The organism is Pseudomonas sp. MYb2 (assembly GCF_002979955.1).
Lineage (GTDB): Bacteria > Pseudomonadota > Gammaproteobacteria > Pseudomonadales > Pseudomonadaceae > Aquipseudomonas.
Genome location: NZ_PCQC01000023.1, coordinates 1 through 57,671 on the forward strand (window position 1 = coordinate 1; position 57,671 = coordinate 57,671).

The window sequence follows — 57,671 nt, forward strand, 5'->3', positions numbered from 1 at the left end:
CGTCACGGCAGGTAAGAAGATCTAAAACCGTCCACCATGTCTCCGAACATGTGTCCACCATGTCTCCGGTACATACAGGGAGAGGGTTAGGGTGAGGGTCTTTCAGGATCAGCCCCCGATTCAGACCGCAACGTGATACGGATTGCGCGGATCATGATTCCAGTCCAGAAACGGCTTGCCAGTCTCCATCGGCACCATCTCGATACAGTCCGCCACCGGACAAGTGATCTGGCACAAGTTACAACCCACACACTCCTCATCAATCACTTCATATTTATGCGTGCCGTCCGCCTGCTTCAGACTACCGATCGCCTGGTGTGAAGTGTCCTCGCAAGCAATGTGGCAGCGCCCGCAACCAATGCACGCCTCCTGATCAATCTTGGCGATCACCTGATAGTTGATGTCGAGGTACTTCCAGTCCGTGGTGTTGCCCACCGCACGCCCGGCAAACTCGGCAATATTGGCGTAACCCTGACTGTCCATCCACCGCGACAACCCGTCCTTCATCTCCTCGACAATCCGGAAACCATGCAGCATTGCCGCCGTGCACACCTGCACCGCACCGCTGCCCAGCGCCATGAACTCCGCCGCATCACGCCAACTGCCGATGCCGCCAATCCCACAGATCGGCAAGCCTTGAGTCTGCGGATCGCGGGCAATCTCGGCGACCATGTTCAGCGCAATCGGCTTCACCGCCGAACCGCAATAACCGCCATGCGTGCTTTTGCTGCCGACGGTGGGCAGGGCGACCATGTGTTCCAGGTCGACGCTGGTGATCGAGTTGATCGTATTGATCAGCGACACCGCATCGGCGCCGCCGCGATGCGCCGCCCGGGCCGCGACACGAATATCCGTGATGTTCGGCGTCAGTTTGACGATCACCGGCAGCGAGCAATAGGTCTTGCACCAGCGCGTGACTTGCTCGACGTACTCCGGCACCTGACCAACCGCCGCACCCATGCCACGTTCAGGCATGCCGTGCGGGCAGCCGAAGTTCAGCTCGATACCGTCAGCGCCGGTGGCTTCGACCAGCGGCAGAATGTGTTTCCACGACTCCTCTACGCACGGCACCATCAGCGACACGATCAACGCGCGATCCGGCCAGTCCTTCTTCACCTGAGTGATTTCGCGCAGGTTGATTTCCAGCGAACGGTCGGTGATCAGCTCGATGTTATTGATGCCGAGCACTTCGCGGTTATTGCCGTAATGCGCTGAGTAGCGCGAGGAGACGTTGACCGCCGCCGGATCCTCACCGAGGGTTTTCCAGACCACGCCACCCCAGCCTGCTTCAAAGGCGCGGACGACGTTGTAGGCTTTGTCAGTAGGTGGCGCGGAGGCCAGCCAGAACGGATTCGGCGCCTTGATGCCAGCGAAGACTATCGAGAGATCGGCCATTTACGCAGCCTCCACGTTGAGCATCAGTTGCGCGTTGATCGCCTCGGCGGCGAGTTTGCCGTGCTGTACGGCTTGCACGGTGAGGTCTTGATCGAGGCTGGTGCAATCGCCGCCGGCATACACGCCGGGGACGCTGGTGCGCAGGTTTTCATCGACGTAGATGCGTTCACCCTGACGCTTGAGCTCACGGGCCAATGGGTCAGCGAGGGCGCTGCCATCGAACGCCTGGCCGATGGCTTTGAAGATGGCATCAGCGGCCAGTTCGAAGGTCTCCCCGGTGGTTTGCAGGCGACCGTCGACCAGATCGGTACGAGCGAAACGCATGCCGCGCACCTGGCCCTGAGCGTCGAGCAGCACCTCTTCCGGTTGCGCCCAGGTCAGCAGGCGTACCTCATTGGCTTTGGCGATGTCCTGCTCATGGCCGGTGGCGCCCATGTCCGCCGCGCCACGGCGATACACCAGATTCACATCACGGGCGCCGAGGCGGGCCATTTGCACAGCCATGTCGATCGCCGTGTTACCGGCGCCGAGGACGATGCAACGCTCGGCCAGCGGCAGTTGCGTGAGGTCATCGGCCTGACGCAGTTCGCGGATGTAATCGGTGGCAGCAAGCAGACCCGGCGCATCTTCGTGTGCCAGGCCGAGTTGTTTGCTGGCATTGAGGCCGAGGCCGAGGAACACCGCGTCGAACTGCTGATGCAGTTCGCTGAGGGTCAGATTCTCGCCAAGCTTCTGCCCGTGGCGGATTTCGATGCCGCCGATTTGCAGGAGGAAATCCAGTTCCTTTTGCGCGTAGTCATCGACCAGTTTGTACTTGGCGATCCCGTATTCATTGAGGCCGCCAGCCTTCTCCCGCGCTTCGAAAATCACCACGTCATGACCGTGCATGGCGCTACGGTGCGCACAGGACAAACCGGCAGGACCGGCACCGACCACAGCAATGCGTTTGCCGGTGGTGGCGGCGCGCTGGAACGGGTGTTCGGTGAAGTGTGCGTTGTCGACGGCATAGCGCTGCAGCAGGCCGATCAACACTGGCGCGCATTCGTGGGCGTTGTTGCGCACGCAGGCTTGCTGACAGAGGATTTCGGTCGGACAGACTCGTGCGCAACTGCCGCCGAGGATGTTGGCCGAAAGGATTTTCTGCGCAGCGCCGGGGACGTTGTCCTGATGGATATTGCGGATGAACGAGGGAATATCGATCTCGCTCGGGCACGCATTCACGCACGGTGCGTCGTAGCAATACAGGCAGCGCGAGGCTTCCAGATGCGCTTGCCGATCGTTGAGCGGTGGCGCCAGATCAGTGAAATGCCCGGCGAGGGCGGCCGCGCTTTCGTGCGGGTGGGGGAGATGGTTCAGGGTCTCGATCACGGTTTATGGCCTCACGGTTATTTGAGGTGCTGCCTCTGATGGGCAGATCGTTCCCACGCTCTGCGTGGGAATGCCTCTAGGGACGCTCCGCGTCCAGTGACGCGGAGCGTCACGGGCTTCATTCCCACGCAGAGCGTGGGAACGATCATCTTCTGGGGATCAGCGTTTCACGGCAGTGGGCCGGTGCATCTCAGCCCGCTTGCTCAGCAAATCAAACACCGCCGGATACGCCGGCCGTTCGATATACCGCCCGGCACTGCGCTCGGCGCGCAGGTCGCCATCGGCCCAGACCACGCGGCCCTGGCTGACGGTATGGCTCGGCACGCCGCGTACGGTCTTACCTTCGAAGATGTTGAAGTCCACCTGCTGATGGTGGGTCTTGGCGGAAATGGTGCGCGTACCCTGCGGATCCCACAGCACCAGATCGGCATCGGCGCCAACGCGAATCGCACCTTTGCGCGGATAGAGATTGAAGATTTTCGCGGTGTTGGTGGAGGTAAGCGCGACGAAATCCTGCATCGACAAACGCCCGGAGTTAACCCCCTCATCCCAAAGCACCGCCATGCGATCTTCAATGCCGGCGGTGCCGTTGGGAATCTTGCTGAAGTCATCACGGCCGGCGGCTTTTTGCTCCGCGCAGAAGCAGCAATGGTCAGTCGCGGTGGTGTGCAGATTGCCGTTTTGCAGACCGTGCCAGAGCGCTTCCTGATGACCGCGCGGGCGGAACGGCGGGCTCATCACGTAACCGGCAGCGGTCTGCCAGTCCGGGTGTTGGTAGACGCTGTCGTCGAGCAGCAAATGCCCGGCGAGCACTTCGCCATACACCGGTTGGCCCTTGCTGCGCGCATAGGTGATTTCGTCGAGGGCTTCTTTCGTTGAGACGTGCACCAGGTACAACGGCGTGCCAATGGTTTCAGCAATACGAATCGCCCGGCTCGCCGCTTCACCTTCAACCTGCGACGGCCGCGACAGCGGATGCGCTTCGGGCCCGGTGATGCCTTGGGCCATCAACTTGCGTTGCAGGTGATAGACCAGCTCGCCGTTTTCCGCATGCACGGTCGGCACTGCGCCAAGCTCCAGACAGCGCTCGAAACTCGCCACCAGCGTGTCGTCGGCGGCCATGATCGCGTTCTTGTAGGCCATGAAGTGCTTGAAGCTGTTGATCCCGTGATGGCTGACCAGCTCGGCCATTTCCTCACGCACCTGCTCGCTCCACCAGGTGATCGCGACGTGGAAGCCATAGTCGGACGCGGATTTTTCCGCCCAGCCACGCCACTGATGAAACGCTTCCATCAACGACTGCTGCGGATTGGGAATCACAAAGTCGATGATTGATGTGGTGCCACCGGCCAGTCCCGCCGCCGTGCCACTGTAAAAATCTTCACTGGCCACAGTGCCCATGAACGGAAGCTGCATGTGGGTGTGCGGATCGATGCCGCCGGGCATCAGGTATTGGCCACTGCCGTCGAGCACTTCGGCGCCGGCGGGAATATCCAGGTTTTCACCGATGGCTTTGATCACGCCGTCGGCGCAATAGACGTCGGCGCGATAACTTTCATCATGGGTAACAACGGTGGCGCCACGGATCAACAGAGACATTCCGAGTTCCTCGCAGGCATTGACCGACTTGTGCCGGTTCTAGATGTTTTATTGATGTACGGCGTTGCAGGGTGTATTCCTGTCAGCGCTGTCAGGAATAGAAACTAGTCGCAGATTTGCAATAGATCAAGATTATTTTTTATAAGCTTATGACTATTTTAAGTGATTGAAAAATAAAGATAAAACCGATGAATCACCAAAATGGTGAGGCCGTTCACCATTTTGACGCACTTGACAGGATGGAAATATGAGCAAGATTTTGTATGTGAAATCAGCCGCTTGAAGTTGAGCTGCGGCTGCTCGCGCACATTGAAAATAAATGCAGTGCACCAGATTGAGTCCTGACAGTTCGAACAACTTGCCCGACGTTTAGCCTGAGCGTTCAGACAAGTTTTCGCGGACTCCCAAGGTGAATAATTAAAACTGATGAATATCAGAAAGTTGCAAAGCGTTTGCAGTACCGCCCGATGCGAAAGCGGGGCACCCGGCACGTTTATTGATGCCGCCGCTGACACCATGGCCGGTGCACGAAAGTTGTCAGTTCCTCCGGCCATCGTCCGGTTTGCACCTGCGAGTGCCAGCCGCCTGATGAGCAAAAAAATAATCAGAAGAACAGTGGAGCGGCCATGCAACAGAACAGATCGCAAGTGACCGAGCGCGACGGCTTGTTCGAACTCGAAGCCGGCAGCGATGTCCTCGACAGTCCCCGTTACAACCACGACATGGCACCGACCAAGGTGCGCGAACGAACCTGGAACAAATGGCACATCACCGCGCTGTGGGTCGGCATGTCGATCTGTGTGCCGACCTATACCCTCGGCGGCGTGCTCACCGCGTACTTCGGCTTGACCGTCGGCGAAGCGCTGCTGGCGATTCTGTTCGCCAACGTCATTGTGCTGATTCCGCTCACGCTGAACGCCTTTCCCGGGACCAAGTACGGCATTCCGTTCCCGGTGCTGCTGCGTTCATCGTTCGGCATTCTCGGCTCCAACGTGCCGTGCCTGATTCGCGCGTTGGTCGCGTGTGGCTGGTTCGGCATTCAGACGATGTTTGGCGGGTTGGCGATCCACCTGTTTCTCGGCTCGGTGTTCGAGGGCTGGAAATCCCTCGGTGGCACCGGGGAGGTGATCGGCTTCATGGTGTTCTGGGCGCTGAACCTGTGGGTGGTGATTCGCGGCGCCGAGTCGATCAAGTGGCTGGAGACGTTATCCGCGCCATTGCTGGTGGCGGTCGGCATCGGCTTGCTGGTGTGGGCGATGCCCAATGTGTCGATGACCGAACTGCTGGCGATCCCGCCAAAACGTCCGGAAGGCGCCAGTGTGGTGAGTTACTTCGCCGCCGGGTTGACGGCGATGGTGGGTTTCTGGGCGACGTTGTCGCTGAACATTCCGGACTTCAGTCGTTACGCCAAGAGCCAGAAGGATCAGATCCTCGGGCAGATTTTCGGCCTGCCGCTGACCATGTTTTTGTTCGCTTCGCTGGGCGTAATCATGACTGCGGCGTCGGTGAAACTGGTCGGCGTCACCGTGTCTGATCCAGTCAGTCTGATCGGTCATATCCAGAGCCCTGTGTGGGTCGCGGTGGCGATGGCGTTGATCATCATCGCCACGTTGTCGACCAACACCGCCGCAAACATTGTCTCGCCGACCAACGACTTTCAGAACATCGCGCCCAAAGTGATCAACCGCACCAAAGCGGTGTTGCTGACCGGGTTGGTCGGGCTGTTGCTGATGGGCCATGAGTTGCTGAAAAAGCTTGGTTTGATTGTCTCCGATGTCAGCCTGGAAACCGTGTATTCCAATTGGCTGCTCGGGTATTCAAGCCTGCTCGGACCGATCGCCGGGATCATGGTGGTGGACTATTTCCTGATCAAGAAACAGCAACTCGATCTGGCCGGGTTGTACCGCGATGACGTCTATCCGGCGTGGAACTGGGCGGGGTTTCTTGCGTTCGGGGTGCCGGTTGTACTGACCTTGTTGTCGCTGGGCAGCGATGCGTTCAGCTGGTTCTACAGCTATGGCTGGTTCACCGGCTCGGCGCTGGGCGGGATTATTTATTACGGGTTGTGCGTGATGCGTGCGCAGCCCTCTGCCGTTAAAACAGCGGTGTAAGTCATGATCGTTCCCACGCTCTGCGTGGGAATGCAGCACGGGACGCTCTGCGTCCCAACAGCGGACGCAGAGCGTCCATGGATGAGTGCCCACGCAGAGCGTGGGAACTATCGGTATCAGCACTGAGGAGATCCCCATGAACGCAGCCGTAGACGTTCTGCAATCGACCCATCAGCACATCAACCGCGACCGCTTATGGGCGTCGCTCATGGAGCTGGCCAAACTCGGCGCCACGGTCAAGGGCGGGGTCTGTCGTCTGGCCCTGACCGACCTCGACCGCCAGGCCCGCGACCTGTTTGTGCAATGGTGCAAGGACGCCGGATGCAGCGTCACGGTCGATGAAGTCGGCAACATCTTCGCCCGTCGCCCGGGGCGCAATCCCGACCTGCCGCCAGTGATGACCGGCAGCCACATCGACACCCAACCCACCGGCGGCAAGTTCGATGGCTGCTTCGGCGTACTCGCTGGCGTCGAAGTGCTGCGTACCCTCAACGACCTCAAGGTGGAAACCGAAGCGCCACTGGAAGTGGTGGTCTGGACCAACGAAGAAGGCTCGCGCTTTGCGCCGTGCATGATGGGCTCCGGCGTGTTTGCCGAAAAATTCACCCTCGAAGAAACCCTCGCCAAGGTCGATGCCGAGGGCGTCACGGTCGGCGAAGCGCTGAACGCCATCGGCTACGCCGGTTCGCGCAAGGTCAGCGGACATAAAGTTGGCGCTTACTTCGAAGCGCACATAGAACAAGGCCCGATCCTCGAAGACGAGCAGAAAACCATCGGCGTGGTGCTCGGCGCGCTGGGGCAGAAGTGGTTCGACCTCAAGCTGCGCGGCGTCGAGGCTCATGCCGGACCAACCCCGATGCACCTGCGCAAAGATGCCTTGGTCGGCGCCTCGGTTATCGTCGGCGCAGTCAACCGCGCAGCCCTCGGCCATCAACCGCACGCCTGCGGCACGGTCGGTTGCCTGCAAGCCTATCCCGGCTCGCGCAACGTCATCCCCGGCGAAGTGCGCATGACCCTCGACTTCCGGCATCTGGAACCGGCGCGGCTGAATTCGATGATCGCCGAGGTCAAACAAGTCATTGACGCGACCTGTGAGGAACATGGACTGACTTATGAACTGACACCTACCGCCGACTTCCCGCCGCTGTACTTCGAAAAAGGCTGCGTGGAAGCGGTACGCGGCGCGGCCAAGGGCCTGGGCCTGTCGCACATGGACATCGTCAGCGGCGCCGGCCACGACGCCATTTTCCTCGCCGAACTCGGTCCGGCGGGGATGATTTTCGTACCGTGCGAAGGCGGCATCAGCCACAACGAAATCGAGAATGCCGCGCCGGATGATCTGGCGGCGGGGTGCGCGGTGTTGTTGCGGGCGATGCTGGCGGCTTCGGCGGCGGTGGCAGCCGGACAGCGTGCTGCCTGAAGACACGGCATAACCTGTGGGAGCTGGCTTGCCAACGATGGCGGTGGATCAGTCGACTCTGTATCAACTGAAAATCCGTTATCGCTGGCAAGCCAGCTCCCAACAGGATTCATTTACTCAGGTGAGTGAGGCGATCAGCCGGAACGGTCGTTTTTGCTTGCGGCACTCGTGCGCCGGTCATTGCCATTCGGATTGCCGATATCCAGCAAGCGCCTCTCCACCAAGACATTCTCCAACGCCTGACGCTCAAACGGCGCCATCTGGTGTTCGCGCTTTTTCAGCTCCAGCAGAATGGGGCTGGACCAGGTGCGATAGGTCTGTTCGATCGTGCGACGCGACGTCATCAGTCTCTCCTTGATCAAGAGCCCTGGGGCTCAGTCCGATGAGGGAGTAACGTTAGTCGACAAACCCGGAAGGCGCGAATACACCGCAATCCCCTGTAGGAGTGAGCCTGCTCGCAATAGCGGTCTGTCAGCCACGTTAACTCTGACTGATACACCGCTATCGCGAGCAGGCTCACTCCTACAAGGGTTTTGTGGTGGGTTTTGATCAGTCGTCGACGTTCATCAATTGCTGCACGCCTTCCCACGCTTCGGCGCGCATGCGTTCGATGTCCAGGCCCGGAATTACGCCGTTGTCGACGACGATCCGGCCGCCCACCAGGCTGTATTTCACCGTGATCGGTTCGCCCGCGACCACCGGCGCGACGGCGCTGTCGTGGAAGCCATAGAACCGAGGATGATCGAGGCTGTAGACCACCAGGTCCGCCGCTTGCCCGACTTCCAGCGTGCCGACGGCGCCAAGCCCCAGCACCTGCGCGCCGCCCGCCGTGCCCCAGTGAATGACGTCTTCAGCGGTGGTCGCCGAGGCGCCTTGTTCGGCGCGGTGGATCAGCCACGCGGTGTTGGCTTCGCCGACCATGCTTCCGGATTCGTTGGAGGCGACACCGTCGACACCGAGGGAGATCGGCACGCCGGCCTCGTACATTTGCGGGATCGGCGCGACGCCGCTGCCCAGCCGGGCGTTGCTCACCGGGCAGTGGGACACGCCGGTGCCGGTCTGCGCGAGCATGCGGATTTCTCCCGGTTGCAGGTGTACGGCGTGGGCGAACCAGACGTCGGGGCCGAGCCATTCGTGTTCGGCGACGAATTCCACCGGCAGGCAGTTGTATTTTTCCCGGCAGAAATTCACGTAGTTCTGCGTTTCCGACAGGTGCGTGTGCAGGCGCAGGCCGAGGCCGCGCGCGGTATGGGCGAGTTCGCGCAGCAGGGTTGGCGGCAAGGAAAAGGTCGGCGTGGTCGGGGCGACGACCACGCGGCGCATCGCGTCCGGGGTGTCCTGGTGATACAGCGCTTTCAGCCGTTCGATATCGCCGACCATTTGTTCGAGGCTTTCTGGTTGCAGCGCCGTTTTCGAGAAGCCGGGATGCGCGCTGGCCGACTCCAGCGCGCCGCCACGGCACAGCACAAAGCGCAGGCCAAATTCATCGGCCATGTCGAACAGCAAGTCGCCGGTCTCGGTGCTGCCGTGGGCGTGGTAGAGGTAGTGGTGATCGGCGCAGGTGGTGACGCCGGACAGCAGCAACTCGACCATGCCCATCCGTGCGGCGATCCGCGCCAGTTGTGGGGTGAAGCGGTTGAGGCGCGGGTAGGGCACGCTCGCCAGCCAGCCTTGCAGATCCTGATTCAGTCCTTCGGGCACGGCTTTGAGCAGGTTCTGGAACAGGTGATGGTGGGTGTTGATCCAGCCTGGATAGACCACGCTGTTGCGCGCGTCGATCAGCCGTTCGCCGGGTTGTGGTTCAAGGTTCGCGGCCATTTCAGCGATGCGACCATTGACCACGCGAATGTCCACGGCGCCGGCCCGCGCGCGAGGGCCGCGCAGGCCGGTCATCACCGCGACCGGGTTCTTGATCAGGATGTTCTGAAGTTGAGTCATGGGCAGCTCCAAACTAAAGGATGTGCGAGGCGGATTTGCTGGCGGTGGTTTGCGCCACGCTGACGCCATTCAGCGCGGCATTGAGCAGCACCGACACCAGGCAAGCGATAACCACGCTGCTGTGCAGGAACGGCTGCGACCACTCGGGAAGTTGCTTGAACAAGGTGGGGGCGAGCACCGGCACCAGCGCGGCGGCGAGGGTGAAACCGACGATCAGCACGTTGTAGCGATTGCGCTCGTAATCGACTTTGGCGAGGGTTTGAATGCCCGCCGCCGCGACCACGCCGAACATGGCAATACCGGCACCACCGAGGGCGGCGGTCGGCATCGAGGCGATGATCGCGCCGGCCTTCGGCACCAAGGCAATCGAGCACATCAGCAAGCCGCTGACCGCGACCACCCAACGGCTGCGCACGCCGGTAAGAATCACCAGGCCGACGTTTTCCATGAAGGCGATAAACGGAAATGCGGCGAACATGCCGGCGATGGTGCTGGCCAGACCGTTGGCGCGCAGGCCGTTGATTACTTGTTTGTCTTCCACCGGTTTTTCGACGATATCGCCGATGGCCACAAACAGCCCCATCGATTCGACCATCTGCACGATCATCACCACGACCATGGTCGCGATGGGAATCAGGCTGAAAGTCGGCAGCCCGAAATAGAACGGGTAGGGCACGGTCAGCCACGGCGCTTCTTCGACGCTGTGAAAACTGCCCATGCCCAGACCGTAGGCCAGAGCGGCACCGATCAACATGCCGATCAGCACCGCCATGTTGCGCAGCAACGGGCTGCCATAGCGGTTGACCAGCAGAATCGTCAGCAACACCACCACCGCGACGCCGAGAAACGTCGGGGCGCCGAAGTTGCTCGCATTGCGCCCGCCACCGACCCATTCATAAGCAATCGGGAACAGCTGCAAGCCGATCACCGTGACGATGCAACCGGTCACCACCGGCGGAAAAAATCGCCGCAATCGACCAACGAACGGCGCCATCAGCATGGTGAACAATCCTGCGCCGATGACCGCGCCGCAGACCCCGGCGAATCCCACTTCCGGGTTGCTGCCGATGGCGATCACAGGTCCCACGCTACTGAACGCCACGCCTTGCAGAATCGGCAGACGCACGCCGAATTTCCAGAAGCCGACGGTTTGCAGAAGGGTGGCGATGCCTGAGCAGAACAGCGTGGTGCTGATCAGCACCACCGTGTCGGCGTGGGACATTTTCAGGGCGCTGGCGACAATCAACGGCACGGCGATGGCGCCGATGTACGAGACGGCCATGTGCTGCAGGCCGAGGGTGAGCATCTGTCGCACCGGCAAAACGCGGTCGACGGGGTGCACGGTGGATGCGGTTTTCGATGGGGATGTGGCTGACGACATGGGGAAACACCTCTGGCTGTTTTATGCGGTAGAGAGGGGTATTCGTCTGATGCCTGCTGCAGATCCCCTGTAGGAGTGAGCCTGCTCGCGATAGCGGTGAATCAGTCACCATCATTGCTCAATGACACACCGCTATCGCGAACAGGCTCACTCCTACAGGTTTTGTGGCATCAGTCATTCGTACACATGTGCCCGAAGCCGCCATCCACCGGCTCCGATGCCTTGTTTCAGCCTGCCAGGCAGGCGGCGAAGCCCTGGTTCAGCGCCGCGCGGTCCAGGTCGCGACCGATGAACACGATCTTGCTCGAGCGCGGCTCCGTGCCCCACGCGGTCGAGGCGCGAAATTCCACCAGGCTGTGCACGCCTTGCAGCACGTAGCGCTGATCTTCGTTGGCGACCGCGAGCACGCCTTTCATGCGGTACAGGTTGTCAGCCTGGGAGGAACGCAGTTCGCTGATCCAGCGGTGGAACGCCATCAGGTTGACCGCGCCGTCCACGGCGATGCCCACCGATGACACGCTTGGGTCGTGTTGGTGGTCCTGCTCTTCAGTAGAGTGCTCAGCGTGATGCTGATGGTCGTGATCATGGTGATCGTGCTGATCCGCGCCGATTTCCATCAGCTTCTGCGTGCATTCAAACGCGCCGATGCCGAGGATTTTCGTCAGGTCGATCTGCGCATGGGTCGAGGTCACCAGATCCGCCGTGGCGTTCAAGCCACGGATCTTGCCGCGCAGGGTTTCAACTTCTGCAGGGCTGACCAGATCGACCTTGTTGATGACGATCCGGTCGGCGCAAACAATCTGATCCACCGCCTGATTGTCGACGCCGTCGAGTTGCAGATCCTCCAGATGCTGGGCGATGTGTTTGGCGTCGACCATGGTCACGATCGCGTCGAGTTCCACTTCCTCGGCAATCGGGTCATTGATGAAAAAACTCTGCGCCACCGGGTAAGGATCGGCCAGACCGCTGGTCTCGATGAGGATGTGATCGAGGCGCACCGGGCGCGCCACCAGTTCGCGGACGATGCGCAACAAGTCCTCGCGAACCTCGGCGGTGCAGCACACGCAGCCGTTGACCATCTCGTAGATTTCTTCGGTCTCGGAACTGAGGACGAGGTCGCCGTCGATACCGACTTCACCGAATTCGTTTTCGATCACGGCGATTTTACGACCGTGGTTTTCCTTGAGGATGTAGTTGAGCAGGGTGGTTTTACCGGCACCGAGGAAACCGGTGAGGATGGTCACGGGGATTTTGGTGTTGCGGGTTGGGGCGTTGAAGGGGGTGTTCATGGTGAGGCTCCTTTGATTGACCGGTGCACACTGAATTCGGGTGGTGCTGCTTTTCTGTAGGCCTTCGCCTGCTCGCGATAGCGGTGTATCAACTGAGATTTACTTCACTGACACTCCGCTATCGCGAGCAGGCGAAGGCCTACAGGGAACTATGTGTTCTTGATCTCTCCAGCGGGTGGCGACGCCGGCATCGAGGCCGAACAGGTCGAGCACGCGGCCGAGGCTGTGGTCGACCATTTGCCCGAGGCTTTCCGGGCGGGCGTAGAACGCCGGTACCGGCGGAGCGATGATCCCGCCCATCTCGGTGACGGCGGTCATGTTGCGCAGGTGCGCGAGGGTCAGCGGGGTTTCGCGGGCCATCAGCACCAGGGTGCGGCGCTCCTTGAGCGTGACGTCGGCGGCGCGGCCGATCAGCCCTGATGAGGTGCCGGTGGCAATCTCTGCCAATGTGCGCATCGAACACGGCGCCACCACCATGCCCAGGCAGCGAAACGATCCGCTGGCGATCCCGGCGGCGACGTCATCGGCGCGGTGGTAGTGGCTGGCCAGCGCGGTGACGTCGGCGAGTTTGTAGTCGGTTTCGTGGGCCATGGTCAGCAGCGCCGCGCGGCTGATGATCAGGTGGCTTTCGATGTCCAGCTCGGCGAGCAATTGCAGCAAGCGCACGCCGTAGATAAACCCGGACGCGCCGCTGATGCCGACGACCATCCGTTGCCGGTTCACGATTGCAGACCTTTGAGCAAAACCCTCGCCCGCTCAAGAACATCCTGATCAAGCTGCGCCTTGATCCCGTCAAATCCTGAACCGCGAGTCGCATCCAGGCCCATCCGCGACGTCGTGCCATTGACCGACGACGATGGATCCAGCGGACTCCCGGGCAAACCATCAATGGTGAAAATATCCAGGTGCGGCTGAAAGTGCGTGGCCAGCGCCCACAACACCTGGCTGTCATCGCTGATGTCGATATCGCTGTCCACCGCGATCACGGTTTTCAGATACGGATCCCAGCCGAGCAAGGCCAGCATGATCTGCCGCGCCTCGCCGTCACGGCTCTGATCCAGCGCCACATAGCAGTGAAAATGCGTGCCGGAATTCGGGTAATGCACGGCGGTGACGGCGGGGAAACGCGCCTTGAGTTTTTCGCTCATCTCGGCTTCGCGGGGCAGGCGGGCGAGGGTCAGGTGTTCGGCGTAGCGGCCGCCCATCACGTCAACCAGCCAGGCATCTTTGCGCTTTAACAGGGTGTCAACGCGCAGCACATTGTTGGTCGAGCGATCCGAGGAATAACCGCTGAACTCGCCGAACGGACCTTCTTCGGCGTAGGCCGCCGGGTCGATGGCGCCCTCTAAAACAAACTCCGCGTACGCCGGTACACCGATGCCGTAGCGCGGGGTTTTCACCAGCTCCAGCGGCGCGCCGAACAGGCCGCCAGCGACGGCGCGTTCATCGCTGCCATACGGCAGGCGTGCAGCGGCGGCGAGCATGAACAGCGGATGCGCACCGACCACCATGGCCACGCGTAATTCTTCGCCACGTTCGCGGGCGGTCTGCAGCATCCGCCACAGGTGACCGCGTGAATGCAGGCTGGTGGCGAGGGCCTGACGGGCGTGGCGCATCGAGCGGTGGTAGCTCATGTTGGCGATGCCGGTCAGCGGGTCTTCGGCAACGATGATCGCGTTGGTGATGTACGGACCGCGATCACTGTCGAAATGCTTGAGCATCGGCAGCAGCGCGAGATCCAGCGCTTCGCCTTCGAAGACTTCATCAAGGATCGGACCGGTCTCCACATAACGTGGGGCGATGGGTTGGTTGGCGCGGGTCTGGAAGGTTTCGTGCAGTTGCGCCGGAGTGACGCCAAACAACCGGGCGATGCGGGTGCGAGAGGCGAACAGATTGGTCGCCACCGGCACGCCGAGGTTGCCAACGTTTTCGCAGATCAGTAGCGGATCGCGGCCCTGAGCGGCGAGGGCGTCGACCAGGGCGGTGACGTCCTGGTCGGCGGAAATCGGTTGGGTGACGGTCAGCACATCGTCCGGGTACTCACGGCGATAGGCGTCGATGAACACGTGAAAGTCCTGAGAATCGCCGAGCGTCGAACGGGTCATGGTGTCACCTCGTAAAAAGCAGGCACGCAGGGGTGAGAGGGCGTTCGCGCAGCCAGCCGTTGGCCTGCCGGGCGAGCGAAACGCCGGGTCATCTTCGTGCCTGTAAAGTCGCTGTGTGCTCTGTGTTGAACACCGCTCCCCTGTAGGAGTGAGCCTGCTCGCGATAGCGGTGTGTCAGTCACTATCACCGCTAAATGACACACCGCTATCGCGAGCAGGCTCACTCCTACAATGAGATTGGCGTTAGCTAGAGATAGGTGGTGGTCAGGCGTATGTCGGCCTCGGCCAGGTCCTTGGGCGGTGGCGTCGGTTCGATCCCGCACAACCTTGCGATGTTGTTGCCCAGGTAGTCTTCGAGATGATCCTCATCAATCCCCAACCCCTGCGGTGCCGGTGAGCACAACACCTCAAGTTCCCTCAGCCACATCCCCGGCTCATTCGGCGGCGAATCGGTGCCGAACACGATCTTGTTGCGCGGCAGTTCCTTGGCGAACTCGACGATTCGCGACTGGAAGCACCAGCCCGATTCGCAGTACACGTTCGGCGTGTCCATCGCCATCCAGAACGCTTCGAACGAGTAGTTGCCGCCGGTCTGGATACCGAAGTGGCCGATGATGAAATTGACCATCGGGAACTCGCGGATGATCGGGTAGAACATCGTCGGAATCGTGTACGGACCGTCGCCGGTGTGGATCAGCACGACGATGTTGTACTTGGCGCAGACCTTCATCGCCGGACGCAGCCAGTCGAGTGCGCGATCCGGGCGATAGCCGTGCATGTTGGCGTGCAGCTTGAGCATCTTGAAGCCGTATTCCTTGATGTGGAATTCCAGCTCCGCCGCACCGTTTTCCGGTCCCCAGCGCGGGTTGAAGTTGAAGTTGCCGATGAAGCGGTCCGGGTACTTCACACAGAGTTCGGCGATGTACGACATGTAGTCGCGCACGCCCTCGCGGCCGCGGCGGTTGCCGTCGCGATAGCCGGTGTTGCCTGGTGGCGGCTGGATGAAACCCATGTCGATGCGGCGTGGTTTGCCGTTGATCATGTACGGGCCGTCCATCAGCTTGAGCATGCGCTCGCCGGTGAATGGTTCGCCAGTGTGGCGCCAGGCCTCGTCGACCAAGTTGGTGGGGTGCAGATGGGTGTCGATGATCATCGGTTCAGCTCCTGGCCAGTTGAGTGGTGACGGGACGCTTGAGTTGCGCCTCTGCTTCGGAAACGGAACGCGGTGGCGGGGTGGGTTCGAGGCCAATCATCCGCGCGGTGTTGTTGCCCAGGTAGTCTTCGAGGGTGTCCTCGTCGAGGTTCAAGCCTTGTGGCGGCTCGTGACAGAGCACTTCGAGCAGGCGCAACCACATGCCCGGTTCGTTCGGGGGCGTGTCGGTGCCGAAGAGAATTTTGTGCGTCGGCAGAACCTTGGCGAATTCGACGATCCGCGATTGCAGGCACCAGCCGGATTCGCAGTAGACGTTGGGCAATTCCATCGCCCATTGCATCGGTTCAAACACGTAGACGCCGCCGGTCTGCACGCCGAAGTGGGCCATGATGAAATTGACGTTGGGGAATTCCTTGATCATCGGCACCCATTCCGACGGGATGCTGTAAGGCCCGTCGCCGGTGTGCAGCTTGACCGGAATGCCCAGCTCGGCGCATTTCTCGAAACATGGGCGCACCCAGTCGAGTGCGCGGTCAGGACGGTAGGCATGCATGTTGGCCTGCATCTGCACCATGCCGAAACCGTGTTCCTTGACGTAGCGCTCGATTGCCTCGACGCCGTTTTCCACACCGCAGCGCGGGTTGTAGACGAAGCAGCCGATGAAGCGGTCCGGGTAGGTCTGGACCATTTTCAGGGTGTAGGCCATGTAGGCGTCGATGGATTCACGGCCGGTCAGGTCGCCGTCGGTCCAGGTGTAAATCGTGTTGCCTTGCGGTGGCTGGATGAAGGCTTTGTCGATACGGCGCGGCTTGCCGTTGACCATGTACGGGCCATCCATCATCTCCAGCAGACGCTCGCCGGTGAACGGGTCACCGTCATGCCTCCAGGCGAGGTCCACGAGATCCGTGGGATAGCAGCTGATATCGATGATCATTGCAGTCGATCTCCTGATAGCGGGGAAGGGAGCCTTGCGGCTCTCGGCATCCACGTCCCGGGCAATCGGCCGTTGCTATGCGCAGGATTCGCGCATTCCCTCGCCTGTTCGCATCCGGCCCGGGTGGGTGGCTGCTGAGGGCGAGTATTGGAAAGGGGGGAGGGGTTCGTACAATATTAATTGGGCGGGGTGGTGATATGCGTTCGATATGGGCAGATCAGGAGCTACCCTCACCCCAGCCCTCTCCCGGAGGGAGAGGGGGCCGACCGAGGTGTTTTTCGCGATGCATCGACTTGAAAGTTCGAGTCGATTATGGATTCAAAGCTGATCTCTCAAGTCGGCGTAAGTCGTCAATATCCCACGATCAGTCCCCTCTACCTTTGGGCGGTCCGACGTTTCGGGAGGGCTAGGGTGAGGGCTGGATTTCAAGTGTCCGCAGGGCCAACAGTTTGATCGCTTCAACCACCGGCGCCACACGCTCCGCCTGCCCAGGCGGCCACACCGCGTAAAGGTTGTAATGCGCGGCAATCTGCGCCTCGTTCAACGCCACCAAGCGCCCACTGCGCAGCGCATCAGCCGCCAGTAATCCACGCACCAACCCCGCGCCAACGCCAGCTTCTGCAGCGGCGATAAGGTTGGCCGCGTTATCAAAAATCACCCGCGCCGGTGGTTCGCTCGGGGTCATGCCGGCGGCATCCAGCCACGGAATCCATGAGCGCCGCGTATACCCCAACAACGGTAATTGGAGAATCTGCGCCGGGCTCAACGGCACCTGCAAACCATAGCGTTCCAGCAGATCAGGCGAAGCCACCGCCAACACCCGATCGCCACAAATCTGCGTGATTTCGCAGTCGTCCCAATCGCCATAGCCGTAGCGCAACGCCAGATCGACCCGCTCAAACGTGCTGCGATCACTGCGCGGCATCGACAGCAACGTCACCTCGTAATCCGGCAGCCCGTCGAGCAACTGCGGCAGGCGCGGATTGAGCCAGCTCTGGGCTAGTTCGCTGTCGACATCGAGCGTCAACCGTTGCGCGACGCTGCGGTTTTTCACCGACGAGATCGCCCGATCAATCTGCGCCAGACCGTCCGACAAGACACTGGCAAACAACTGCCCGGCATCGGTCAGGTTGCTGCCGCCACCTTCGCGCACAAACAACGGCTGGCCAATGAAATCTTCCAGCGCACGAATCTGCTGGCTGATCGCGCTGTGGGTCAGATCGAGTTTGCGCGCAGCGCTGGAGAAACTGCCGCTGCGCGCGGCGTGGATAAACGCGCTCATGGACTGCACCGACGGGTATCGCTTGTACATGTTGTTAGTCCTGCTTACAGCGGTTGGCAGAAATCGTCGCTGGCCGGGTTTTGCTCGGGGTTCCAATAATCGGTCACCAGGCCCGCACAAAGACGGGCCGCTCTTTTGGAGCCTGACAATGATTGCATTCACGGTTAACGGCGAACGACGCGAGCTGGATGAAGCGTCCTCCTCCATGCCCTTGTTATGGGTACTGCGTGATCAACTGAAACTCACCGGCACCAAGTTCGGTTGCGGTATGGGCCTGTGCGGTGCCTGCACCGTGCACCTGGACGGCGTTGCGGTGCGATCCTGCCAATTGCCGGCGGCCGCCGTCGCGGGCCACAGCATCACTACCATCGAAGGCTTGTCGCCGACGCAAAGTCATCCGTTGCAACTGGCCTGGGTCGCCGAAGATGTGCCGCAATGCGGCTACTGTCAATCCGGACAGATCATGTCCGCCGCCGCGTTGCTCAACACCGGTGCGGCGGTGACCGACGATTCGATCCGCAATGCGATGTCCGGAAATATCTGCCGCTGCGGCACTTACGGACGTATCAACAAAGCGATCAAACGTGCGGCGAATGCGCCGAAGGAGGCGTGATGAGCCCCATTGACGACAGCCGCATTGAACTGCCGCGGCGGGTTTTTCTCAAGCAAGCGGCGACCATCGCTTCAGGTTTGGCAATTGCCCTGTATCTGCCGAGCGCAATAGCGGCGACTGACCCGAAAGCCCCGGCTCCGGCCAGCGAGTTCGAACCGAATGCCTGGGTGCGGATCTTTCCCGACGGCACGGTGAAACTGGTGGTGCACAAGCACGATTCCGGCACCGGCACGCACACCGCGCTGGCCGCGTGCGTGGCGGAAGAATTGGACGTCAACCCGCTGACCGTGCAGGTGATCACCCCGGAAGATCCGTTCTTCGAAACCTACATTCATCCGGTCTGGAAAGTCTTCTCCACCGGCGGCAGCACCAGCGTTTCTCTGGAATACGATCGCCTGCGCATGGCCGGCGCCACGGCGCGGGCGCTATTGATCACCGCTGCCGCGAAACAGTGGAAAGTCAGCCCCGACAGTTGCACCACCGAGGAAGGTCGAGTGATGCACACGGCGAGCAAGCGCAGCCTCGGTTATGGCGAACTGGTCGGCGTCGCGGCGAATCTGCCCGCCCCGACCAACGTCACGCTGAAGGATCCGGCGCAGTTCAAGTACATCGGCAAACTGCGGCATAAACGCGATGCAGCGGCCAAGGTCTGCGGGCGTTTCAAGTACAGCATCGACGTGCAATTGCCGGGCATGCTGGTGGCGGTGATCCTGCGTGCGCCGGTGGTCGGGGCGAAGGTTGTCAGCGTCGATTCGGCGGCGGCCCTGCAAGTGCCGGGCGTGCGTAAAGTGCTGGCGATTCCGGGCCGCCCCGATGTGCTCGGCGGCAATCTGGAAGGCGTCGCGGTACTGGCGGACACGTTCTGGGCCGCGCAGCAGGGCCGCAAAGCGCTGGAGATCCAGTGGAGTGACTCGCCGCTGGCCGGGTTCGACAGCGAGCAGCTATTCAGCGCTCAAGCCAAGGCCATCGGCGATCCGACAGCACAAACCGTCAAAGCCATGACCCAAGGTGATGTCGCCGGACAATGGGCGAGCGCGGCGCAGCTGATCGAAGCCGATTACACCATGCCCTACAAGGTGCAAAACCCGCTGGAACCGATCTGCATCACCGCGCAGGTCAAGGACAAGGCGATCACCTATTGGGGCGGCGTGCAGGTGCCGTCCTCGGCGCTGGAAGCGGCGCAAACCGTGTGCGGGATCGACAAGGCCAACGTGACCATTCATGAGTTGGTCTCCGGCGGCAGTTTCGGTGCGCGGGAGGCCAAATACTGGTTGTTTGAAGTCGCGTATCTGGCGCAGAAAACCGGCGTGCCGGTGAAACTGCTCAACAGCCGTGAAGATGAAATGCACGCGCTGTTCTATCATCCGGCGACGCTGCATCGGGTCAAAGGCGCGCTCGACGCCCAAGGCAAACTCAGCGCGCTGCAACTGCACGCGGTGTCGCCGGCCTCGCCGGAGCAGTGGGAGCCGGGGTACTTCGAACGTCCAGACAAGATGGATTACAGCACCACCGAAGCGATCACCGCGTGGGACTTCGCCTATCGCCCGCCGCATCTGCAGCTGAATTGGGTCAAGCACGAAAGCAACGTGCCAAGCGGTTGGTATCGTTCGGTGAGCTTTATCCCCAACGTGTTTGCCGTCGAGAGCTTCATGGATGAGCTGGCGCATGCGGCCGGTGCAGATCCATTGGCGTTCAGGCTGGCCAACATGCAGGAAAGACCCCGCCATGTGGCGGTACTCAAACAAGCCGCCGAACGTGCCGGTTGGGGTAAACCATTGCCGCCGGGCACAGCGCTGGGGATCGCGACCAATCAGGGCTACACCAGTTTCATCGCGGTGGTGGCGCGGGTTTCGACCGTTGACGGCAAGCCGAAAGTCGAGAAGCTCACCTGCGTGGTCGATTGCGGTTTGGCGGTGTCGCCCGGCGGCGTTGAAGAGCAGATCTACGGCGGTTTGATGTGGGGTTTCGGCCACGCGTTGTTCGATCGGCTCGATATCAAGCAGGGCCGGGTGGTGCAGAGCAATTTCCACGACTATCGCGTCACGCGCATGTCCGACATGCCGGCCACCGACATCCTCGTGCTCGACGGTGAGCCGAGCAAACCCGGTGGTGTCGGCGAATTGGGCAGCCCTTCGGTGGTGCCGGCCATCGCCAATGCGTTGTTCGCGCTGACCGGCGTGCGCCAGCGTTCGACACCGCTGAGTCTGGGGTAAGCCGCCATGGACTTGCGTCTACTCCGCTACTTCATGGCGCTCGCCGATGAGCTGCACTTCGGTCGAGCCGCCGAACGCCTGCACATCTGCCAGCCACCGCTGAGCCAGCAGATTCGTTTGCTGGAGGAAGAACTCGGCACGCCGCTGTTCGAGCGCAGCCATCATCGGGTTGAACTGACCGCAGCGGGGCAGATGCTCAAGGAGCAGGCGCCGCTGGTGTTCGAACAGCTCGAACGGGCGCTGGACCTGACGCGACAGACCGGGCGCGGGCAATTGGGCGAGCTGGAAATCGGCATGATCAGTTCGGTGATGGTCGGCGTGCTGCCCAAGGCCTTGCACCTGTTTCGAGAGCGCTATCCGCAGGTCAACTGGCGCTTGCATGAGATGACCCCGGCAGCGCAGGTCAAGGCGTTGAAGGAGAAGCGTATCGATGCCTGCGTGTTTCGCGTCGGCTATGACGACCCGTTGTTACGCAATGAGTTGCTGATCTACGAGCCAATTCATGTGGTGATGCCGACGGACCATCCGCTGGCGCAGCGCGAGGTGCTGGCCCCGGCGGATCTGGCGCAGGAGCCGTTTGTGGCGCTGGAATTGAAGCAGTCGCGGTTCGCCAATTTTCTCTATCAGTGCTGCATTCAGGCCGGGTTCACCCCGCAGATCCGTCAGCAGGTGATCGAGGTACAGACCTTGCTCAGCCTGGTGCGCGCCGGGTTTGGCGTGGCGCTGTTGCCGGCGTCCATCGAGCAATTGGCGCCGGCGGGGCTGGTGTTTCGGCGGCTGACGCCGGCGTTGCCGGAGGTGCCGTTGTATGCCACTTATCGCGCCGACGATGCTTCGCCAGTGCTCAAGCTGTTTCTTGACACGCTACGGGAACTCAAGACGCAAAATTCGAACTGAAATCCAATCCCTTGTAGGAGTGAGCCTGCTCGCGATAGCGATGTGTCATTCAACGGCTCTGCTGGCTGACACACCGCTATCGCGAGCAGGCTCACTCCTACAAAGGGATTTGTGCCGTTGCGAACATTTATGCTCGGCACGATCAGAGGGCGCTGCGGTCGTACTCTTCACATGGGCGTATCACTTGTGGAGATCCAATGAGCCAGGAAGTCCTGACCACCGAAACCAACCGCCGCCAGTTGCAGCAAATCATCGCCGGGCTGTCCGACGGGGTGATTCTGCTGGAGCTGGATCAGAGCATTCTCTGGGCCAACGAAGCCGCGCTGTCCATGCACGGTGTCAGCCGGATCACCGATCTGGGCCACAATGCCGACGAATACGCCAAGAAATTCAACTTGCGCTATCGCAATAATCACTCGATCACCGCCGAAAACTACCCGATCAGCCGGGTAGCGCGCTGTGAGAGTTTCAATGACGTACTGATCGAAGTGTCGCCGACCGATGATCCGGAACGTATCTGGGTGCACAGTGTGCGCAGCATGATCCTCACCGATCGCGAAGGGCAGCCCGAATCGCTGGTGCTGATCATGAGCGACGTCACCGACTGGGCCAACGCTGAGCAACGCTTCGAAAAGACTTTCAACGCCAACCCGGCGCCGGCGGTGATTTGCCGTCTCAGCGACCTGCGCTACATCAAGGTCAATCTCGGCTTTCTCGAAATGACCGGCTATACCCGCGAACAAGTGATCGGCACCTCGGCCTATGAGATCGACATCTTCGAACAGGCCGAGAAAAAGGATCTGGCGATTCAGCGTCTGCGCGATATCGCGACCATTCCGCAGATGCAGTCCGAATTGCGCCTGCCTGATGGCGGCAGCAAGCAAGTGATCGTGGCCGGCCAGCCGCTGACGCTCAACGATGAGGATTGCATGCTGTTTTCCTTCGTCGACATGGAGCCGAGGCACAAGGCCGAGGTGGCGCTGCGTCAGAGCGAGGAGCGTTTTGCCAAGGCCTTTCGCCTGACGCCGGTGCCGATCCTGATTTGCAGTGCCGATGAGCAGCAGGTGATCGACGTCAATCAGGCCTTTCTCGAAACTCTGGCCTACGACAGCGAAGACGTGCTCGGCAAAACCGTGACGCAGCTGGATTTCATCGATGACAGCGGTGCGCGCACGCGTTTGCTGACCGCTCTGGCGAAAAACGGTCGAGTGGATCGGGTGGACGTGCGGGTGCGCAAGAAGGATTCGGAACTGCTTGAGTGTGCGCTGTCGGCCGATACCGTGAATATTCAGGACACACCGTGTTATTTGCTGGTGTTGATGGACATCACCGAGCGCAAACGCACCGAGCTTGAACTGGTGGCGGCGATTGAAGAGGTGATGAAGGATGCTTCCTGGTTCAGTCGTACGCTGATCGAGAAGCTGGCCAATGTGAAGAAGGTCAATTCGCCGCAACTGCCAAGCGTGTCGTTCACCGATCTGACGGCGCGTGAGCGCGATGTGCTGGGGTTGATCTGTGAAGGGCTGGCGGACAAGGAGATCGCGGCGCGGCTGAAACTGGCGCCGAATACCGTGCGTAATCATGTGGCCACGGTGTATTCCAAGCTGGATGTGCACAGCCGCAGTGAGGCGATTGTCTGGGCGCGGGAGCGTGGTTTGTTTTCTGGGGAGCCGGGTGGCAAGGGGCAGCGATAGGGTGCAAATGCACTAGTTGATCTGGTGCATTTTGAGGTGTTGGTGTCGGGTGGCTGTTCTTAGTCTGTTGGGGTGCGGCGCGAGCCTTTTGAGGTTTGTGGTCGCGTCCCTTCGAAGTTGCTAAAGGAACCGCCGTAATGATGAATCTTGCGCAGTTACGCGCACAGCTTGAGCGCAGTTTTTCGCCGCTGGCATGTGAATGTCTGGTGGATGGTGATCATTCGCTGACCGTGAAGTTATATCACCCAGTGTCGGGGCAGGTGGATCTGGTGATCAGTGGGCTGAAACTCGATGCGCTGCGCACGCCGGAGTCGGTGGAGGCGTTGATCGACGAATTACGCTACGAGCTCGAAAGCAACTCCCTGCGCTCCTCACGGGACCCCGACCTGGCATAACCCGTGTACGCGCTGCCCGTGAAAGCAGCGGCGTGCGTAAAATCGACAGCCCTGGCAGGCTGATCAGGCGTCTTTACTGGCGCTTGCGGTGACCTCGGCTATAAAGAATGAGTGGTCAGGTCTTGCGTGGCCGGTCGGGGCGCGCAAGTAGGTCTTCAATTTACCGCGGGTCGTCCTATGAACAATCCTGGGAATCGCGTGTTGCCGTTGGCTTTTTTTGCCGTGCTGCTGGCAGGCTGTGCCAGTCCGCCGCCACCGCCACCCGTCACTCCACCTCCACCGCCGGAACGTACTTGCCAGGTTCTCGAAAATACTGAGGTCGCCGGCGACATGTACGTCGACGGGCAAGTGACTCGACACATCACCACCACCCGTTGCGTCACTCAGTAACGTCGGCGGGGCAAAAGTCCCGGGTTGAGCGGATCGTGCTGATCGCCGATCTGCTCGGCACGGCAGTGTTTGCTGTGGCGGGGGCCATTGCGGCGTTGCTGGCAGGCGCAGCGTGTTTGCTGCTGCGCCTGTTGTCAGTGCATTTTGGCTGGCAGTTGCCGAAAGTCATGGGTGCCTGAAGCTTAAACTTCTTCGAGCCAGACCCAACGCCGCTCGTGTGCGGCGAGGCGAATTGCCGTGGCCAGACGCTCGACCGCCCAGGCCTGTTCGAAGTCGGTGCCACCCTGATGGGAGCCGGCCAGTGCCATCAATAGGTCATGTACCTCTAGCGTCTTCAGTTCGTTGTAGCCCAGTTGGTGGCCCGGGGCCGGGCTGAAGGCGGCGTAGCCCGGCAGGTCAGGCCCGGCAAGCAGGCGCTGGAAGCCGTCTTGTCCGGCGCGGAACAGACGCAGTTCGTTCAAACGCTCCTGATCGAACGTCAGGGTGCCGCGCGTGCCGCTGATTTCAAAACTCAGGTGATTCTTGTAGCCATGTTTGAGCCAACTGCTGCTGAACGTGCCGCGTGCGCCGTTGGCGAAACGCAGCAAGGCATGTACCTGATCGTCGACGTTGATCGGTTTTTGCGTGGTCCCGGCCGGGCGTTGGGTATGCACGGTCTGGGTGTCGGCGCAGACGGCTTCGATGTCACCCAGCAGATAGCGCGCCATTGCCAGCAGGTGACTGCCGAGATCGGCCAATGCGCCGCCAGCATGGTCCGGGTCGCAGCGCCATGACCACGGCGAGTCGGGGTTGGCCATGAAGTCTTCGCTGAACTCGCCCTGAAAGCTGATGATCTCGCCGAGTTCGCCGTCGCGTATCAAGTCGTGCGCCAGGGTGATCATCGGATTGTGCTGATAGTTGTAGCCGACCCGGGTGACTACGCCGGCGTCTCTGGCGGCCTGGCACATCGCGCTGGCTTGTTCGAGATTCACCGCCAGGGGTTTTTCGCAGTACACCGCTTTGCCGGCAGCCAGGGCGGCCATGGCCATCGGGTAGTGCAGGTGATTAGGGGTAGTGATGGCGACCAGATTGACCTTGGGATCATCGATCAATTGTTGCCAGTCGCTATGATGGCCGGCAAAACCCCAGGCTTCGGCACAGTGGCGGGCACGCTGCGGGTCGGCGTCGGCGAGGGCGGCGAGGGTGAGTCTGAACGGCAGTTCGAACACTGCACTGACATTGCGAAACGCCAAGGCATGGGCACGCCCCATGAAACCTGTGCCGATGAGACCGATACCGAGTTCGCGCATAGCCGTCTTCCTTTGGATTTTTATTTTCAGGAAGGCTATTTATGGAATAAAAATTCCGTTAATGCAAATATCAGAATAAATATTCAGGCCGTGCAGGGGCTGCCGAAGGCTGCAATCCTTGATCTTGTCTCTAACAACAAAATCAAAAGATCGCAGCCGTCGGCAGCTCCTGCATGGGTCAGTCGTGATCCGCGATCAGCACATGGGCTAGCAGGAGGTCAGGAGAGGAAACCGCCGTCCACGTTCAGCGCTACGCCGGTGGTGTAGCTCGATGCATCACTGGCCAGATACAACACGGCGCCAGCCATTTCACTCGGATCGGCCACGCGCTTGAGCGGGATCTGCGTCAGCGCCTGCTTGAGGATCGCATCGTTCTTTACCAGTGCCGAGGCGAATTTGGTGTCGGTCAGGCCCGGCAACAGGGCATTGCAACGGATGCCGAACTGCGCGCATTCCTTGGCGAAAACTTTGGTCATGTTGATTACCGCCGCTTTGGTCACCGAGTAGATGCCCTGGAAAATCCCCGGCGAAATGCCGTTGATCGACGCGACGTTGATGATGCTGCCGCCACCGTTTTCGCGCATCAGCTTGCCGGCTTCGACCGACATGAAGAAGTAGCCGCGAATGTTCACGTCAACGGTCTTCTGGAACGCGCTCAGGTCAGTATCCAGCACGTTGCAGAACTGTGGGTTGGTCGCGGCGTTGTTGACCAGAATGTCGAGGCGGCCGAACTGTTCCTTGATCCCGGCGAATACTTGGGCAATCTGCTCCATTTCACCGATGTGGCAAGCCACGGCTGTGGCTTTGCCGCCAGCGGCGATGATCGCGTCGGCGACGTGCTGGCAGCCATCGAGTTTGCGGCTCGAAACGATCACGTGGGCGCCTTGCTGGGCCAGCAGTTTGGCGATGGCTTCACCGATGCCACGGCTGGCGCCGGAAACGAAAGCGATTTTGCCGTCGAGGTCGAACAACTGAGTCTTGGACATAGGGGTTCCTTGGTGTGGGCCGTCAGAGGCTCGATTTCGCGATGACTTGCAGGCTCATCTGCTCCAGCAGTTTGTTCATGTGAATGAACTGCGCGAAGCGTTTGTCCTGGGTCTGGCCGTGGTAGAAGCGGTAGTAGATCTGCTGCACGATGCCGGCCAGGCGGAACAGGCCGTAGGTGTAGTAGAAGTCGAAATTGTCGATCTGGATGCCCGAACGTTCGGCGTAGTAATCGACGAACTCGCGGCGGGTGAGCATGCCCGGCGCATGGCTCGGCTGGCGGCGCATCAGTTGCACCGGTGCCGGGTCATCGGCCTGAATCCAGTAGGCGAGGGTGTTGCCCAGATCCATCAGCGGATCGCCGAGGGTGGTCAGTTCCCAGTCGAGCACGCCGATGATCTGCATCGGGTTGTGCGGGTCGAGGATGACGTTGTCGAAGCGGTAGTCGTTGTGGACGATGCTCGAGGTCGGGTGGTCGGCCGGCATCTTGTCGTTGAGCCAGGCTTTGACCTTTTCCCAGTGTGGCGCATCGGGGGTCAGGGCTTTCTCATAGCGCTCGCTCCAGCCTTTGATCTGGCGGGCGACGTAGCCTTCTGGTTTGCCGAGGTCGCCAAGACCGCAGGCGTTGTAATCGACGCGGTGCAGCTCGACAAAACGGTCGATGAAGCTTTTGCACAGCGCTTCGGTCTTTGCCGAATCGAGGCCCAGTTCCGGCGGCAGTTCCGAGCGCAGGATGATGCCGTTGACCCGTTCCATCACATAGAACTCGGCGCCGATCACTGATTCGTCGGTGCAGTGCACATAAGCTTTCGGGCAATACGGGAAGCCGTCGCGCAGCTGATTGAGAATGCGGAATTCGCGGCCCATGTCGTGGGCGGATTTGGCCTTGTGGCCGAACGGCGGACGGCGCAGAACGAATTCCTGCTCCGGGTATTCCAGCAGGTAGGTCAGGTTCGACGCACCGCCGGGAAACTGGCTGATCGCAGGTGTGCCGCTGAGGCCCGGAATGTGCGCCTTGAGGTACGGATCGATCAGGCTGGCATCGAGTTCTTCGCCGGAGCGGATACGGGTGGACTGGTCAGTAAGCGCCATGCTTATCCCTTCTGCTTATTTTGGAGGCCAGACATCATTGGCTAATCTAATGGTGCGCTCGGGCGGTCACAAGCGCGGGGCGGTCTTATAGGTTAGCGTGTTGCCGGATAATCACCTTTGAGAATGTGCGCGAAGGGCAGCGGCAGACTAAGGTTTAGCGGGTATGCCATGGTCGAAAAGGAGCTTTGAAATGGGCTGCCCACAAGTCTGTGCCTCGGCCACGCTGCAGTGCAGCTTCGGCGCTGCGCCGTCGATGCTCAACGTGTTGCCGGTCAACCGCACGCTGACCGGCGGGATGCCGGCGGCGAACATCATGGATCACATCCCGCTGGTCAACATCCTGCCGTTCGGCGTGTGCATGAGCCTGGCCAATCCGATGGTCGCTGCAGCGACGGCCGCCGCTCTGGGTGTGTTGACGCCGATGCCGTGCATCCCTGCGACGGCCACACCGTGGATTCCCGGCGGGGCGCCGACGTTGCTGTTGGGAGGGATGCCAGCGATCGATGCCAACTCGACGTTGATGTGCAACTGGGCGGGGGTGATCAAGATTGTGGTGCCGGGGCAGATGCAGATGCTCATCCCTTGAGTTTTGTGCTCGGCGTGAAATCCAAACCCCTCACCCCAGCCCTCTCCCAGGGGGATAGGGAGCCGATTGGGGGATATTGATGAGCTACGCCGACGTGAAAATCTAGCTGTGAATCCATAATCGACTCGGTCTTGCAGGTCGATGTATGAAGCAAGACAGCTCGGTCGGTCCCCTCTCCCTCTGGGCGGTCCGACGTTTCGGGAGGGCTAGGGTGAGGGGCTCTTCCGGGGTTTTCAGGCCTGTTGCGGATCCGCCCACTGCCGATACCACCAGCGCACCCGCGAAATCGGCTTGCCATCGGCGCCCAGCGGCCGCCCGTCCTCGGCATAGCCTTGCTCCGGTTCCATCAATTGCCCGTTCAGATAACGCGCTTCCACCGCCGGTTTGCCATTCGGATGAAAGCGCTGATAACGCCCCTCACGTACGCCATCGCGATAAAACTCCGCCTCCGCCACTTGCCCATCCGCGAAGTAATTGAACGCTTCGCCATGCAGCAGGCCTCGCCGATACGTCGCCTTGCGCTGTAAAAAACCCTCCGGCGCGTAAAAATTCGCCACACCTTGCAGCTTGTCGTGCACAAACGGCATTTGCGCCGAGACCTTGCCACTGGGGTGATACAGCAGTGACGTGCCCTGCAACTCGCCCTCGCGGTAATGCAGATCGGCCTGCTTGCGCCCGTCATCCTTGATGTTCAGCGGTCCATCAAGCTGGCCGTCCTGCAAGCGGCCCTTGAGCTGCTTGTCAGCCTGCTGCAGATCCAGCGGTGTGATTGCCATGGCTTCTCCTTGTCAATTGACCTGCACCAGACCGCCCTTGATGGTCAGCATGCCGCCACCGTCGACGGTCTGCGAGGCAGCGCCCTTGTTGGTCAGACTGATGCCGGCGTCGTTGGTCAGCGTCGTGCCGGCCTTGTTGTCCAGCGAAGTGCCGGCCTGATTGGTCATCGCGGTGCCGGCCTTCTGCGTGATTGAAGTGCTCGCCGACGTCGCCAGATCCGCGCCGCTCTTGATCGTGAAGCTGCCGCCACTTTGCAGGGTGAGGGTGCCGCTGACCTTGATGGTCAGGTTGCCATCCACGGTCAGGCTGTAATCACCGGTGACTTTGTCGGTGTAGTTGCCGCCGGTGCTGTGGTTCTGATCAGCACCGACTTTCACCGTACGGCTGTCTTTCACATCGAGGCTGTCGCTGCCGGTCTGGATCGTGACGCTGCGCTTGCCTTTTTCCAGCGTGACGGTTTCGTCGCCGTCCTTCACCGTGCGCGTGCGGGCGTTTTGTACGGTGAGGGTTTCGTCGTGGCCAACGATGGCGGTGGCGTCGTTGAGCACGTTGATGTTCAGATCTTTTTGCGCCTGCAAGAACACTTCTTCAGCGTCCTTTTTGTCTTCGAAGCGCAGCTCGTTGAAACCGCCGCCACCTTTGGAAGACTGGGTCTTGATTCCCGATTGTGTCTGATTGGCCGGGAGAGCATAGGGCAGGGCGTTGTCGCCGTTGTAGACGCAGCCAGTGACCAGTGGACGATCCGGATCGCCGTCGATAAACGTCACGATGACTTCCTGGCCGATGCGCGGGATGAACTGCATGCCGAACCCTTTGCCACTCCACGGCAACACCACGCGCACCCAGCAGGAGCTGGTTTCGTCATTCTTGCCATCGCGATCCCACGGAAACTGCAACTTGATCCGGCCGTATTCGTCGGTCCAGATTTCTTCACCGGATTTGCCCACGACGATCGCTGTTTGCGGATGCATGCGTGGTTTCGGCGTGGTGCGCTGCGGGCGAAACGCGGTGCTTTTGGGGATCGCTTCGAAGCGGTTGCGATAGCTCTCGTGGCTGGCGTCGTGAGTGACGCGGGTCACCACCCAATCGATGTTCAGGCTGCTGTCGTCATGCCCGTCGAGGGTGAACCAATGCCCGGGAATCAGCCAGCGACAGTCACTCTCGCCAACAAAACGCTTCTCCTCGCTGCGCAAGCCATCCACCCGTTGCTTGGTCAGGGTATCGCCGCGCGCCTTGGCGTTGTAACCACCCGGATGCGCATAGATCGAGAGTGGCCCGGCCACGGCTTCTGCCTGTCCATAAAGAGAAGTTGTTGGGGTGGTGAATTCATAATCCGTCGCCCGGTACACTCCGGACACGGCCTGTAAACTGACTTGGCCGCAACGGATGCCGTGCAATTCTCGTTCGCCCAATCCTTGACCCAGGTACTTGACTATCGGCCCGTTGGGGATCTGTACGAAAGCGTCGTTACTGTCGCCGAGCACCAGCGTGTGCGTGCCGGCGTCATGGGTAAAAAACCAGAAAATCCCGTCCTCCTCCAACAAGCGCGAGACAAAAGCGAAATCCGTTTCACCGTACTGCACGCAGTACTCGCGCGGCGTGTAACTGCCGGTCAGCGACAGCTTGAAGTCAGTGAAACCGTAAGCCTTGAAAATGGTCGTGACGATGTCCGCTGTCGCGAGGTTCTGGAACACTCGGTTGTTGCTGGCCAGAGTCAGCCACCAGAGCCACGGCCTGAGTACAAGTTGATAGCGTTCGGCCGTGGCGTCGGCGGGGAGTTGTCGGATCTCGGCGACCAAGGCGTCAAAGGGGCGTTGTTGGGCATCGTTGTGCAGGGTGGTGGTGACGTGTGTAGCGACGGCCGAAGTCAGGGTGAGGGGCGCGCCGTCATTGAGCCCGTTGAGGGTTTGCACGCCCAGCATATTGAGCGCTTCGTTACCGGAAAGGGATTCAGGGTAAAGCGCCGACAGCGAGGCGGCGGTGAGGGAGAGGGTGGTGGCGCTGTCGGAGGAGCGGGGCATCGAAAATACTCACGTGATAATCAATATTCAGTGCCAACATTGAATAATCAACGAACTAGTTGATTGGATCCGCTTGATGTCGTGAAACCAAGTGCGCGAACGCGGTTATATGTTCGGATGCGTTGAACTGCTGTCGTGCTTCTGCGTTATTTATAGGGTCCACAGGGCCGGGGTGCGGAAACTGCAATCTGAACTGTTGTAAGATCCAATCGATAAGCGCCGCCAGATTGGTCAAGTCAGGAACTGGTGCTGCATTCATGTCGAGTAAAAGCACGTCTCCGGTACCTTCCAGGTAACTGGGCATGGCTGCCTGAGCAACAGACAGCACTGCGGCGGGGTAATAATGGAAACCCGTGGCGTAATAGTAAATATAGTGAACGGCGTCGACTTTGGTGGTCCAGAGGAGTTTGAAAACAGCCGAATCGAGCTCAACTTTCCTGTGGGATTCCTCGGTAGCCTCTTTGGCGCAAGTCACGTAAGTATTGTCATCATCATCGTTTCCGCCAAAAACACTAGGGAACCCCGCACAATATGCGGCGCCCCCGGTATAGGGGTTGAGCAGGGACTTTACACCCCAATAAGCAACGCCATTGCTAACAGGGAAAACGTAAACTTTCATTTTAATACTCCATTTCAAAATGTTGATTAAAATTTACTGCGCAAGACGCTGACACTGCTCATTCCAACACCCACTCCGCCAGCTTTCCCGTCACCTGCGTCATCAACACATTCTCGACATCCCGCGCACCCGCCGCGCTGCACTTGGCGAGCACTGCCTTGACGATTCCTGAATCAAACTCGAACTGTTTACCGGTCGCTGCCTTGTAGCGGCCACGCAACTTCTCAAGCTTGGCCAGGACAATCCCTTCCAGCGTCGCCTCGTCCAGCGGTCGATAAGCGACCACCGTCATGCGCGCCAGAAACGCGGGACGGAAGGCTTGTAGCAGGACGTTGTGCAGGGCTTCGTTGAAGGCTTCCGTGCCGAGTTGTGCCACCGGCGTATCAAGTAAAAGCTCAGCGCCGACGTTGCTGGTGGCGAGCATCACGGTGTTCTTGAAGTCCACCACCAACCCGGTGCCGTCCTCCATCAGGCCCTTGTCGAAGACGTTGTAAAACGCCTCCAGCACATCCGGGTGCGCCTTCTCGATTTCATCCAGCAAGACCACCGAATACGGTTTGCGCCGTACTGCTTCGGTGAGTACACCGCCACTGCCATAACCGACGTAACCGGGCGGTGCGCCCTTGAGTTGGCTGACGGTGTGCGCCTCCTGATATTCCGAAAGATTGATACTGATCAGGTTGCGTTCGCCGCCGTATAACGCGTCGGCCAGCGCGTAAGCGGTTTCGGTCTTGCCCACACCCGTGGGCCCGACCAACAGGAATACACCGACCGGTTTTTGCGGGTCGGTGAGGCCGGCACGATAAGCCTGCAAACGCTGAGCGATGGTATTGAGCGCGAGGCTCTGGCCCATGACCCGTTGGCCCATGCGCTGGCCCAGTGTGCGCACGGCGTGCGCTTCGTCGGCGAGCATCTTGCCGACTGGGATGCCGGTCCAGCCGGCGATCACGGCGGCGACGGTTTTGGTGTCGACCTGCTCCGGCACCAGTGGATCGTCCTGGCGAATCGCGTCGAGCCCGGCTTCCAGACGCAGCAGTTCGGCGGCCAGATAATCGATGCGACTGTCGGTGGCTTCATCGGGTTTTTCGCTGTCGGCGCGTTCGCTCAAATCCAGCAGTTCACGGCGGGTATCGAGCAGTTCGCGTACGGCGACGCGCTCTTCGCTCCAGCGGGTTTCCAGTTCGCGAATAGCCTGAACGTTGGTCTTCGACTCACTTTCCAGCAGCGTGATGCGTTCGCGGTGATCCAGCCCGGTGGCTTGTTCACGGCGCAGGCGTTCGACTTCTTCTTTCAGGCTTTGCTGGCGATGACGCAGACTCTCCAGCGGTGGCGGCACATCGTGCTGGCCGAGGGCGACCCGGGCGCATGCGGTGTCGAGCACGCTGATGGCTTTGTCCGGTAACTGACGGCCGGAAATGTAGCGGTGCGAGAGCTTCACCGCTTCATGAATAGCGGCATCGAGCACCTGCACGCCGTGGTGCTGTTCAAGTTTGGCGGCCACGCCACGGAGCATTTCCACGGCGGTGATCTCGTCCGGCTCTTCAACTTGCACCAGTTGGAAGCGACGGGCCAGGGCCGGATCCTTCTCGAAGTATTTTTTGTATTCCATCCAGGTCGTGGCCGCGAGCGTGCGCAACTCGCCACGCGCCAGCGCGGGCTTGAGCAGGTTGGCCGCATCGCTGCCGCCTTCGGCACCGCCAGCACCGATCAGCGTGTGGGCTTCGTCGATGAACAGGATGATCGGTTTGTCGGCGCTGCGCACCGCGTCGATCACGCCTTTCAAACGTTGTTCGAATTCGCCTTTGACGCCGGCGCCAGCCTGCAACAAACCGAGGTCGAGCACGCGCAGGCTGACTTCCTGCAATGACGGCGGTACATCGCCGGCCGCGATGCGCAGGGCCAGACCTTCGACCACGGCGGTTTTGCCGACACCGGGAGCGCCGACCAGAATCGGGTTGTTCTGCCGACGCCGCAACAGAATGTCGATGCACTGGCGGATCTCGCCGTCGCGCCCGACAATCGGATCGATACGTCCGGCGTGGGCGTCGGCGGTCAGATCCTGAGTGTACTGATCCAGCACCGAGTCTTGCCGTGGCGTCGGGTTGCCAGCGCAGGCACTGCGCGCGCCGACATGCTCGCGAGAGTTTTCCGTCCACTCCAGCAGGTGGGCGCGCAGGACTTCCTTAGGGATTCTCAGCAGCGACGATGCACTGTTGAGCAGCAGGCTGCGACGCTCATCACGATCAATCAACGCCAGTAACAACAACCCTGAACGAATACTGTCGATGCCCAGCACGCTGGCCTGCACCACCGCGTCTTCCAGCAGTCCCAAGGTGTGCGCAGACAACGCCGGTGTGCGGGTACTGCCAGCCTTGAACAGATCCAGTGCCTTGTTGATTTCGGCCGTCAACGCATCACGTTCAAGACCGAAACGCGGCAGCAGGAAAGCCAGGTCGCCGCCTTCGATGTCGAGCAGTTCGAGGAGTAAATGTTCGATCTCGACAAAGTGGTGACCGCGTTGCAAACACCGTTGCGCTGCACGTTCGAGCGCACGGCGGTTATCCGGGTTGAGGCGTCCGATCAGGCTGGCCAGTTCCATTTCAGGTGATCTCCAGCTGACGCAGACGGGTTTCGATCGTTTGTACCGCGAGGCTGGCCTGCCGCTGCAAACCACCGTTCCAGCTGAGCAGGGACGGCGCCTGGCGCCCCAGCCTCATCGGCCCGGCACCGCGCACCAGCAGCACCAGCTTGACGTCCAGGTCCGGACCGAAATACAAGGCGGCGAGGCTGGCCAGGGCTGGATGTGCTTCGCCGTCCGGCAAAAAACGCCCGGCTTGCGCGGCGGGCAACGGCCCCAGCGTCAAGCGGATACCGGCGTGTTCATCCCAGACCCGTGTTCCCGCCACGGCTGTGCGACCGAGTTGCAGGTTGCGCCCGCCAGCCTTCATCAAACTGCGGCTGGCCCGCGGAATTTCGCGCCATGCACCTTCGTAGGCAGTGAGTTCAACCGGCACCGCGAATTGCTCGCGGACGATCGCCGCAAACCCGGCCAACGAACGACGCCCGTCGGCAAACAGCGCGGTACAGGCCAGCACCGCACAATCGGGAACGGCCTGGCGCTCCTGCAGGGGTTTGGGCAGCAACCCGGTCAGTGCGCGCAGTTGTGCCTGCACGGGCGAAGCACCGGGCGTGACAAAGCCCAAGGCGATTCGATGCTTGCGCATCACCTTGTAGAGCAGACTGAGCAGGCGATGCTGGAACAGATCAAGAAATTCTGCGGGTGCATGATCCTTGGCCCGTGCCCGCTGTTGCAGCCATTCCTGGTAGGCATAGGGCAGGGGGCCGTCGGGCCCGCCAAGACCGAAGACCGGCGTGTCGATGGTCAACGGCTCGCCGGGCTCTTCGCGCAGATCTTCGATCTGGCTGGCGGCAAACATCGGCGTCAACGGCCCGCGCAGTTTCAGTGCTTCCGCCTGAGGCGCTGTGCCGCTGCCGAGCGATTCGGCTTGCGGCTGTTCGCGCTCCAGCAGCAGCAACGCCTGCAGCAATTCAAACGCCTGCGGATCGCGGCGCAGACGCTGGCTCAAGGTCAGAGCGACAGCGGCATGCCGGCTTGGGGTTGCCATACCTTGACCTCCTTGTCGGCCTGCATGAGCACTGTGCGCACAAAGCGATTGGCTGTGGCGTACACCGAGAAAAACTGCGCCAGCACGGCGGAAAACAACACCGCGCTGCTGCCGACAAAATGCTGTGGATCAAGCTGCAATTGCACCTCCAGACCGTTGCGCCAGCCACGCCAGGCGTCGGCGCCGACATGGCCGATCACCCGCTCGCAACTGAGGCTCAGCAGGCCTTCGATCTGGCGGATTGCACTGGCCTCATCGCGCAGGTTGTGCAGGTGCAGAATCTCCTTCAGCGCATCCAGCGCTTGGGGGCCTTCGACCAGCGACAGGTGATTGAGGGTCAGTTGCGACACCAGTCGCCAGCGCGAATCGCCGTCCAGCCGCGGCAGGCTTTGTGGGCTCGGCGGATTGCGCAGGCGCGCCCAGGCCACCGGGCCGGGACGCTCGAAACCCAAAGGTGTGCCGGCGGGCAAACTCTGCGCCAGATGACGATTGGTGCAGAGCAATTCGGCGGTGAGGCTGTAATCGGGCAGATCGGTCAGTGGGTCGAATCGGGTGTCGACTACGCTCAGCAAAAGATCGCTGCCGAGGCGGTTCGGGGTCATCCCGCTGACGCGCCGCGCATGCCAGTAACGCTGTTGATCGCCGCCGCTGTGCTGACTGCCGTAATACGCCGGCAGCCTTTGCACGCCGGCGCTGGAACTGGCGCGCACGCTGCGAATACTGTGGATCTCGACACTGTTTTCGCGGTGGCTGTCGGCGATCAGCCGGTATTCGCTGCGCGTGCCATCGGGGCGCAACGGTTCGGAAGTACGCGGGAAGAGGTTGATCACTGGCGCACAGCCGAGCGCGATATCACTGGCCTGCAAATGCACGCGGCTGGCGGGTGCACGGTCGAAGACGATGTACAGATACAAGGTCTGGCTGTCGCTGCTGACGCCGCTCAGCGGCAGGTCGAAGAAATGGAATTTGTCCGCGAACGCAAAGTATTCGGCCAGCAGACGCATGCCCGGGTGCACGCCATCTTCATCGGGCAACAGCACTTCGTCATCGCTGAAACCGACGATTTTCGGCAAGCCCTGCACGCTCGTCGGCACACTGCCCGGCGAACCCGCGAGCACCTGCACGGCATGGGCGCCAAGCAAGTCATACAGGCAGGCGTTGATCACCGGCGAGGCGGCCAAGTGAATGCGCAATCGTTCGATGCTCAACTCGCACCACTGGCTTTCACCCAGGCAACTGAGACTCAGGCGCAATGCTGAACGTGATTGCGCCACGCCAGTCAATGCCTGCGCTTCATCGCTGCCCAGCAACAGCGCTTCGGTCACTGCCACCGGCCACAGGCACACCGCGGCAGAGGTGCGAAAGTGCAGGCTGTCGCCCTTGTGAGTGGTGACGAACAGCGGAGTGTCGCGGGGCAGGGGATAGCCTTCATTGAGGTTGCCTTTGCTGGGGTCCGGCTCGAACTGGACGATGGCGCAGGACGGCAGGGGGCGCATTGCCAACGGATAGAGTTGTTCGAGCAGGGCATCGCTGAACTCGGCATAGTCGTCATCCAGGCGCCGCTGCAGCCGTGCGGCAAGCAGAGCAAAACCTTCCAGCAAACGCTCGACATGCGGGTCGGGGCATTCACCGGGGGACAATTCCAGGCGCCGCGCGACTTTCGGATAACGCTCGGCGAACTGGCCGCCGGCGTGCCGTAGCCAGGTCAGTTCGCGCTGGTAGTAATCGAGCAGTTGCGGGTCAATCGAGTCGCTCATGGCGCACCTCCAGTCCTTGTCCACCGGGCTCGATGACAAACGCGACCGGCCAGTGCTGCTGGCCGCTGCGCAACTCGCCGATCAGGCGAATGCTCATCTGCTGCGGTTGCTCGGGCACGGGGTTGACCTGAACGTCGCCCAGGCGCAGGCGCGGTTCGAAATGGTTGATGGCTTCGCGGATGTCCCTTGCCAATCGACGCCGGTCGTCGCTGCGCTGCTGTTGCAGGGCACTCCAGTCGGCGATGCCGTAGTCGATCACGCTGGGTGGCTGGGTCAGCGTGTGCGGGCCCCGGCGCGTATTGAACAGGCGCCCGAGCTCGGCGTGCACCGAGTCGAGCAGATCCTGTCGACCGAATTCCCGCGTATCGTGCGTCTCGCTGGAGGCGAGGCGTTCGAACAACGGAGGGCGCATGCCGCTGCCTGCCATGGCCGGGACGCCGGGTTAGCTGACAAGCTTGTTGGCGGCCATGTCCCACGTCGACGCGGCGGTGCCTTCCTTGGTGCCGTCGTCTTTCTGCGCGGTGAGTTCCCATTTGATCTTGGTGAAGTTCAGTGACACGGTTTCTACCGGTTTACCGCCGGTGCCGCCGCTGACACTGACGTTGGACAGCACCACGTTGGTGAGGGTGTAGACGATAAAGGGCATCAACTGCCCGCTGCCTTCGGCGGCGTTGCGACCGATGGTGATGATGGCTTCGGGGATCGGTTTGCCGGCGCAGCAGTATTCGTTGAGTGACGGTGTCGAACTGTCGACGAATTTGGTCAGGGTGAACTCGCCGATATGCGGTTTGCCGGAGGTGCGCTCCGAGTTGCTGACATCGTTGGTGACTTGCATGGCGACGTTGTGGCTGTAGGACATGACTTCGATCTTGTCCGCAAAACCTTCGAGCAGGCTGTCGCCTTTGATATCGCCGCCGAGGTCGAGAATGATTGCATCCATCGCTTGAAACTCCTGAAGAAAATCACATTAGGCAAATGGGCTGAACACGAAACCCGTGGCGAGGGGATATATCCTCCCGCCATCAGGGTTTTCTCTGGAGCTTTAAGCGGCAACCGGCGGCGGTAAGGTCGCCACCAGGCGGATCGACGCCGTCAGCTCCTCAAGCTGGAAGTGCGGCCGCAGGAACACCGTCGCGCGATAAGCGCCCGGCTTGCCGGCCACCTCGGTGACGTCCACGCGGGCCTCACGCAACGGGTACTGCGCCTTGATTTCCTGTGGCGCGTTGTCGTTGATCAGCACGTAATCGGCGATCCAGTTATTGAGGTAGGTCTGCACGTTGTCGCGGGTCATGAAACTACCGACCTTGTCGCGCATGATCACCTTCAGGTAATGGGCGAATCGCGAAGCGGCGAGCACGTACGGCAACATCGCCGAGATCCGTGCGTTGGCGTTGGCCTCGTTGGTGTTGTAGACCTTGGATTTGTTAGTGGTCTGGCCGCCGAAGAACACTGCGACATCGCTGTTCTTCTTGTGGCACAGGGCGATGAAACCGAGGTCGTTTAGCTCTTTTTCGCGGCGATCGGTGATCGCCACCTCGGTCGGACATTTCAACGACAAATCGCCGGAGCTGGTACGGAACGTATGCGCTGGCAGACCTTCCACCGCGCCACCTCCTTCAGCGCCACGAATCGCCGCGCACCAGCCGTACTTGGCGAACGCCTCGGTGATGCGTTGTGACAGCGCCCATGCGGCGTTGCCCCACAGGTATTTGCTGTGGTCGGTGCCGTTGACGTCTTCGACGTAATTGATGCCTTCCACCGGCGAGGTATCCGGGCCGTAGGGCAGGCGCAGGAGGAAGTGCGGCAGCACCAGAGAGACGTAGCGCGAATCTTCGCTCTCGCGGAACGAGCGCCACTTGATCAGCTCCTGGCTCTCGAAGACTTTCGACAGATCACGCGGCACGGCCAGTTCGGTGAAGCTGTTCATGTCGAACAGGCGCGGGCTGGCGGCGGCGATGAACGGTGCATGTGCAGCGGCGGCAACGTTCGAGAGTTTTTCCAGCAGGCCGATGTCCTGCGGGTGACGGCCGAAGGTGTAGTCACCGACCAGCAAGCTGAACGGATGGCCACCGAAGGTGCCGTATTCCTCTTCGTAGATCTTCTTGAACAGTGCGCTCTGGTCAAATTCGACGGCCTTTTCCAGGTCGTTCTGCAGCTCTTTTTGCGTCACGTTGAGCAGGCGCAGTTTCAGCCGGGTACTGGTTTCGGTGTTCTGCACCAGCATGTGCAGGCCACGCCACGAGGCTTCGAGTTTTTGCAGGTCGGGGTGGTGCAGCACCTCGTTGAGCTGGGCGCTGATCAGCTCATCGATCTGGCTGATGCGGTCGTTGATCATCGCCACGGTGTCCTTGTCGATGGCCATGCCTTCGTCAAGTACCTGAGTGGCGAATTCCGCGAGCATGTCACGGGCGTAATCCTGCTGACTGTCATCGTGGGCCATGCGGCCCTCGAGAATGATCTGGTCGAGCAGGGATAAAGTCTGGTTCGTACCTTCACTGGCTTGTTGCTGGGCGGCGGCTGGCATGACGAATTCTCCCTCGATTCAAGTGGACGATCAGGCTTGCGGTTCGGCCGGGGCCTCGGCGTCAGCGGCCGGGGTAGCGGTGTCTGGGCGGGCCGATTTGATTTCCTGCAGGCCTTCGGTATTAGCGATGACATCGCGCAACAGCTTGTCCAGGTCATCGTTGCCGTCGAGCTTGGTCAGCAGATCGCGCAGGCGCTGGCGGGCCTCGAACAAACGGCGCAGCGGCGTGACTTGCTCCACCACCTTGACCGGGTCGAAATCGTCGATGTGTTTGAAATTGAGTTCGATATTGAGCTTGCTGTCGTCGCCGCTGAGGGTGTTGTTGACCTGCAGCGTGGCGCGCGGGCTGATCGAGGCGAGCACTTCGTTGAAGTTGTCGCGGTCGATTTCGGTAAAACGCCGTTCAGTCAGTTTTGCCAATGGCTCAAGCGGCTTGCCCGACAGATCGGCGAGAATTCCGACGACCAGCGGCAATTCTTTTTTCTCGATGGCGTTGCCGATTTCGACGTCGTAGGTGATTTGTACACGGGGCGGACGCACCCGGTCGAGCTTGTGCTGAGTACTTTCTGCCATGACGGCGGACTCCGATGCGATGGGCGGGCGCAATGCATCGGGAGGCCCGTTCATCGCTTTCCCTTACTGGACCGTAGGTTAGAAAGGGGAGCAGATGACCTGTCGTTCCTTTGACAAACCTTCCTCATTCGACAGTGCCTGTCGAACTACCCAAGACGCTAGAACAGGTCTATAAAAATGCAAGCAAAAACATTTTTGGACGGGCTCGGAAAAGGAAAATTCATTTTGTGCGGACGATTTTTTGTAGCGCTCATATTTGCGCTGCTGGCGGGCTGTTCCTTCTTCGGGCCGAAGGTGGACCTCGACAGCCTGATCCTCGATGTCGCCCCCAAGGCCAATGACGACACGCCGATCGCGGTGGATTTCATCGCGGTAGCCGATCCCGATCTGCTCAAGCAGTTGTCGGCTATCAGTGCCAGCCAGTGGTTCGCCGGGCGCGAGCAGTATCAGCGCGACTATCGTCAGTTGATGAGCGTGTGGGGACTGGAGCTGGTGCCGGGGCAATTCATCGACCGCCAACCGTTCCCTTTGGGTGGCAAGAAGGCGGCTGGACTTTTGGTCTTCGCCAGCTATAACACTCCCGGAGCGCACCGCTTGCGGCTCGATGATCAGAGCGAAGCGTGGCTGAAATTCGACAGCCGCGAGATGAGTCTGGTCAACGCCACCGAGCACTGAAATGCCACCGCTGCCGCCGGATCGCGGCTTGGTCGAAGGGAGTCGTATGAGTCTGCTACCTGACGCGGTTTGCTGGCACGAAGGCATGCAATTGCTGCCGCAGCATTTTCAGTTGCAAGGGCTGCGCGCCGAAGCGCTCGGCGCGCATCTGGCGCTGGCATGTAATCCTTGGTTCTGGGGCGTCAGCCACATGGAGCTCGATCCATCGGCGCTGAGTGCCGGGGTGGTACGGGTGTTGTCGCTGCAGGGCACCATGCCCGACGGTCTGCCGGTGGACTTGCAGGCCGGGGTCGGACCGACACTGGAGCTGGATGTCAGCGCGGCGATCGATGCTACCGACGATGCGACGGTCATCGTGTACCTGGCGATCAGCCCGATGTGGCGGGCCGGTCAGTTGCTGCCGCTCAAGGGCCGCTTGCAGTCGGTGGTCGGCGAGGCGTTGCCCGATCTCACCAGCGGCGAGTTCCCGGAGTCGATCACCGTCTGGCGACCCAACCCGCGGTTATGTACGCAACTGAACAAGGCCGATTCGATCTGCCTGCCGCTGCTGAAAATCCGCAAGGAGGGCGGCGGTTTCCTGCCGCTGTCTTACACCGCGCCGACGCCGACCCTGTTACCGGAATCGGCGCTCGGTCGACGCATCGCCGGCCTCTGTGCGCGGGCACGGGAAAAGTGCCTGTTTCTCGGTGGTCGTTTGCGTCAGGCGCAGCAGGCCGGCAATCAGGATGACGCGCTGGAAATCCGTCGGCAGTTGACCGCGTTGTGGCTGCGCCTGCCGGAAATCGAAGGCCTGCTGAACAGCCGCATCGCGCAGCCGCAGATCCTCTACGTGCAATTGCTCGGGCTGGCTGGTGCGTGGTCGGCGCTCGATCCGCTGGCCGGTGTGCCGGCGTTTGCGTCGCTGGATTTTCTTGAGTTGCAGCGCGGTTACGACGCCGTGCTGCAATGGCTGGAAACCACCCTCGAACTGATCCGCGCCGGCTACCGCAGCTTGCCGTTCGAGCGTGGTGAACAGAGCTTTTCGATTCAATTGCCGGACGAGCAGCCGAGTCAGCGTCTGGTCATTGGTCTGCGCATGCCCAACGGTGCCAGCGAGCAAGCCGCGATCGACTGGTTGCGCGGCGCGATCATCGCTTCGGCGCCGCACATCGCGTTGCTCAGTCGTCAACGCATGAGCGGTTTGAGCCATCAGGCCATGAGCCGCAGCGAACAGGTGGCCTACAGCGTCGGCGAGGACACGCGGCTGTTTGTGCTGACGGCCGAAGGCGCGTGGTTCGACGCGCAACTGCCGCTGATGATCGCCGCACCGGCGGCGAAGCTGACCAGCAGTCCGTGGCAAGTGGTGCTGTTTGTCGCCCAGAACAGTGAAAGCGCCTGATCACACAAGGAACGCCGTATGTCGCAAGGAAGTGCCGCAAGCCTTGGGTTGCAGGACGCACCGTTGAGCAGCGCGTTCCGCCAGACGTGGCAGCAATGGCAACAGGACTGGGTGCAATTGCCCAAGGACAGCGAGGACGAAGCGGCGTTGGTGGAGACCGTTGTCGAACTTTCGACACAGGCTTCGCAGCGATTGTGGCGCACCGCTTATGCGCGGGTCGGCGATTCGGCGACCGAGCAGGTCAAGGCGCTGGTGTATGCATTCGTCGCGCTGGTCGATGAAACCCTGCTGTTCACGCCATGGCCCGGGCAAGCGGCGTGGCAGGACAAACCCTTGGAGTCGCGGCTGTACGCCAGCCGGCAGGCCGGTGAGCAAGTACCGGCGGCGATTCAGACACTGCTCGACGAGCAGCAGCCGACCACCCGCGATCTGGCCAATGTCTATCTGCAGTGCCTGATCCTCGGCTTTCATGGGCGTCTGCGTGGCGAACACAGCCAGGCGCAATTGGAGAAGTGGCGGTTGGCGCTGTACACCTTCGCCTGGCAGGACGAAGCGAGTTATGGCGGAGTCAGTCAGCGCTTGGTGCAGCCGTCGCTGACCACTCCATTGCAACTGCCGGTGCGCACGGCGCTGCCGGATGGCTTTCGCCTGGCGCTGGGGATTCTGGCGATGCTGCTGTTGCTGACCGGGCTTGGTCAGTTCCTCTGGCGTGACATTCAGTCGGAGCTGGACCCGGTGCTGCAGATCATCGACTCGATGGCGCCAGCGGAGCAAGACTCATGAGTACCCTGACGATAGTCGCGTGGATTGTCGCGTTGCTGCTGGTCGTGGTGATCATCGCCGTGGCGGTGTGGTGGTTGCGCACCCAGAGCGGCGCCGCGATCCGCAGTTTTTATGCGGCCGTGCGGCAAATGGAGCAGGAGCAGGGCAGTCACGACCGCTATCAGATGCCATGGCTGTTGATGCTCGGCGACGAAAACCAGGGCACGCAACTGGTCAGTGAATGGCGTCTGCAACCGACCGACAAACCGGCTTGGTTCGGCCGCTGGTGGTCAGATCCCGAAGGCGCTGTGCTGGTGGTGCCGCAGGCGCTGTTTCTGCCCGACGACGGCATGCATTTGCAGCGCGGCGGCTGGTGGCGTTTGCTCGGTTTGATTTTGCGGATGCGCAGCAAGCGGCCGCTGGACGGGGTGGTCTGGCTGGTGCCGGTCAGTCGCCTGAGCAATCTGGAACAGGCCGCCAGCCTCGGTCTGGCCGCGCGCCGGCGCTTCATCGATCTGCTGCAACGTTTTGGTCTGAGTGTGCCGGTGTACGTGATCATCACCGGACTTGAAGAATTGCCGGGGTTCCAGGAACTGATCAGTGCGCTGCCCGACGAGGCCCGCGAACGTACCCTGGGCTGGTCCTCTCCATATTCCCGCGATGCGGTTTGGCAAGGGCAGTGGAGCGATCAGGCGCTCGATCGCATCCATCGCGCGGTAGCGGAAGCCATTATCGAAATCGGCACGTTGTCCGGCCAGTTGAGCGCCGATCTGTACGCCTTGCCGGAGCGTCTGGAAACGTTGCGGCGTGGTTTGCAGAGTGTTCTGGAACCGGTGTTTCAAGGTAACGCCCAGGGTGAAGCACCGTGTTTTCGCGGTGTCTATTTCAGCGCCAGTCAGGCCTCGGAGGATGCCAAAGACGGATTTTCCGCCGACGACAGCGGCTTGCAGCAAAGCGTGTTCGTGCGCCAATTGTGGCGCCAGCGCCTGATCGGCGAACGCGGGTTGGCGCAAGGCGTGCCGCGCCTGCTGCGTTTGCGTCAGCGTTGGCAGCGGCTGACGGCCGGCGTGGCGCTGGTGGTCGGGGTAATCTGGGCGGTGGCGATGCTTTGGGTCTGGCAGGTGTCGGTCAAGGATGCCCACGAACTGGCGCGGCAGATGCAAGGCGCGCAAAAAGGCTACGTAGCGATCAGCGACGAGGCGCAGCGGGTCGACTCGACCCGACGCAATGTGCAGACCTTTTGGCGGGTGCTGGAGCGTGCGCCGCACTGGAACTACGTTTCTCTGGTGTTTCCGACGTCGTGGTTTTCCTCGCTCGACAATCGACTCGAACAGCAAGTGTTGCAGTCCACCCAGCGCCATATGATGGTGCCGCTGCATGATCTGTTGAGCGCGCAACTGGCGCAGATCAAGGTGATCCGCAGCACCGACCGACGCAGCAGTGTCGAAAGCGACGACCCGGCGCAGTGGCAGAACTATCTGAAGGCGAACGATCTGGTGGATCGGGCCTTGCGTCTGGAACAGCAGAACCAGTTGTTCAATCAAGTGCAGAACAACCCGCGCGCCCCGCTAGACGACCTGGTGCAACTGAGCAACAACGCGCTGTCGCTGAACCTCAACACGGGCACCTTGCCCTATGCATCTTTCTACAATCGGCTGCTCGTGGCCGGAGAAGACGGCAGCTTGCAGGCGCTGGATCTGAGCGTCGACCGACCGCAGATCGTCAGCAATTTTTCCGGGTTGATGCAGCGCTGGCTGGATCAATATTTCCTCGCCGACAACTTTGTCAGCAAGGCTGGCTACCTCAAATTGCATCTGGATCAACTGCAAGCTGGCAGCGGCAACAGCCTGCGGGAGCTGGAAGACCTGACCGCGCTGGTCGACGATCTGCAAGCGGCGATCGCCCTGACCAATTCGACGTGGAGTCGCGGCAAGGGCCAGGAGCTGGTGCCGGGTTATGGTGACTTCCTCGCCAAAGTGGGCAAGAGCACATTGTTGGGCGCGCAAGTCCAACAAGACCTCGACACGCAAGCGTCACGCTTGCAGCAGAGTTTCCGCGATCAATGGATCGCACAGGTCGGCTCGCGGGACAATTTGCTGGTACAGCAAGTCAGCGGGCAATTGGCGTTGCAAGAGCAAGTGGTGAAACTCGATAACGCGATACAGGCACTGTTCAAGCGCGACTTCGTTTCGGTCGCCCTGCGTGCTAGCGAAGACAACGTCAATATGCAAGGCCAGACCGTGGACGGTGATGACCTCAATGAATCGCTGAAATATTTCGCCGACTACAACAGCTACATCGCCGAAGAACTGCCACGCATTCCACCGGACTATCGCGTTGCGGTGCTCAAAGCCGCCGAGCGTGCCGCCGCCCAGGCGATGTGGTTGAGCCTCAAGGATCACAACGATCAGGCGCATCCTTACGCGGTGTTCAATGTGCAGGCCGAGCAAGCCATGGCCCTGCAAAAGGCTTTCGTCGAGGTGCACCGCGCGGATCTCTCCACCCGCCTGCAAGCGGCGCTCAATCGCCGCGCCATGGCGCAGCTTATTGGTGGTCTGGATGAAATCACCGCGCAACCGCTGTTCGGCGGACGGGCCGAAATCAGCCAGTGGGACGGCTCGAAAAACCTCGGACTGGAACTGTTCGGCGCCAGCGACGTGCAGGATCTCAAACTGAGCCTCAAGCAGCAGTTCAACACCATGCTCGGCATCACTGAGCGGCGGACGTCATCGTTGCAGTGGCTGACAACGCAGCAAGCCAATCTGTCGGCACTGGATTACGAACGCGTGACGCAGTTCAGTGCGCTCAACGACGAACTGCGCAAATACAAAGAGGCCAACCCGGCCAGTTCGCCGGCACAGATCGAGCAACTGGTCAGTCGCGACTTCGTCGAGATGGACGTCAATTCCTGCCTGCAAATGTTGCAGACCGCCAACGTCGCCGGCGGACGCGGCACGTTGGCGATGCGCGCGGTGGAGTTGCAGCAGGAGGCCATGCAGCGTTGCCAGATGCTGCAAGTGCAACAGGCCGCTGCGGCGTGGAATGAGCTGGCCAACTACTTCAATCAATATCTGGCGGATCGCTTTCCGTTCGCTAACGGCGTGCAGATGCAGGACGCCGATCCGGCGCGGGTTGAATATTTTCTGCAACTGATCGACAAAAAACTGCCGGTCGCGCAGGCCGGCCTTGCCACCAACCAGACCCCGGAGCGCCTCGCCGCGACGGATTTTCTCAACCGCTTGAAGCAGGCGAGCACTTGGCTGACGCCGCTGTTCGTGCGTGACAAGAGCGGCATTCTTGGCGTCGAGCTGGACGTTCGCTGGCGCACCGATCGCGATGATGAGCTGGGCGCCGATCAGGTGATTGCCTGGGGCTTGCTCGCCGGCAATCAGCAAATCAACTATCCGGCAGCCGAGCAACCGAACCTGCGCTGGATGGTCGGCCAGCCTGTCCGCCTGACCCTGCGCTGGGCGCGTAACGGCAAGGAGCGGCCGGTCAATGATCCACAGCAACCGAATCTGGTGGTGCGTGATCTGGAGGCCGGTTGGGAGTACGGCGGGCCATGGTCGCTGCTGCGGATGATGCGTGCGCACTTCTCGGTGCAGCGTCAGCCAAACGTGGATTACACCGATTTCCCGCTGACGTTGCGTTTACCTGTAACCGGGGCGCCGGACAGCGTCACCAGCGAATTCACGCGGATGTTCGTGCGTCTATCGTTGATGAGCCAAGGTTCGAAACTGCCGCTGTCGATTGCACCGTTGCCGACGCGCGCACCGCGCTCGCCGTTTCAGTTGAGCAGTAGCACCGCCGCCATTGAATCGCAGAAGGAGAGCTTGTGAGCCTGCCATCGACCGCACTGCCGGACCTGATTGATCAGTTGCTCGCGCCGATCAGCATGGACACGCCCTGCGGCGTCGATTTGCGCTATGAACGCGAGTTCGACCAACTGCGCGACCTGCGCCGCGAGGATGACGCCAGTTTGCCGACCGGGGTCTGGCAGTCGACGTTGAAACGGGCGAACTGGCCAGAGGTGGAGAAACTCACCACCACGCTGTTGCTGGAGCGCAGCAAGGACTTGATGCTCAGCGCCTGGCTCGGTGAAGCCTGGCTGCACCTGCAAGCGCTGGACGGATTGCCCGGCAGCCTGGCGCTGATCGCCGGTTTGTGTGAGCGCTTTCCTGAGCACCTGCACCCGCAGGCCGAGGACGGTGATCAGTCGTGGCGGGTGATTCCGCTGGAATGGCTGGTGCGTCGCTACAGTGAAATATTGCTCACGCGGGTGCCGCTGTTCGGTGCTCGCAACAGCGATTTCGAGCATTACACGCTTGAAGTCTGGCGCCGTTTGCAGATTCAGCAGGTGCAGACCAACGACAGTAAAAATGCCAAGACCTCAGCAGAAGCCGCCCGCAGCGAACAGAAGAAAATCAACGAACAGATTCGTGCGACCCCCCTGGCATTCTGGTTACGCACCCAAGGCAATCTGCTGTTGAGCCTGCAACACTTGCAACGGCTGGAGCGCTGGAGCGATGCCTTTCTGGGTGATCAGGCACCGGGGTTGCGTCCATTGCACGAAACCATTCAAGCGCTGCTGACGCTGGTTCAGGAGTTTATCGCCATGCATCCACAACAACCGGCGCCGCCAGCGCCCGTCATCGAAACGCCTGTCGTGGTGGCGCAGCCTGAAGAGCAAGCGCCGACCGCATCGCTGTCTCGTGAGCCGGCCAACCGTGAAGAGGCCTATCGGCAATTGTTGTTGATCGCCGAATACCTGGCCCGCACCGAACCCCACAGTCCGGTGCCGTACCTGATCCGGCGCGGGGTCGAATGGGGCAATAAACCGCTCAGTGAATTGCTCGGTGAGTTGATTTCTGCCGACGCCGAATCGCGACGCTTGTGGACGCTGCTCGGGGTGCTTTAGTGCACCCGCTGATTGCTGATTTTTGGCGGCAAGGCGATGGGCGTCAGCACTGGTTGTCCGGAGAAGAACGCCATCAGGTTTTTCCCTACCAGCTCCACCGTGCCTTGCATGGCTTGCGGTGACAGGCCCGCGACGTGCGGGGTCAGCAGCACATTGCCGAGCGCTTTCAGGGCGTCCGGCACTTGCGGTTCGTGGTCGAACACGTCGAGTGCGGCGCCGGCAATGCGGCGTTGCTCAAGGGCGCTGATCAGGTCTGCGGTGGCGATCACGCTGGCGCGGGCAATGTTGACGATGAACCCGTTCGGGCCGAGCGCATCGAGCACCGGGCGCGTTACCAGATGCTGCGTGCCGATCCCGCCTGGCGTAGCGACGATGAGAAAATCCGAAGCCCGCGCTAATTCAGTCGGCGTCGAGCAGAACGCGTAAGGCACATCGCTGCGCAACTGACGGCTGTGATAGCTGATGTCCATGTCGAAGCCCAGGTTCGCCCGTTTTGCAATCGCCATGCCCACCGCCCCCAACCCGAGAATACCCAGGCGCTTGCCGGCCAGCGACGGGCGCATGATTTTCGGCCATTCCCCCCGACGCACCGCGGCATCGCAACGTGGAATGTCGCGCACCAACGCCAATAGCATCGCCATGGCGTGGTCAGCCACCGACGAGGCGTTGACTCCGGCGCCGTTGGTCACGGTGATCCCGCGATCGCTGGCCGCTTGCAGATCGACCTGCTCGTAACCGGCGCCGATCACCGTGATGATTTTCAACGCGGGCAGGGCGGCGATTTCCTCGGCGGTCAGACCCAGCGGGCCACGGGTCAGAACCGCGTCAATTCGCGCGCCGTGGGTGGCGATGGCTTGTGCTCGTTCGGCCGGTGTCGGCGCCAGGATCAGGTGAAAGCCCTGATGTTCGAGAATCGGCAAATAGTCATTGATGGTTTCAACCAGTACCAGAACGGTTGCGGGCATTGCGCGGCTCCTGTGAACGTCGGCGGATTGTTCGCGAAAGTCGTTTCAGAGTGCTGATTCCAGAGCGGTTTGGCAATGGTGGCCGCTACCCCGTATCAGCCAGTGTAGGAGCTGAAACGGGGCGCGCGCGGGCGCTTCGTCAGAACGTCACGTCGGCGCTGTTGATCAATCGGGCGAACGCAGCGCCAAGGGTTGCGTTGTGGTGATCGACGATGGCTTGCGCGGGCAACGCCGCCGTGTCCATACAGGTGTGGGCGTCGGCCACCAGCAGCGGTTTGAAGCCCCGGTCGGCAGCGGCGCGGCAGGTGCTGTCGATGCAGAACTGGCTTTTCATCCCGACGATATAAAGGTCGTCGATCTGTGCGGCACTGAGTTGCTGCGCCAGTTCTGTACCGTGGAAGGCGTTGGGGCGGGATTTGTTGAAGAGGGTATCGATTTCAGCATCCAGGCCAAGTTCAGGCAGCAATTGCCAGAATGAACTGCCGACGGCAATCGGCGAACCCTCCGGGCCGGTATGGCGCACGGCGAACACCGGGACTTTTTTCAGCCGCGCTTTCTTGATCAGCCGCTGAATGTTGGCGAGGGCGTGTTCGCCTTCGTGAGGTTTTTCCGGGCCATGGAACAAGCCGACCTGCATATCGATGATCAACAGTGCTGCGGGCATGGTGTTACTCCTTGGGTGCTGCAGATGCCGCACGGACGGGAGAAACAACAAGGCCCCGTCCATTGCTGGCGGGGCTTTGGGTTTGCTGCGCTGGGTTTACCTCACGCACAAACACCACGACCCGCCGGTGGCGGTCGTGGTGGTGCGGGTGAGGTGCCGCGCGCGAAGGTTCATGAGGCCGATCATGCTGGCGCCGGTAGCTGGCTGTCAATTGCGGGGTCAGGTGACGTACTGAGCAATACCATTGCCGAATGACCAGTTCTCTTTTTTCACCTCGATCAGGTTGATGAACACATCTTCCGGGCGTACCGCCAACTGCTTGTGCATGCTTTCTGCGATGGTTTTGAACAGCAACTGTTTTTTCTCCACCGTGCGCCCTTCACTGATGGTGATCTGAATGAACACTACGCCTTCGCTGCGCTGGATCCCCAGATATTGCGGATCGTAAACGAGGTGCTGACTGTCGTGCTCGGTGAGGATCTGAAAGTTGTCGTGCTCGGGCACATCGATACAACTGCGCAGGGCTGCGTAGATCTGTTCGCCGATGCGTTTGGCGAAGGTGGGGTCGGGGTTTTGTTTGATGTCGACGCGAACGAGAGGCATGGGCAGAGACTCCGGGAGGGGACTCATTCACGCTAGAACATATCAACCACATTGAAAGTGTGGGGTGATGACCTCGCGACTGTTTTTGTATGAGGCTACCTACGAAACTCGCGGATTTTACCTACGCATTTGGCAGAGCCATCTGCTATCGGGCAGACGGTTAACGCGAAATCATGGGGCAGCAATGGGAAGTGGTCCAGGATGGAAAAGCTTCCGAGCGTTAAATGTCAGCAGCCAAGGAAGGTAAATGCATCTTGATGACCACAAAAATGTCGAGCTCGAAAGGCTACAAACGGAAACCCAAAAGCTCGGCGCGCAGAGGCGCAAAGCTTTTGGCGGAGGAAGCAAAACTGAAACTTGAGACTTTTTTGTATCCCCTTGTGGTGGGGGCTGGGGCATTAACTGCAATTGCCACCGCCGTTGGGCTTTATTTGAAGCTGTAAGAGAGCGCAGCAGGTTGCCGTTGCGCATGCGTGTTGATTCAGAGCACCAAAAAAAGGGAAGGGGGCAGTATGAGCACAGAGGAAAGCAGAGCCAGGATAGACCGACTGTATCAAGAGGAGTTTGAGTTCAGAGAAGCCATGAAGCCCTTTCGCAAAGCCGAAAGGCGTGAAACGGTTTTGCTGTTTAGCCTTGGAATGTTGATGGGCGCGGTGGGGATCGCTTTCGTGATGGTGTTGGCTGGAACCATCTGAATACCCTTGCATGTGCCTGTTAACGACATCATGAATACCTGTTTACGACAGATAATTTCCCAAAAACGACGCCACGCTGATCTGCTCCGCACAACCATTCCTCAGCTAAGTCTTTGCTTCTGCTCATTTATCGCGGAGAATCGCGCCCCTGTTTCGGCCGGAGCATGTCTGTCGGTTTTTTCCGACGCGTCCTGACCGAGTGGCAAGTGACCGGAATGCGGAGATCCGACCGGATGAATGATCAGGCCAATAGCGTCGAAGAGCGCTTTGATGCAGCAGCACCCGCTGAACTTTCGAGCTGGAATCGCCAGGACACCACCTGGATGTTGGGACTGTTTGGGACGGCCATCGGCGCCGGCACCCTGTTTCTGCCGATCAACGCAGGTCTGGGTGGCTTCTGGCCGCTGGTGATCCTTGCGCTGCTGGCCTTCCCGATGACGTTCTACGCGCACCGTGGCCTGACCCGCTTCGTGCTGTCCGGTCGTGAGGGCGCCGATATCACGGAAGTGGTCGAGCAGCATTTCGGCATCAAGGCTGGTGCGTTGATCACCCTGCTGTACTTCTTCGCGATCTTCCCGATTCTGCTGATCTATAGCGTCGGCCTGACCAACACAGTCGCGAGTTTCCTCGAACATCAATTGCACATCACGCCGCCACCGCGCGCGCTGCTGTCGTTCGTGCTGATCCTCGGTTTGCTGGCGGTGGTGCGATGCGGCGAGCAGGCGATCGTCAAGGCGATGAGCCTGATGGTGTACCCGTTTATCGTTGCGCTGCTGTTTCTGGCGGTGTACCTGATTCCGCACTGGAACGGCGGCATTCTCGCCACCGCTTCGCATGTGCCGGCCCCGTCTGCACTGCTGCATACACTGTGGTTGGCGATTCCGGTGATGGTGTTCTCGTTCAACCATTCGCCGATCATCTCGGCGTTCGCCGTGGACCAGAAGCGTCGCTACGGCGTCCATGCTGAAGAGCGCAGTTCACAGATCCTGTCCCGTGCGCACCTGTTGATGGTGGCAATGGTGCTGTTCTTCGTATTCAGCTGTGTGCTGACCCTGTCGCCGGAGCAACTGGCTGAAGCGAAAGCGCAGAACCTGTCGATCCTGTCGTACCTGGCCAACCATTTCAGCAATCCGACTATCGCCTTCGCGGCGCCGTTGATCGCGTTCGTGGCGATTTCCAAGTCGTTCCTCGGCCACTACATCGGTGCCAGCGAAGGTCTTAAAGGCCTGATCATCAAGAGCGGCAAGCGTCCGGGTGCCAAGGCACTGGACCGCATTGTGGCGGCGTTCATGCTGGTCGTGTGCTGGATCGTGGCGACCCTGAATCCGAGCATTCTGGGCATGATCGAAACCGTCGGCGGCCCGGTGATTGCGGCGATTCTGTTCCTGATGCCGATGTATGCCATCCGTAAAGTGCCGGCGATGGCGCGTTATCGGGGTCAGGCGTCCAATGTGTTTGTTACGGCGGTAGGTCTGGTAGCGATTTCGGCACTGGTTTACAAGCTGACGATGTAACACGGCTCAATCGATAAAAACCGCTGTGCCTGCCCGGGCACAGCGGTTTTTTTTTGGCTCGGGAGCTGAGCTTGCTCGCGAAAGGGGTGAGTCATTGGCAACGATGTCGACTGACACTTCGCCATCGCTGGCAAGCCAGCTCCCACAGGGTCATGTGTAAAACTCAGCCTCTTGAAAACGCCATAAACCCCTGTGGGAGCTGGCTTGCCAGCGATGAGGCCCGAACAGGCAAGCATCATTCTGCAGGCATAAAAAAACGCCGCACATCTGACGATGGGCGGCGTTTTTCAGTACGTTGTAACGTTAGGCTTGAACGACCGGGATGTTGGCGTTCGCAGCAGCTTCACGGAACTCGGCGATCTGGTCGAAGGACAGGTAGCGGTAGATATCGGCCGCCATGCTGTCGATCTTGCCAGCGTATTCCATGTACTCCTCGACGGTCGGCAGGCGACCCAGGATCGAAGCCACGGACGCCAGCTCGGCCGAAGCCAGGTAGACGTTCGCGCCGTCGCCCAGACGGTTCGGGAAGTTACGGGTGGAAGTGGAGACCACGGTCGCGTTCGGCTCTACACGTGCCTGGTTACCCATGCACAGCGAGCAGCCTGGCATTTCCATGCGTGCGCCAGCCTTGCCGTAGATGCCGTAGTAGCCTTCTTCGGTCAGTTGGTGAGCGTCCATCTTGGTCGGCGGCGACAGCCACAGACGGGTTGGCAGCTGACCCTTGACCTGATCCAGCAGTTTACCGGCAGCGCGGAAGTGACCGATGTTGGTCATGCACGAACCGATGAACACTTCGTCGATCTTCTCGCCAGCAACGCTGGACAGCAGACGGGCGTCGTCCGGGTCGTTCGGCGCGCACAGTACAGGCTCGCTGATGTCGGCCAGATCGATTTCGATGACTTCGGCGTATTCGGCGTCGGCATCGGCTTCCATCAGTTCCGGGTTGGCAACCCAGGCTTCCATCGCTTGAGCACGACGTTCCAGGGTACGTGCATCGCCGTAGCCTTCGCCGATCATCCAGCGCAGCAGGGTGATGTTGGAGTTCAGGTACTCGGTGATCGACTCTTTCGACAGCTTGATGGTGCAACCGGCAGCCGAACGTTCGGCCGAGGCGTCGGACAGTTCGAAAGCCTGTTCCAGGGTCAGACCTTCCAGACCTTCGATTTCCAGGATGCGGCCGGAGAAGGCGTTTTTCTTGCCTTTCTTCTCGACGGTCAGCAGACCGTTCTGGATAGCGAAGTAAGGAATCGCATGAACCAGGTCACGCAGGGTGATGCCAGGTTTCATTTTGCCTTTGAAGCGCACCAGGATCGATTCCGGCATGTCCAGCGGCATAACGCCGGTGGCCGCAGCGAACGCAACCAGACCGGAACCGGCCGGGAACGAAATGCCCATCGGGAAACGGGTGTGCGAGTCACCACCGGTACCGACGGTGTCTGGCAGCAGCATGCGGTTCAGCCACGAGTGGATGATGCCGTCGCCCGGACGCAGGGAAACGCCGCCGCGGGTCATGATGAAGTCAGGCAGGGTGTGGTGGGTGGTCACGTCGATCGGCTTTGGATACGCCGCGGTGTGGCAGAAGGACTGCATCACCAGATCAGCCGAGAAGCCCAGGCACGCCAGGTCTTTCAGTTCGTCACGGGTCATTGGACCGGTGGTGTCCTGAGAACCCACGGTGGTCATTTTCGGTTCGCAGTAGGTGCCAGGACGGATGCCTTTGCCTTCTGCCAGACCGCACGCCTTGCCGACCATTTTCTGCGCCAGGGTGTAACCCTTGGTGCTTTCAATCGGAGCATCAGGCTTCTTGAACAGGTCGAACGGTGGCAGACCCAGCTCGGCGCGAGCCTTCTCGGTCAGGCCACGGCCGATGATCAGCGGGATACGGCCGCCGGCACGGACTTCGTCCAACAGCACCGGAGTCTTCATTTCGAAGGTGGTCAGGACTTCGTCGGTGCCATGTTTGCAGACCTTGCCAGCATGCGGGTACAGGTCGATCACGTCGCCCATGTTCATGTTGGAAACGTCGAACTCGATTGGCAGTGCGCCGGCATCTTCCATGGTGTTGTAGAAGATCGGAGCGATTTTGCTGCCGAAGCAGAAACCGCCAGCGCGCTTGTTCGGCACGAAAGGAACGTCGTCGCCGAAGAACCACAGTACCGAGTTGGTTGCCGATTTACGCGAAGAACCGGTACCGACCACGTCACCGACGTAGGCAATCGGGAAGCCTTGACCGCGCATTTCTTCGATCTGCTTCATCGGGCCGATGGCGCCCTGCTGATCAGGAACGATGCCGTCGCGAGCCATTTTCAGCATGGCCAGGGCGTGCAGCGGGATGTCTGGACGCGACCAGGCATCTGGAGCAGGGGAGAGGTCGTCGGTGTTGGTTTCGCCGGTGACCTTGAACACGCGCAGGCTGATCTTGTCTTCCAGCGTTGGGCGGTTTTTGAACCACTCGCCGTCAGCCCAGGATTGCAGCACGGCTTTGGCGTGAGCGTTGCCGTTCTTGGCTTTTTCCGCGACGTCGTGGAACGCATCGAACATCAGCAGGGTGTGCTTGAGTTGCGCGGCAGCGACTGGCGCCAGCTCGGCGTCGTCCAGCAGGTCAACCAGAGTGACGATGTTGTAGCCGCCCTGCATGGTGCCGAGCAGTTCTACAGCGCGCTTTTTGTCCAGCAGAGGGGAGGAAACTTCGCCCTTGGCCAGTGCAGACAGGAAGCCGGCTTTGACATAGGCCGCTTCGTCCACGCCTGGTGGAATGCGATTGGTGATCAGGTCAACGAGGAATTCTTCTTCGCCAGCCGGAGGGTTTTTCAGCAGCTCGACCAGGCCTGCTGTTTGTTCGGCGTTAAGCGGCTGGGGAACGATACCCAGGGCTGCACGCTCTTCGATATGTTTGCGGTAGGCTTCAAGCACAGTTATTACCCTCATCAGTGGTCCCAAATGGGTGTCCGGGACGCTCATCCCGAAATGGTCGTACTCATGCGCTGCGTGGCGTTGTGGGCCACTTAGCCAGAATTACCGACCATTCCTTACAGAAGCTGCTTTCAAAGTTTTACGCCTGCAGAACGGGGAGCTGATGAGGGTTGGCGATGGGCTTTTCCCCGCTGGAAAAACCCTTCGCCAACACCGCTCTGAAGGAACGACTGTGCTCGTGACGCTTTGAAAACAGCTTCTAACGGACATTGGCGCCTTAAAAGGCTGGCTGATTCTACGGCAAAAAAAATTTAAAGGTAAGTTCGTCCCTGAAGTTTGAGGGGTGATGAATGTTAGACAAAGGGCTAACATGCCGACCTGTTCCGCGTTTCAGTGCCTTTGCCTACCTTATGCCCAATCAGACCATCAAGACCCCCTGCGTCGGCCTCTGCTCCACTGTTTACGGTGATCTGGTGTGCCGTGGCTGCAAGCGTTTCCACCACGAAGTGATCCATTGGAATGGTTACAACGAGGAGGAAAAACGCGCGGTGTGGTTGCGTCTGGAACAATTGCTGTCACAAGTGATGGCGGCCAAGGTCGAGATTTTCGATTCGGCGCGCCTGCGCGAGCAGCTCGAACAACGCAAGATCCGCTTCGTGCCGCATCAGTCGGAATATTGCTGGGCGTATCAGCTGATCGCCCGGGGCGCACGGGTGATCATTAATCTGGAAGCGTACGGAATGGTGTTGCTCCCGGAGTTTCGCGAGTGGAACCTGCCGGAACTGCGCGATGCCATTGATCGGGAATTCTTCCTGCTGTCGGAAGCGCACTATCAGCGCTACATCGCCCCCGGATTTCTCAAAGACGCCTTTGGCGCCTAGAAGCTTCGCGAGCAAGCTCGCTCCCACATTTGGAATGCGTACCCCTGTAGGAGTGAGCCTGCTCGCGATGAGGCCTGTACATTCAACATAGTCTTCGGCCGATACACCGCCATCGCGAGCAGGCTCACTCCTACATTTGAAATGCGTACCCCCTGTGGGAGCGAGCCTGCTCGCGAAGGGGCGGGTTCAGACATCGCAATCCCTAATGCTTCACCGCCAACTCCACCAAATGATCCTCGACCTCCTGCGGTTTGAGCACCAGCACATCGCTCTCCAGCGCATCCAGCACCACTTCCGCGGTATTGCCGATCAACGCCCCTGACAACCCGGTGCGCGCTACAGTGCCAATCACCGTCACCGCCGCCTGCAGCTTGTGCGCCATAAACGGAATCAGCACATCCGCCGGGCCTTCCTCGATGTGCAGATGTTCATCATCGACATCGAATTCCGCCTGAAACGCCCGACACTGCTCGCGATAACGCGCTTCGATGGTTTCGCTCAATTGCAGGGTCGGGTCCGCCGCCGACAGCATCGGTGAAGGATGCGCCGCGATCACATGCAGATGTGCCTTGGCCAGGCTGGCAATGTCATAGCCGTGATCAATGATCGTCGTGTGCAAATGCCGGTGCTCGCCATCGGCATTGCCGACATCGACGGCAGCCAGGATCACGCGGTCTTTCCAGGACGTGGACGTTTTCACCAGCAGCACCGGGGTCGGGCAGTGGCGCAAGAGTTTCCAGTCCGCCGGGGTCAGCAGGGCCTTTTTCAGCGGGCTGTCGGGGAAATGCTGTTTGACCACCAGCCCGCAGCCCTCGGCCTGCTGCACATCGATGATGGTTTCGTGCAGGCTCTCGTTCCACGCCTGTTCGGTGGTCACGCTGTAGCCGTCGGCCAGCAGCGCGGCTTTGAGCACGCCGAGCATGCCGGCATGGTCGTGCTTCCTGTCGCACACCAGCAGGTGCAGATGGGCCTGGGTCACGCCCGCGATCAACTTGGCGCGCTTGAGCGCAAGGCTTTCCGAATGTTCGGGTTCGATGACCACCAGAATGCTGCGAATGGCTTGCATGAGCGGAGTCTCCAGCAAAGAAAAGGCACGGCGTTGCACAACTATAGTTGCTGCTCATGCGCCTGCGACTTGATGCATATCAACGCGGGCGACTGGTGGTCTGTGGGCAGGCCGGTATAATCGGCGCCTTTCGCTCGAATACCTTTACCGTGAGCCCCATGATCCTTCCCGAAATCCACGAATTCCTTGGCTGTCGCACCCCCGATGCCTGGGTTCAGGCTGCACTGGCCGATCAGGAAACCCTGCTGATCGACCACAAGAACTGCGAATTCAAAGCTGCCAGCACAGCGCTGAGCCTGATCGCCAAGTACCATTCTCACGTTGACCTGATCAACATGATGTCGCGTCTGGCCCGGGAAGAACTGGTGCACCACGAGCAGGTGATGCGCCTGATGAAGCGCCGCAAGATCGAGCTGCGCCAGCTGCATGCCGGTCGTTACGCGTCGAGTCTGCGCAAAGTGGTGCGCAGCCACGAGCCGGTGAAGCTGGTCGATACGCTGGTGGTCGGGGCGTTTATCGAAGCGCGCAGTTGCGAGCGGTTCGAAGCGCTGGTGCCACATCTGGACGAAGAACTCGGCAAGTTCTACTTTGGTCTGCTGAAAAGCGAGGCGC

At 60.5% G+C, this 57,671-nt stretch carries 50 protein-coding genes (1 of these 50 running past the window's edge); 20 read left to right on the top strand and 30 right to left on the bottom strand.

The annotated features are described in order from the left end of the window. Positions 1–120: 120 nt before the first annotated feature. The 3 genes from preA to hydA form a co-directional block, all read right to left on the bottom strand. A complete protein-coding gene (gene preA, locus CQ009_RS26250; protein ID WP_105709142.1) occupies positions 121–1,395 on the bottom strand; it encodes an NAD-dependent dihydropyrimidine dehydrogenase subunit PreA in 1,275 nt (424 codons plus the stop codon). After that, positions 1,396–2,763 carry an NAD(P)-dependent oxidoreductase gene (locus CQ009_RS26255; RefSeq protein ID WP_105709143.1) on the bottom strand — a complete coding sequence of 456 codons (1,368 nt, stop codon included), beginning with the start codon at positions 2,761–2,763 and terminating at the stop codon, positions 1,396–1,398. Between the two features lie 159 nt (positions 2,764–2,922). After that, a complete protein-coding gene (gene hydA, locus CQ009_RS26260) occupies positions 2,923–4,362 on the bottom strand; it encodes a dihydropyrimidinase (protein ID WP_105709144.1) in 1,440 nt (479 codons plus the stop codon). Positions 4,363–4,988: 626 nt separating this feature from the next. Here hydA and CQ009_RS26265 point away from each other — a divergent pair. Together CQ009_RS26265 and CQ009_RS26270 are read left to right on the top strand one after the other, a co-directional pair. Further along, positions 4,989–6,473: an NCS1 family nucleobase:cation symporter-1 gene (locus tag CQ009_RS26265; protein ID WP_105709145.1), complete on the top strand. Its 1,485-nt coding sequence runs from the start codon at positions 4,989–4,991 to the stop codon at positions 6,471–6,473. A 136-nt stretch (positions 6,474–6,609) separates the two neighbouring features. Next, positions 6,610–7,893 carry a Zn-dependent hydrolase gene (locus tag CQ009_RS26270; protein ID WP_105709146.1) on the top strand — a complete coding sequence of 428 codons (1,284 nt, stop codon included), beginning with the start codon at positions 6,610–6,612 and terminating at the stop codon, positions 7,891–7,893. Positions 7,894–8,027: 134 nt separating this feature from the next. Here CQ009_RS26270 and CQ009_RS26275 read toward each other — a convergent pair whose 3' ends face one another. The 9 genes from CQ009_RS26275 to CQ009_RS26320 all read right to left on the bottom strand — a co-directional run bounded on the left by CQ009_RS26275 (position 8,028) and on the right by CQ009_RS26320 (position 18,005). Further along, positions 8,028–8,237: a hypothetical protein gene (locus CQ009_RS26275; protein ID WP_064390561.1), complete on the bottom strand. Its 210-nt coding sequence runs from the start codon at positions 8,235–8,237 to the stop codon at positions 8,028–8,030. A gap of 205 nt (positions 8,238–8,442) precedes the next feature. Next, complete coding sequence (locus CQ009_RS26285; protein ID WP_105709147.1) at positions 8,443–9,831, bottom strand: amidohydrolase family protein; 1,389 nt, start codon at positions 9,829–9,831, stop codon at positions 8,443–8,445. A gap of 13 nt (positions 9,832–9,844) precedes the next feature. After that, entirely contained in the window at positions 9,845–11,212 is a 1,368-nt protein-coding gene (locus CQ009_RS26290) for a nucleobase:cation symporter-2 family protein (protein ID WP_105709148.1), read from the bottom strand. Positions 11,213–11,439: 227 nt separating this feature from the next. Next, on the bottom strand, positions 11,440–12,501 hold the full coding sequence (locus CQ009_RS26295) for a GTP-binding protein (RefSeq protein WP_105709149.1): 1,062 nt from the start codon (positions 12,499–12,501) through the stop codon (positions 11,440–11,442). A gap of 99 nt (positions 12,502–12,600) precedes the next feature. Next, positions 12,601–13,209 carry a UbiX family flavin prenyltransferase gene (locus CQ009_RS26300; protein ID WP_177431001.1) on the bottom strand — a complete coding sequence of 203 codons (609 nt, stop codon included), beginning with the start codon at positions 13,207–13,209 and terminating at the stop codon, positions 12,601–12,603. 11 nt (positions 13,210–13,220) lie between these two features. Next, a complete protein-coding gene (locus tag CQ009_RS26305) occupies positions 13,221–14,606 on the bottom strand; it encodes a UbiD family decarboxylase (RefSeq protein ID WP_105709151.1) in 1,386 nt (461 codons plus the stop codon). A 247-nt stretch (positions 14,607–14,853) separates the two neighbouring features. After that, positions 14,854–15,759, bottom strand: coding sequence for an amidohydrolase family protein (locus tag CQ009_RS26310; protein WP_064390555.1), 906 nt, complete (start codon positions 15,757–15,759; stop codon positions 14,854–14,856). Between the two features lie 4 nt (positions 15,760–15,763). Further along, positions 15,764–16,693, bottom strand: a complete 930-nt coding sequence (locus tag CQ009_RS26315; protein ID WP_008081962.1) for an amidohydrolase family protein — start codon at positions 16,691–16,693, stop codon at positions 15,764–15,766. 406 nt (positions 16,694–17,099) lie between these two features. Then, positions 17,100–18,005 (bottom strand): LysR substrate-binding domain-containing protein, encoded by a 906-nt coding sequence (locus tag CQ009_RS26320; protein WP_105709152.1) that lies wholly within the window; start codon positions 18,003–18,005, stop codon positions 17,100–17,102. 118 nt (positions 18,006–18,123) lie between these two features. On the opposite strand from CQ009_RS26320, the gene CQ009_RS26325 reads away from it, so the two are divergent. From CQ009_RS26325 to CQ009_RS30115, 7 genes are all read left to right on the top strand, one after another. Continuing rightward, entirely contained in the window at positions 18,124–18,588 is a 465-nt protein-coding gene (locus tag CQ009_RS26325) for a (2Fe-2S)-binding protein (RefSeq protein ID WP_105709153.1), read from the top strand. Beyond that, the gene (locus CQ009_RS26330) at positions 18,588–20,801 is read left to right on the top strand and encodes a xanthine dehydrogenase family protein molybdopterin-binding subunit (RefSeq protein ID WP_105709154.1); all 2,214 of its coding nucleotides are present in this window, start codon (positions 18,588–18,590) and stop codon (positions 20,799–20,801) included. Before CQ009_RS26325 ends, CQ009_RS26330 begins: the two co-directional genes overlap by 1 nt. 6 nt (positions 20,802–20,807) lie before the next feature. Continuing rightward, entirely contained in the window at positions 20,808–21,698 is an 891-nt protein-coding gene (locus CQ009_RS26335; protein ID WP_064390552.1) for a LysR substrate-binding domain-containing protein, read from the top strand. A gap of 197 nt (positions 21,699–21,895) precedes the next feature. Then, complete coding sequence (locus CQ009_RS26345) at positions 21,896–23,392, top strand: helix-turn-helix transcriptional regulator (protein ID WP_105709156.1); 1,497 nt, start codon at positions 21,896–21,898, stop codon at positions 23,390–23,392. A gap of 137 nt (positions 23,393–23,529) precedes the next feature. Then, the gene (locus tag CQ009_RS26350; protein WP_064390550.1) at positions 23,530–23,787 is read left to right on the top strand and encodes a DUF1652 domain-containing protein; all 258 of its coding nucleotides are present in this window, start codon (positions 23,530–23,532) and stop codon (positions 23,785–23,787) included. Between the two features lie 177 nt (positions 23,788–23,964). Beyond that, positions 23,965–24,177 carry a hypothetical protein gene (locus CQ009_RS29885; RefSeq protein ID WP_146117574.1) on the top strand — a complete coding sequence of 71 codons (213 nt, stop codon included), beginning with the start codon at positions 23,965–23,967 and terminating at the stop codon, positions 24,175–24,177. A 35-nt stretch (positions 24,178–24,212) separates the two neighbouring features. Beyond that, complete coding sequence (locus CQ009_RS30115; protein WP_177430999.1) at positions 24,213–24,356, top strand: hypothetical protein; 144 nt, start codon at positions 24,213–24,215, stop codon at positions 24,354–24,356. A 3-nt stretch (positions 24,357–24,359) separates the two neighbouring features. Here the strand turns inward: CQ009_RS30115 and CQ009_RS26360 are convergent, their stop codons facing one another. The 3 genes from CQ009_RS26360 to CQ009_RS26370 form a co-directional block, all read right to left on the bottom strand. Beyond that, positions 24,360–25,466, bottom strand: coding sequence for a Gfo/Idh/MocA family protein (locus CQ009_RS26360; protein ID WP_105709158.1), 1,107 nt, complete (start codon positions 25,464–25,466; stop codon positions 24,360–24,362). 218 nt (positions 25,467–25,684) lie between these two features. Continuing rightward, entirely contained in the window at positions 25,685–26,452 is a 768-nt protein-coding gene (locus CQ009_RS26365; RefSeq protein ID WP_016985259.1) for an SDR family oxidoreductase, read from the bottom strand. Between the two features lie 22 nt (positions 26,453–26,474). Further along, entirely contained in the window at positions 26,475–27,542 is a 1,068-nt protein-coding gene (locus CQ009_RS26370) for a phosphotransferase family protein (protein WP_105709159.1), read from the bottom strand. Between the two features lie 190 nt (positions 27,543–27,732). Between CQ009_RS26370 and CQ009_RS26375 the strand changes: the two genes are divergently transcribed. Continuing rightward, positions 27,733–28,128 carry a DUF4280 domain-containing protein gene (locus CQ009_RS26375; RefSeq protein ID WP_064390546.1) on the top strand — a complete coding sequence of 132 codons (396 nt, stop codon included), beginning with the start codon at positions 27,733–27,735 and terminating at the stop codon, positions 28,126–28,128. Between the two features lie 233 nt (positions 28,129–28,361). Here the strand turns inward: CQ009_RS26375 and CQ009_RS26385 are convergent, their stop codons facing one another. From CQ009_RS26385 to tssB, 10 genes are all read right to left on the bottom strand, one after another. Then, the gene (locus tag CQ009_RS26385) at positions 28,362–28,904 is read right to left on the bottom strand and encodes a toxin-antitoxin system YwqK family antitoxin (protein ID WP_105709161.1); all 543 of its coding nucleotides are present in this window, start codon (positions 28,902–28,904) and stop codon (positions 28,362–28,364) included. Between the two features lie 12 nt (positions 28,905–28,916). After that, positions 28,917–30,926: a type VI secretion system tip protein VgrG gene (gene tssI / locus CQ009_RS26390; RefSeq protein ID WP_105709162.1), complete on the bottom strand. Its 2,010-nt coding sequence runs from the start codon at positions 30,924–30,926 to the stop codon at positions 28,917–28,919. Between the two features lie 55 nt (positions 30,927–30,981). Next, entirely contained in the window at positions 30,982–31,545 is a 564-nt protein-coding gene (locus tag CQ009_RS26395) for a hypothetical protein (RefSeq protein ID WP_105709163.1), read from the bottom strand. Between the two features lie 58 nt (positions 31,546–31,603). Continuing rightward, a complete protein-coding gene (gene tssH, locus CQ009_RS26400; protein ID WP_105709164.1) occupies positions 31,604–34,144 on the bottom strand; it encodes a type VI secretion system ATPase TssH in 2,541 nt (846 codons plus the stop codon). 1 nt (position 34,145) lies between these two features. Next, a complete protein-coding gene (gene tssG, locus CQ009_RS26405) occupies positions 34,146–35,171 on the bottom strand; it encodes a type VI secretion system baseplate subunit TssG (protein WP_105709165.1) in 1,026 nt (341 codons plus the stop codon). Continuing rightward, entirely contained in the window at positions 35,135–36,928 is a 1,794-nt protein-coding gene (gene tssF / locus CQ009_RS26410; protein WP_105709166.1) for a type VI secretion system baseplate subunit TssF, read from the bottom strand. The genes tssG and tssF overlap by 37 nt, the downstream gene beginning before the upstream one ends. After that, the gene (gene tssE / locus CQ009_RS26415) at positions 36,912–37,355 is read right to left on the bottom strand and encodes a type VI secretion system baseplate subunit TssE (RefSeq protein WP_105709167.1); all 444 of its coding nucleotides are present in this window, start codon (positions 37,353–37,355) and stop codon (positions 36,912–36,914) included. The genes tssF and tssE overlap by 17 nt, the downstream gene beginning before the upstream one ends. A gap of 15 nt (positions 37,356–37,370) precedes the next feature. Beyond that, positions 37,371–37,868 carry an Hcp family type VI secretion system effector gene (locus CQ009_RS26420; RefSeq protein ID WP_064390538.1) on the bottom strand — a complete coding sequence of 166 codons (498 nt, stop codon included), beginning with the start codon at positions 37,866–37,868 and terminating at the stop codon, positions 37,371–37,373. A 102-nt stretch (positions 37,869–37,970) separates the two neighbouring features. Next, on the bottom strand, positions 37,971–39,452 hold the full coding sequence (gene tssC / locus CQ009_RS26425; protein WP_064390537.1) for a type VI secretion system contractile sheath large subunit: 1,482 nt from the start codon (positions 39,450–39,452) through the stop codon (positions 37,971–37,973). A gap of 30 nt (positions 39,453–39,482) precedes the next feature. Beyond that, entirely contained in the window at positions 39,483–40,025 is a 543-nt protein-coding gene (tssB, locus tag CQ009_RS26430) for a type VI secretion system contractile sheath small subunit (RefSeq protein WP_064390536.1), read from the bottom strand. Positions 40,026–40,202: 177 nt separating this feature from the next. Here tssB and CQ009_RS26435 point away from each other — a divergent pair, with 177 nt between their 5' ends. The 5 genes from CQ009_RS26435 to tssA are packed head-to-tail and all read left to right on the top strand — an operon-like array spanning position 40,203 to position 47,758. Beyond that, the gene (locus CQ009_RS26435; protein ID WP_064390535.1) at positions 40,203–40,700 is read left to right on the top strand and encodes a hypothetical protein; all 498 of its coding nucleotides are present in this window, start codon (positions 40,203–40,205) and stop codon (positions 40,698–40,700) included. A 46-nt stretch (positions 40,701–40,746) separates the two neighbouring features. Next, positions 40,747–42,078 carry a type VI secretion system baseplate subunit TssK gene (gene tssK, locus CQ009_RS26440; protein WP_105709198.1) on the top strand — a complete coding sequence of 444 codons (1,332 nt, stop codon included), beginning with the start codon at positions 40,747–40,749 and terminating at the stop codon, positions 42,076–42,078. Positions 42,079–42,096: 18 nt separating this feature from the next. After that, positions 42,097–42,861 (top strand): DotU/TssL family secretion system protein, encoded by a 765-nt coding sequence (locus CQ009_RS26445; RefSeq protein WP_064390534.1) that lies wholly within the window; start codon positions 42,097–42,099, stop codon positions 42,859–42,861. Then, positions 42,858–46,679, top strand: a complete 3,822-nt coding sequence (locus CQ009_RS26450; RefSeq protein ID WP_105709169.1) for a type VI secretion protein IcmF/TssM N-terminal domain-containing protein — start codon at positions 42,858–42,860, stop codon at positions 46,677–46,679. The genes CQ009_RS26445 and CQ009_RS26450 overlap by 4 nt, the downstream gene beginning before the upstream one ends. Next, positions 46,676–47,758, top strand: a complete 1,083-nt coding sequence (gene tssA, locus CQ009_RS26455; protein WP_105709170.1) for a type VI secretion system protein TssA — start codon at positions 46,676–46,678, stop codon at positions 47,756–47,758. The genes CQ009_RS26450 and tssA overlap by 4 nt, the downstream gene beginning before the upstream one ends. On the opposite strand, the gene CQ009_RS26460 is transcribed toward tssA, so the two are convergent. The 3 genes from CQ009_RS26460 to CQ009_RS26470 all read right to left on the bottom strand — a co-directional run bounded on the left by CQ009_RS26460 (position 47,755) and on the right by CQ009_RS26470 (position 49,990). Further along, on the bottom strand, positions 47,755–48,723 hold the full coding sequence (locus tag CQ009_RS26460; RefSeq protein WP_105709171.1) for a 2-hydroxyacid dehydrogenase: 969 nt from the start codon (positions 48,721–48,723) through the stop codon (positions 47,755–47,757). The genes tssA and CQ009_RS26460 overlap by 4 nt on opposite strands. A gap of 139 nt (positions 48,724–48,862) precedes the next feature. Continuing rightward, positions 48,863–49,387 (bottom strand): cysteine hydrolase family protein, encoded by a 525-nt coding sequence (locus tag CQ009_RS26465; RefSeq protein ID WP_105709172.1) that lies wholly within the window; start codon positions 49,385–49,387, stop codon positions 48,863–48,865. A gap of 219 nt (positions 49,388–49,606) precedes the next feature. After that, entirely contained in the window at positions 49,607–49,990 is a 384-nt protein-coding gene (locus CQ009_RS26470) for a tautomerase family protein (protein WP_105709173.1), read from the bottom strand. 224 nt (positions 49,991–50,214) lie between these two features. Between CQ009_RS26470 and CQ009_RS26475 the strand changes: the two genes are divergently transcribed. The 3 genes from CQ009_RS26475 (at position 50,215) to CQ009_RS26485 (ending at position 52,199) form a co-directional block, all read left to right on the top strand. After that, complete coding sequence (locus tag CQ009_RS26475; RefSeq protein WP_371920162.1) at positions 50,215–50,433, top strand: hypothetical protein; 219 nt, start codon at positions 50,215–50,217, stop codon at positions 50,431–50,433. A 69-nt stretch (positions 50,434–50,502) separates the two neighbouring features. Continuing rightward, positions 50,503–50,685 (top strand): hypothetical protein, encoded by a 183-nt coding sequence (locus CQ009_RS26480; RefSeq protein WP_105709174.1) that lies wholly within the window; start codon positions 50,503–50,505, stop codon positions 50,683–50,685. Positions 50,686–50,918: 233 nt separating this feature from the next. After that, the gene (locus CQ009_RS26485) at positions 50,919–52,199 is read left to right on the top strand and encodes an HAAAP family serine/threonine permease (RefSeq protein ID WP_105709175.1); all 1,281 of its coding nucleotides are present in this window, start codon (positions 50,919–50,921) and stop codon (positions 52,197–52,199) included. A gap of 303 nt (positions 52,200–52,502) precedes the next feature. Here the strand turns inward: CQ009_RS26485 and acnB are convergent, their stop codons facing one another. Next, positions 52,503–55,112, bottom strand: coding sequence for a bifunctional aconitate hydratase 2/2-methylisocitrate dehydratase (acnB, locus tag CQ009_RS26490; RefSeq protein WP_105709176.1), 2,610 nt, complete (start codon positions 55,110–55,112; stop codon positions 52,503–52,505). Positions 55,113–55,522: 410 nt separating this feature from the next. Between acnB and CQ009_RS26495 the strand changes: the two genes are divergently transcribed. After that, positions 55,523–55,993 carry a DUF1289 domain-containing protein gene (locus CQ009_RS26495; RefSeq protein WP_105709177.1) on the top strand — a complete coding sequence of 157 codons (471 nt, stop codon included), beginning with the start codon at positions 55,523–55,525 and terminating at the stop codon, positions 55,991–55,993. A 202-nt stretch (positions 55,994–56,195) separates the two neighbouring features. Here the strand turns inward: CQ009_RS26495 and CQ009_RS26500 are convergent, their stop codons facing one another. Then, positions 56,196–57,059: a universal stress protein gene (locus CQ009_RS26500; protein WP_064390525.1), complete on the bottom strand. Its 864-nt coding sequence runs from the start codon at positions 57,057–57,059 to the stop codon at positions 56,196–56,198. Positions 57,060–57,217: 158 nt separating this feature from the next. On the opposite strand from CQ009_RS26500, the gene CQ009_RS26505 reads away from it, so the two are divergent. Beyond that, positions 57,218–57,671: the 5' portion of a tRNA-(ms[2]io[6]A)-hydroxylase gene (locus CQ009_RS26505; protein WP_064390524.1), read on the top strand. 155 nt of this gene lie beyond the right edge of the window; 454 of the gene's 609 nt are visible here — the first part of the coding sequence; it begins with the start codon at positions 57,218–57,220; its stop codon lies beyond the right edge, outside the window.

Coding starts and splice junctions, on each gene's coding strand:
- CQ009_RS26300 (WP_177431001.1), bottom strand. CDS start 13,209: ATGGTCGTCGGCATCAGCGGCGCGTCCGGGTTTATCTACGGCGTGCGC.
- CQ009_RS26445 (WP_064390534.1), top strand. CDS start 42,097: ATGTCGCAAGGAAGTGCCGCAAGCCTTGGGTTGCAGGACGCACCGTTG.
- CQ009_RS26320 (WP_105709152.1), bottom strand. CDS start 18,005: ATGTACAAGCGATACCCGTCGGTGCAGTCCATGAGCGCGTTTATCCAC.
- CQ009_RS26270 (WP_105709146.1), top strand. CDS start 6,610: ATGAACGCAGCCGTAGACGTTCTGCAATCGACCCATCAGCACATCAAC.
- CQ009_RS29885 (WP_146117574.1), top strand. CDS start 23,965: ATGAACAATCCTGGGAATCGCGTGTTGCCGTTGGCTTTTTTTGCCGTG.
- hydA (WP_105709144.1), bottom strand. CDS start 4,362: ATGTCTCTGTTGATCCGTGGCGCCACCGTTGTTACCCATGATGAAAGT.
- tssE (WP_105709167.1), bottom strand. CDS start 37,355: ATGGCAGGCAGCGGCATGCGCCCTCCGTTGTTCGAACGCCTCGCCTCC.
- CQ009_RS26360 (WP_105709158.1), bottom strand. CDS start 25,466: ATGCGCGAACTCGGTATCGGTCTCATCGGCACAGGTTTCATGGGGCGT.
- CQ009_RS26365 (WP_016985259.1), bottom strand. CDS start 26,452: ATGTCCAAGACTCAGTTGTTCGACCTCGACGGCAAAATCGCTTTCGTT.
- preA (WP_105709142.1), bottom strand. CDS start 1,395: ATGGCCGATCTCTCGATAGTCTTCGCTGGCATCAAGGCGCCGAATCCG.
- CQ009_RS26460 (WP_105709171.1), bottom strand. CDS start 48,723: ATGCCCGCAACCGTTCTGGTACTGGTTGAAACCATCAATGACTATTTG.
- tssF (WP_105709166.1), bottom strand. CDS start 36,928: ATGAGCGACTCGATTGACCCGCAACTGCTCGATTACTACCAGCGCGAA.
- CQ009_RS26290 (WP_105709148.1), bottom strand. CDS start 11,212: ATGTCGTCAGCCACATCCCCATCGAAAACCGCATCCACCGTGCACCCC.
- CQ009_RS26335 (WP_064390552.1), top strand. CDS start 20,808: ATGGACTTGCGTCTACTCCGCTACTTCATGGCGCTCGCCGATGAGCTG.
- CQ009_RS26285 (WP_105709147.1), bottom strand. CDS start 9,831: ATGACTCAACTTCAGAACATCCTGATCAAGAACCCGGTCGCGGTGATG.
- CQ009_RS26310 (WP_064390555.1), bottom strand. CDS start 15,759: ATGATCATCGACACCCATCTGCACCCCACCAACTTGGTCGACGAGGCC.
- CQ009_RS26370 (WP_105709159.1), bottom strand. CDS start 27,542: ATGGCGCTTACTGACCAGTCCACCCGTATCCGCTCCGGCGAAGAACTC.
- CQ009_RS26475 (WP_371920162.1), top strand. CDS start 50,215: ATGTCAGCAGCCAAGGAAGGTAAATGCATCTTGATGACCACAAAAATG.
- CQ009_RS26325 (WP_105709153.1), top strand. CDS start 18,124: ATGATTGCATTCACGGTTAACGGCGAACGACGCGAGCTGGATGAAGCG.
- CQ009_RS26395 (WP_105709163.1), bottom strand. CDS start 31,545: ATGAAAGTTTACGTTTTCCCTGTTAGCAATGGCGTTGCTTATTGGGGT.
- CQ009_RS26375 (WP_064390546.1), top strand. CDS start 27,733: ATGGGCTGCCCACAAGTCTGTGCCTCGGCCACGCTGCAGTGCAGCTTC.
- CQ009_RS26420 (WP_064390538.1), bottom strand. CDS start 37,868: ATGGATGCAATCATTCTCGACCTCGGCGGCGATATCAAAGGCGACAGC.
- tssG (WP_105709165.1), bottom strand. CDS start 35,171: ATGGCAACCCCAAGCCGGCATGCCGCTGTCGCTCTGACCTTGAGCCAG.
- tssB (WP_064390536.1), bottom strand. CDS start 40,025: ATGGCAGAAAGTACTCAGCACAAGCTCGACCGGGTGCGTCCGCCCCGT.
- tssC (WP_064390537.1), bottom strand. CDS start 39,452: ATGCCAGCCGCCGCCCAGCAACAAGCCAGTGAAGGTACGAACCAGACT.
- CQ009_RS26385 (WP_105709161.1), bottom strand. CDS start 28,904: ATGGCAATCACACCGCTGGATCTGCAGCAGGCTGACAAGCAGCTCAAG.
- tssK (WP_105709198.1), top strand. CDS start 40,747: ATGAGTCTGCTACCTGACGCGGTTTGCTGGCACGAAGGCATGCAATTG.
- CQ009_RS26480 (WP_105709174.1), top strand. CDS start 50,503: ATGAGCACAGAGGAAAGCAGAGCCAGGATAGACCGACTGTATCAAGAG.
- CQ009_RS26470 (WP_105709173.1), bottom strand. CDS start 49,990: ATGCCTCTCGTTCGCGTCGACATCAAACAAAACCCCGACCCCACCTTC.
- CQ009_RS26275 (WP_064390561.1), bottom strand. CDS start 8,237: ATGACGTCGCGTCGCACGATCGAACAGACCTATCGCACCTGGTCCAGC.
- CQ009_RS26345 (WP_105709156.1), top strand. CDS start 21,896: ATGAGCCAGGAAGTCCTGACCACCGAAACCAACCGCCGCCAGTTGCAG.
- tssH (WP_105709164.1), bottom strand. CDS start 34,144: ATGGAACTGGCCAGCCTGATCGGACGCCTCAACCCGGATAACCGCCGT.
- CQ009_RS26485 (WP_105709175.1), top strand. CDS start 50,919: ATGAATGATCAGGCCAATAGCGTCGAAGAGCGCTTTGATGCAGCAGCA.
- CQ009_RS26295 (WP_105709149.1), bottom strand. CDS start 12,501: ATGAACACCCCCTTCAACGCCCCAACCCGCAACACCAAAATCCCCGTG.
- CQ009_RS26450 (WP_105709169.1), top strand. CDS start 42,858: ATGAGTACCCTGACGATAGTCGCGTGGATTGTCGCGTTGCTGCTGGTC.
- CQ009_RS26330 (WP_105709154.1), top strand. CDS start 18,588: ATGAGCCCCATTGACGACAGCCGCATTGAACTGCCGCGGCGGGTTTTT.
- CQ009_RS26435 (WP_064390535.1), top strand. CDS start 40,203: ATGCAAGCAAAAACATTTTTGGACGGGCTCGGAAAAGGAAAATTCATT.
- CQ009_RS26495 (WP_105709177.1), top strand. CDS start 55,523: ATGCCCAATCAGACCATCAAGACCCCCTGCGTCGGCCTCTGCTCCACT.
- CQ009_RS26500 (WP_064390525.1), bottom strand. CDS start 57,059: ATGCAAGCCATTCGCAGCATTCTGGTGGTCATCGAACCCGAACATTCG.
- CQ009_RS26465 (WP_105709172.1), bottom strand. CDS start 49,387: ATGCCCGCAGCACTGTTGATCATCGATATGCAGGTCGGCTTGTTCCAT.
- CQ009_RS26265 (WP_105709145.1), top strand. CDS start 4,989: ATGCAACAGAACAGATCGCAAGTGACCGAGCGCGACGGCTTGTTCGAA.
- tssI (WP_105709162.1), bottom strand. CDS start 30,926: ATGCCCCGCTCCTCCGACAGCGCCACCACCCTCTCCCTCACCGCCGCC.
- CQ009_RS26305 (WP_105709151.1), bottom strand. CDS start 14,606: ATGACCCGTTCGACGCTCGGCGATTCTCAGGACTTTCACGTGTTCATC.
- CQ009_RS26350 (WP_064390550.1), top strand. CDS start 23,530: ATGATGAATCTTGCGCAGTTACGCGCACAGCTTGAGCGCAGTTTTTCG.
- CQ009_RS26315 (WP_008081962.1), bottom strand. CDS start 16,693: ATGATCATCGATATCAGCTGCTATCCCACGGATCTCGTGGACCTCGCC.